60 protein-coding genes, 5 tRNA genes and 2 pseudogenes (1 of these 67 running past the window's edge) are annotated in these 56915 nt (G+C 49.7%); 45 read left to right on the forward strand and 22 right to left on the reverse strand.

The window, feature by feature from the left end:
- Positions 1-153 precede the first annotated feature (153 nt).
- Positions 154-1410: a nitronate monooxygenase gene (locus MJ768_RS06485; protein ID WP_239289110.1), complete on the forward strand. Its 1257-nt coding sequence runs from the start codon at positions 154-156 to the stop codon at positions 1408-1410.
- Between the two features lie 86 nt (positions 1411-1496).
- On the opposite strand, the gene MJ768_RS06490 is transcribed toward MJ768_RS06485, so the two are convergent.
- Positions 1497-1943 carry an Rrf2 family transcriptional regulator gene (locus MJ768_RS06490; protein WP_239289112.1) on the reverse strand — a complete coding sequence of 149 codons (447 nt, stop codon included), beginning with the start codon at positions 1941-1943 and terminating at the stop codon, positions 1497-1499.
- Between the two features lie 396 nt (positions 1944-2339).
- Between MJ768_RS06490 and MJ768_RS06495 the strand changes: the two genes are divergently transcribed.
- The 7 genes from MJ768_RS06495 (at position 2340) to MJ768_RS06525 (ending at position 7962) form a co-directional block, all read left to right on the forward strand.
- Positions 2340-2621, forward strand: coding sequence for a BolA/IbaG family iron-sulfur metabolism protein (locus MJ768_RS06495; protein WP_239289114.1), 282 nt, complete (start codon positions 2340-2342; stop codon positions 2619-2621).
- Between the two features lie 568 nt (positions 2622-3189).
- Positions 3190-3480 (forward strand): co-chaperone GroES, encoded by a 291-nt coding sequence (locus MJ768_RS06500; RefSeq protein ID WP_239289116.1) that lies wholly within the window; start codon positions 3190-3192, stop codon positions 3478-3480.
- 96 nt (positions 3481-3576) lie between these two features.
- The gene (gene groL, locus MJ768_RS06505) at positions 3577-5241 is read left to right on the forward strand and encodes a chaperonin GroEL (protein ID WP_239289117.1); all 1665 of its coding nucleotides are present in this window, start codon (positions 3577-3579) and stop codon (positions 5239-5241) included.
- A 173-nt stretch (positions 5242-5414) separates the two neighbouring features.
- Positions 5415-5490 (forward strand) — tRNA-Phe (locus MJ768_RS06510).
- 260 nt (positions 5491-5750) lie between these two features.
- Positions 5751-6095: a DUF3135 domain-containing protein gene (locus tag MJ768_RS06515; protein WP_239289119.1), complete on the forward strand. Its 345-nt coding sequence runs from the start codon at positions 5751-5753 to the stop codon at positions 6093-6095.
- A gap of 409 nt (positions 6096-6504) precedes the next feature.
- The gene (locus tag MJ768_RS06520) at positions 6505-7398 is read left to right on the forward strand and encodes a dienelactone hydrolase family protein (protein WP_239289121.1); all 894 of its coding nucleotides are present in this window, start codon (positions 6505-6507) and stop codon (positions 7396-7398) included.
- 111 nt (positions 7399-7509) lie between these two features.
- The gene (locus MJ768_RS06525; RefSeq protein WP_239289123.1) at positions 7510-7962 is read left to right on the forward strand and encodes a pyridoxamine 5'-phosphate oxidase family protein; all 453 of its coding nucleotides are present in this window, start codon (positions 7510-7512) and stop codon (positions 7960-7962) included.
- Positions 7963-8080: 118 nt separating this feature from the next.
- On the opposite strand, the gene MJ768_RS06530 is transcribed toward MJ768_RS06525, so the two are convergent.
- A complete protein-coding gene (locus MJ768_RS06530; protein ID WP_239289125.1) occupies positions 8081-8245 on the reverse strand; it encodes a hypothetical protein in 165 nt (54 codons plus the stop codon).
- A gap of 38 nt (positions 8246-8283) precedes the next feature.
- Between MJ768_RS06530 and MJ768_RS06535 the strand changes: the two genes are divergently transcribed.
- From MJ768_RS06535 to MJ768_RS06545, 3 genes are all read left to right on the forward strand, one after another.
- Positions 8284-8562 carry a BrnT family toxin gene (locus MJ768_RS06535; RefSeq protein ID WP_239289127.1) on the forward strand — a complete coding sequence of 93 codons (279 nt, stop codon included), beginning with the start codon at positions 8284-8286 and terminating at the stop codon, positions 8560-8562.
- A 1-nt stretch (position 8563) separates the two neighbouring features.
- Entirely contained in the window at positions 8564-8893 is a 330-nt protein-coding gene (locus MJ768_RS06540) for a hypothetical protein (RefSeq protein WP_239289129.1), read from the forward strand.
- Between the two features lie 144 nt (positions 8894-9037).
- Positions 9038-9376 carry an addiction module antidote protein gene (locus tag MJ768_RS06545; protein ID WP_239289131.1) on the forward strand — a complete coding sequence of 113 codons (339 nt, stop codon included), beginning with the start codon at positions 9038-9040 and terminating at the stop codon, positions 9374-9376.
- Between the two features lie 155 nt (positions 9377-9531).
- Here the strand turns inward: MJ768_RS06545 and MJ768_RS06550 are convergent.
- The 6 genes and pseudogenes from MJ768_RS06550 to MJ768_RS06575 all read right to left on the reverse strand — a co-directional run.
- Positions 9532-9837 (reverse strand): annotated as a pseudogene (locus MJ768_RS06550) (transposase); the annotation flags it as partial.
- Between the two features lie 412 nt (positions 9838-10249).
- Complete coding sequence (locus MJ768_RS06555) at positions 10250-11374, reverse strand: glycosyltransferase family 4 protein (RefSeq protein WP_239289133.1); 1125 nt, start codon at positions 11372-11374, stop codon at positions 10250-10252.
- A 149-nt stretch (positions 11375-11523) separates the two neighbouring features.
- Positions 11524-12234, reverse strand: a complete 711-nt coding sequence (locus MJ768_RS06560) for a TylF/MycF/NovP-related O-methyltransferase (protein WP_239289135.1) — start codon at positions 12232-12234, stop codon at positions 11524-11526.
- A 23-nt stretch (positions 12235-12257) separates the two neighbouring features.
- The gene (locus tag MJ768_RS06565; protein WP_320415726.1) at positions 12258-12986 is read right to left on the reverse strand and encodes a sulfatase family protein; all 729 of its coding nucleotides are present in this window, start codon (positions 12984-12986) and stop codon (positions 12258-12260) included.
- Positions 12987-13281: 295 nt separating this feature from the next.
- The gene (gene mutY / locus MJ768_RS06570; protein WP_239289139.1) at positions 13282-14373 is read right to left on the reverse strand and encodes an A/G-specific adenine glycosylase; all 1092 of its coding nucleotides are present in this window, start codon (positions 14371-14373) and stop codon (positions 13282-13284) included.
- A 72-nt stretch (positions 14374-14445) separates the two neighbouring features.
- A complete protein-coding gene (locus MJ768_RS06575) occupies positions 14446-16674 on the reverse strand; it encodes an AsmA family protein (RefSeq protein WP_239289141.1) in 2229 nt (742 codons plus the stop codon).
- Between the two features lie 385 nt (positions 16675-17059).
- Here MJ768_RS06575 and MJ768_RS06580 point away from each other — a divergent pair, with 385 nt between their 5' ends.
- The 3 genes from MJ768_RS06580 (at position 17060) to MJ768_RS06590 (ending at position 18899) form a co-directional block, all read left to right on the forward strand.
- Entirely contained in the window at positions 17060-17698 is a 639-nt protein-coding gene (locus MJ768_RS06580) for a DUF4439 domain-containing protein (RefSeq protein WP_239289143.1), read from the forward strand.
- Between the two features lie 17 nt (positions 17699-17715).
- A complete protein-coding gene (locus MJ768_RS06585) occupies positions 17716-18069 on the forward strand; it encodes a plastocyanin/azurin family copper-binding protein (protein WP_239289145.1) in 354 nt (117 codons plus the stop codon).
- Between the two features lie 191 nt (positions 18070-18260).
- A complete protein-coding gene (locus MJ768_RS06590) occupies positions 18261-18899 on the forward strand; it encodes a helix-turn-helix transcriptional regulator (protein ID WP_239289147.1) in 639 nt (212 codons plus the stop codon).
- Between the two features lie 92 nt (positions 18900-18991).
- Here MJ768_RS06590 and MJ768_RS06595 read toward each other — a convergent pair whose 3' ends face one another.
- The 7 genes from MJ768_RS06595 to MJ768_RS06625 form a co-directional block, all read right to left on the reverse strand.
- On the reverse strand, positions 18992-19480 hold the full coding sequence (locus tag MJ768_RS06595) for a YajQ family cyclic di-GMP-binding protein (protein ID WP_239289149.1): 489 nt from the start codon (positions 19478-19480) through the stop codon (positions 18992-18994).
- Positions 19481-19570: 90 nt separating this feature from the next.
- Complete coding sequence (ppnP, locus tag MJ768_RS06600; protein WP_239289151.1) at positions 19571-19885, reverse strand: pyrimidine/purine nucleoside phosphorylase; 315 nt, start codon at positions 19883-19885, stop codon at positions 19571-19573.
- A 115-nt stretch (positions 19886-20000) separates the two neighbouring features.
- A complete protein-coding gene (locus tag MJ768_RS06605) occupies positions 20001-21221 on the reverse strand; it encodes an argininosuccinate synthase (RefSeq protein WP_239289153.1) in 1221 nt (406 codons plus the stop codon).
- Positions 21222-21290: 69 nt separating this feature from the next.
- On the reverse strand, positions 21291-22211 hold the full coding sequence (gene argF / locus MJ768_RS06610) for an ornithine carbamoyltransferase (RefSeq protein WP_239289155.1): 921 nt from the start codon (positions 22209-22211) through the stop codon (positions 21291-21293).
- A 1-nt stretch (position 22212) separates the two neighbouring features.
- Positions 22213-23391, reverse strand: coding sequence for an aspartate aminotransferase family protein (locus tag MJ768_RS06615; RefSeq protein WP_239289157.1), 1179 nt, complete (start codon positions 23389-23391; stop codon positions 22213-22215).
- A gap of 544 nt (positions 23392-23935) precedes the next feature.
- On the reverse strand, positions 23936-24199 hold the full coding sequence (rpsT, locus tag MJ768_RS06620; protein WP_239289159.1) for a 30S ribosomal protein S20: 264 nt from the start codon (positions 24197-24199) through the stop codon (positions 23936-23938).
- A gap of 176 nt (positions 24200-24375) precedes the next feature.
- A complete protein-coding gene (locus MJ768_RS06625) occupies positions 24376-24705 on the reverse strand; it encodes a hypothetical protein (RefSeq protein WP_239289161.1) in 330 nt (109 codons plus the stop codon).
- 211 nt (positions 24706-24916) lie between these two features.
- Between MJ768_RS06625 and hisC the strand changes: the two genes are divergently transcribed.
- From hisC to tatC, 11 genes are all read left to right on the forward strand, one after another.
- Positions 24917-26011 (forward strand): histidinol-phosphate transaminase, encoded by a 1095-nt coding sequence (hisC, locus tag MJ768_RS06630; RefSeq protein ID WP_239289163.1) that lies wholly within the window; start codon positions 24917-24919, stop codon positions 26009-26011.
- A 20-nt stretch (positions 26012-26031) separates the two neighbouring features.
- Positions 26032-26619 (forward strand): imidazoleglycerol-phosphate dehydratase HisB, encoded by a 588-nt coding sequence (hisB, locus tag MJ768_RS06635; RefSeq protein WP_173054718.1) that lies wholly within the window; start codon positions 26032-26034, stop codon positions 26617-26619.
- A 107-nt stretch (positions 26620-26726) separates the two neighbouring features.
- Positions 26727-27362, forward strand: a complete 636-nt coding sequence (hisH, locus tag MJ768_RS06640; RefSeq protein ID WP_239289165.1) for an imidazole glycerol phosphate synthase subunit HisH — start codon at positions 26727-26729, stop codon at positions 27360-27362.
- A gap of 35 nt (positions 27363-27397) precedes the next feature.
- A complete protein-coding gene (gene hisA, locus MJ768_RS06645; RefSeq protein ID WP_239289174.1) occupies positions 27398-28156 on the forward strand; it encodes a 1-(5-phosphoribosyl)-5-[(5-phosphoribosylamino)methylideneamino]imidazole-4-carboxamide isomerase in 759 nt (252 codons plus the stop codon).
- 40 nt (positions 28157-28196) lie between these two features.
- A complete protein-coding gene (gene hisF, locus MJ768_RS06650) occupies positions 28197-28955 on the forward strand; it encodes an imidazole glycerol phosphate synthase subunit HisF (protein WP_239289183.1) in 759 nt (252 codons plus the stop codon).
- Entirely contained in the window at positions 28952-29347 is a 396-nt protein-coding gene (gene hisI, locus MJ768_RS06655; protein WP_239289192.1) for a phosphoribosyl-AMP cyclohydrolase, read from the forward strand. The genes hisF and hisI overlap by 4 nt, the downstream gene beginning before the upstream one ends.
- 3 nt (positions 29348-29350) lie before the next feature.
- Positions 29351-29680 carry a phosphoribosyl-ATP diphosphatase gene (locus MJ768_RS06660; protein ID WP_239289194.1) on the forward strand — a complete coding sequence of 110 codons (330 nt, stop codon included), beginning with the start codon at positions 29351-29353 and terminating at the stop codon, positions 29678-29680.
- 104 nt (positions 29681-29784) lie between these two features.
- Positions 29785-30129: a histidine triad nucleotide-binding protein gene (locus MJ768_RS06665; protein WP_239289196.1), complete on the forward strand. Its 345-nt coding sequence runs from the start codon at positions 29785-29787 to the stop codon at positions 30127-30129.
- A 29-nt stretch (positions 30130-30158) separates the two neighbouring features.
- Positions 30159-30392, forward strand: a complete 234-nt coding sequence (gene tatA, locus MJ768_RS06670) for a Sec-independent protein translocase subunit TatA (RefSeq protein WP_239289198.1) — start codon at positions 30159-30161, stop codon at positions 30390-30392.
- A gap of 15 nt (positions 30393-30407) precedes the next feature.
- Positions 30408-31181 (forward strand): Sec-independent protein translocase protein TatB, encoded by a 774-nt coding sequence (gene tatB, locus MJ768_RS06675; protein ID WP_239289210.1) that lies wholly within the window; start codon positions 30408-30410, stop codon positions 31179-31181.
- Positions 31181-31921, forward strand: coding sequence for a twin-arginine translocase subunit TatC (tatC, locus tag MJ768_RS06680; RefSeq protein WP_239289221.1), 741 nt, complete (start codon positions 31181-31183; stop codon positions 31919-31921). The genes tatB and tatC overlap by 1 nt, the downstream gene beginning before the upstream one ends.
- Positions 31922-31987: 66 nt before the next feature.
- On the opposite strand, the gene MJ768_RS06685 is transcribed toward tatC, so the two are convergent.
- Positions 31988-33145, reverse strand: a complete 1158-nt coding sequence (locus MJ768_RS06685) for a Do family serine endopeptidase (RefSeq protein WP_239289230.1) — start codon at positions 33143-33145, stop codon at positions 31988-31990.
- A 363-nt stretch (positions 33146-33508) separates the two neighbouring features.
- Here MJ768_RS06685 and MJ768_RS06690 point away from each other — a divergent pair, with 363 nt between their 5' ends.
- Positions 33509-34255, forward strand: a complete 747-nt coding sequence (locus MJ768_RS06690; RefSeq protein ID WP_239289239.1) for a Nif3-like dinuclear metal center hexameric protein — start codon at positions 33509-33511, stop codon at positions 34253-34255.
- Between the two features lie 9 nt (positions 34256-34264).
- Here the strand turns inward: MJ768_RS06690 and MJ768_RS06695 are convergent, their stop codons facing one another.
- Positions 34265-34897: a hypothetical protein gene (locus MJ768_RS06695; RefSeq protein ID WP_239289241.1), complete on the reverse strand. Its 633-nt coding sequence runs from the start codon at positions 34895-34897 to the stop codon at positions 34265-34267.
- Between the two features lie 362 nt (positions 34898-35259).
- Here MJ768_RS06695 and MJ768_RS06700 point away from each other — a divergent pair, with 362 nt between their 5' ends.
- The 6 genes from MJ768_RS06700 (at position 35260) to MJ768_RS06725 (ending at position 43837) form a co-directional block, all read left to right on the forward strand.
- Positions 35260-37380, forward strand: a complete 2121-nt coding sequence (locus MJ768_RS06700; RefSeq protein ID WP_239289243.1) for a RelA/SpoT family protein — start codon at positions 35260-35262, stop codon at positions 37378-37380.
- 317 nt (positions 37381-37697) lie between these two features.
- The gene (gene arsS / locus MJ768_RS06705; RefSeq protein WP_239289245.1) at positions 37698-38657 is read left to right on the forward strand and encodes an arsenosugar biosynthesis radical SAM (seleno)protein ArsS; all 960 of its coding nucleotides are present in this window, start codon (positions 37698-37700) and stop codon (positions 38655-38657) included.
- Between the two features lie 9 nt (positions 38658-38666).
- Entirely contained in the window at positions 38667-40817 is a 2151-nt protein-coding gene (locus MJ768_RS06710) for an FAD-dependent oxidoreductase (RefSeq protein ID WP_239289247.1), read from the forward strand.
- Positions 40818-41053: 236 nt separating this feature from the next.
- The gene (locus tag MJ768_RS06715; protein WP_239289249.1) at positions 41054-41728 is read left to right on the forward strand and encodes a TIGR04283 family arsenosugar biosynthesis glycosyltransferase; all 675 of its coding nucleotides are present in this window, start codon (positions 41054-41056) and stop codon (positions 41726-41728) included.
- Entirely contained in the window at positions 41725-42342 is a 618-nt protein-coding gene (locus MJ768_RS06720; RefSeq protein ID WP_239289251.1) for a TIGR04282 family arsenosugar biosynthesis glycosyltransferase, read from the forward strand. Before MJ768_RS06715 ends, MJ768_RS06720 begins: the two co-directional genes overlap by 4 nt.
- 442 nt (positions 42343-42784) lie before the next feature.
- Positions 42785-43837, forward strand: a complete 1053-nt coding sequence (locus MJ768_RS06725; RefSeq protein WP_239289253.1) for a Nudix family hydrolase — start codon at positions 42785-42787, stop codon at positions 43835-43837.
- Here MJ768_RS06725 and yacG read toward each other — a convergent pair.
- The 5 genes from yacG to MJ768_RS06750 all read right to left on the reverse strand — a co-directional run bounded on the left by yacG (position 43825) and on the right by MJ768_RS06750 (position 48790).
- Positions 43825-44016 carry a DNA gyrase inhibitor YacG gene (gene yacG / locus MJ768_RS06730; protein ID WP_239289255.1) on the reverse strand — a complete coding sequence of 64 codons (192 nt, stop codon included), beginning with the start codon at positions 44014-44016 and terminating at the stop codon, positions 43825-43827. The genes MJ768_RS06725 and yacG overlap by 13 nt on opposite strands.
- Positions 44017-44119: 103 nt before the next feature.
- The gene (zapD, locus tag MJ768_RS06735; protein ID WP_239289257.1) at positions 44120-44875 is read right to left on the reverse strand and encodes a cell division protein ZapD; all 756 of its coding nucleotides are present in this window, start codon (positions 44873-44875) and stop codon (positions 44120-44122) included.
- 64 nt (positions 44876-44939) lie between these two features.
- Positions 44940-45566 (reverse strand): dephospho-CoA kinase, encoded by a 627-nt coding sequence (gene coaE / locus MJ768_RS06740; RefSeq protein WP_239289259.1) that lies wholly within the window; start codon positions 45564-45566, stop codon positions 44940-44942.
- Positions 45563-46435 (reverse strand): prepilin peptidase, encoded by an 873-nt coding sequence (locus MJ768_RS06745; RefSeq protein ID WP_239289261.1) that lies wholly within the window; start codon positions 46433-46435, stop codon positions 45563-45565. The genes coaE and MJ768_RS06745 overlap by 4 nt, the downstream gene beginning before the upstream one ends.
- 384 nt (positions 46436-46819) lie before the next feature.
- Entirely contained in the window at positions 46820-48790 is a 1971-nt protein-coding gene (locus tag MJ768_RS06750) for a monovalent cation:proton antiporter-2 (CPA2) family protein (protein ID WP_239289263.1), read from the reverse strand.
- Between the two features lie 14 nt (positions 48791-48804).
- On the opposite strand from MJ768_RS06750, the pseudogene MJ768_RS06755 reads away from it, so the two are divergent.
- From MJ768_RS06755 to rpoB, 13 genes and pseudogenes are all read left to right on the forward strand, one after another.
- Positions 48805-48963, forward strand: a pseudogene (locus tag MJ768_RS06755) (IS3 family transposase); the annotation flags it as partial.
- A 283-nt stretch (positions 48964-49246) separates the two neighbouring features.
- A tRNA-Tyr gene (locus tag MJ768_RS06760) sits at positions 49247-49331 on the forward strand.
- Between the two features lie 103 nt (positions 49332-49434).
- Positions 49435-49508: transfer RNA gene (locus MJ768_RS06765), tRNA-Gly, on the forward strand.
- Between the two features lie 10 nt (positions 49509-49518).
- A tRNA-Thr gene (locus MJ768_RS06770) sits at positions 49519-49593 on the forward strand.
- A 51-nt stretch (positions 49594-49644) separates the two neighbouring features.
- Positions 49645-50835, forward strand: a complete 1191-nt coding sequence (gene tuf, locus MJ768_RS06775) for an elongation factor Tu (RefSeq protein ID WP_239289265.1) — start codon at positions 49645-49647, stop codon at positions 50833-50835.
- Positions 50836-50913: 78 nt separating this feature from the next.
- A tRNA-Trp gene (locus MJ768_RS06780) sits at positions 50914-50989 on the forward strand.
- Positions 50990-51022: 33 nt separating this feature from the next.
- The gene (gene secE, locus MJ768_RS06785; protein WP_239289267.1) at positions 51023-51367 is read left to right on the forward strand and encodes a preprotein translocase subunit SecE; all 345 of its coding nucleotides are present in this window, start codon (positions 51023-51025) and stop codon (positions 51365-51367) included.
- Positions 51367-51900: a transcription termination/antitermination protein NusG gene (nusG, locus tag MJ768_RS06790; protein WP_239289277.1), complete on the forward strand. Its 534-nt coding sequence runs from the start codon at positions 51367-51369 to the stop codon at positions 51898-51900. Before secE ends, nusG begins: the two co-directional genes overlap by 1 nt.
- A 130-nt stretch (positions 51901-52030) precedes the next feature.
- Entirely contained in the window at positions 52031-52462 is a 432-nt protein-coding gene (rplK, locus tag MJ768_RS06795) for a 50S ribosomal protein L11 (RefSeq protein WP_239289279.1), read from the forward strand.
- Position 52463: 1 nt separating this feature from the next.
- Positions 52464-53159: a 50S ribosomal protein L1 gene (gene rplA / locus MJ768_RS06800; RefSeq protein WP_239289281.1), complete on the forward strand. Its 696-nt coding sequence runs from the start codon at positions 52464-52466 to the stop codon at positions 53157-53159.
- A 363-nt stretch (positions 53160-53522) separates the two neighbouring features.
- Positions 53523-54026, forward strand: coding sequence for a 50S ribosomal protein L10 (rplJ, locus tag MJ768_RS06805; RefSeq protein ID WP_239289283.1), 504 nt, complete (start codon positions 53523-53525; stop codon positions 54024-54026).
- 41 nt (positions 54027-54067) lie between these two features.
- Positions 54068-54436 (forward strand): 50S ribosomal protein L7/L12, encoded by a 369-nt coding sequence (gene rplL, locus MJ768_RS06810; RefSeq protein WP_239289285.1) that lies wholly within the window; start codon positions 54068-54070, stop codon positions 54434-54436.
- A 123-nt stretch (positions 54437-54559) separates the two neighbouring features.
- Positions 54560-56915, forward strand: partial view of a DNA-directed RNA polymerase subunit beta gene (gene rpoB / locus MJ768_RS06815; RefSeq protein ID WP_239289287.1) — the 5' portion only. It continues 1724 nt past the right edge of the window; 2356 of the gene's 4080 nt are visible here — the first part of the coding sequence; it begins with the start codon at positions 54560-54562; its stop codon lies beyond the right edge, outside the window.

Genomic DNA, 56915 nt, shown 5'->3' on the forward strand with positions numbered 1-56915 from the left:
AATTACGCTACACCAAGCAACCACTGGCTGTTGCACTTCGAACTTGAATCCGCCTATGAATATCCAGATGGTTTTTGGCAAATATTTGCGCACGATGCGGGAGACTGCCTACTATTACCAAGGTAATATAGCGACTTGAATTGAAGGATGGCAATGAAGTGTGTTAATGATTTTCGTTTGAAATTTGGCAAGCAAGAGCTTGTGCCTATCATGATAGGCGGGATGGGGGTTGATATTTCCACTGCCGAACTGGCGCTGGAAGCTGCGCGCCTTGGCGGCATCGGGCATCTTTCCGATGCCATGCTGCCGACTGTAACGGACCGGCTTTTAAATACGAATTTCGTTAAATCAAAGCTCAAGCAGTACAAGTACAATGTCGCCAATACGGATAAATCCAAGGTGCAATTCGATCTTGGGCAGATTGCAGAGTCGACGCGCCTGCACTTGAGCCGAGCCATGGAAGCCAAGCGCGGTTCCGGTATGATTTTCGTCAACTGCATGGAAAAGCTTACTATGAATGCACCGCGCGAAACGTTGCGGGTTCGGTTGCATGGGGCGCTCTCTGCCGGTATAGATGGAATTACCTTGAGTGCCGGCTTGCATCTGGGCTCATTCGCGTTGATGGAAGATCATCCACGTTTCCGCGACGCCAAGCTCGGTATCATTGTCTCCTCGCTACGTGCGCTGCAAATTTTCTTGCGCAAAAACGCCAAGCTTAACCGCCTGCCGGATTATATCGTGATAGAAGGGCCGCTGGCCGGTGGCCACTTGGGCTTCGGTTTGGACTGGATGAAATACGATCTGCGAGAAATCTGCAGAGAAATTTATCAGTACTTGCAGGCCGAAAAGTTGGATATTCCGATCATACCGGCCGGTGGAATTTTTACCGGTAGTGATGCAGTGTCGTATCTGGAAACGGGTGCTGCGGCGGTGCAAGTGGCAACGCGCTTTACGGCAACGCATGAGTGCGGTTTGCCGGAAAAAATTGTGCAAGAGTACTTTAAGGCCAACGAGGAAGACATAGAGGTAAATATGATCTCGCCTACAGGCTACCCCATGCGCATGTTGAAGAAGAGCCCGGCCATTGGCGCTGGCATTCGTCCCAACTGCGAAGCCTACGGCTACCTGCTCGACGGTAACGGTAATTGCGCGTACATCACGGCTTACAACGCCGAGGTGGCGGCTCACCCGAATGCCAAGAAAATCTCCGTTAGGGACAAGACCTGTTTGTGTACCGCTATGCGTAACTTTGACTGCTGGACTTGCGGACACTACACCTATCGCCTCAAGGACACCACGCGCCGCCTACCGGACGGGACTTATCAGATACTAACGGCCGAGCATGTGTTCATGGATTATCAGTTCAGCACCGACAACAAGATTGCGTTGCCGAATTTACCGATCATCTAACTTCATTAGCTGAGTTGCGTAAAGCGGCAGACTACCCTTAAACATAGGGCGATAAAGGCGCCAGCAATAAAGTATTTGTTTTGGCTTTAATGTGCGCTTTTCTGGAGTTCGAGCATTCTTCTCAGAGATGATTGATTGGTCAACAAATCTGCCAGAGTGTAGCGATCCAAAGTGTCAAAAAAATTTTTGCGTGCCTCTGCAAGCACTGACTTGAGGGTACACGCGGGTAGCAAGGGGCAACTTTGATTTTTTGTATTGAAGCATTCAACCAGATCGATATTTTCTTCCATATCGCGTACTACATCCCCGATATTGATCAATTGCGGTAAGCGCGCCAAGCGCATTCCTCCACCCTTGCCGCGCGTGGTTTGAATATAGCCGCGGTTGGCCAGCTGATGAACGACTTTCGTTAAATGGCTTTGCGAAATACCATAGTTTTCAGCAACCTCGCTGATCGTAACCAGCCTGCTTTGCAGTGCGCCCAAGTAAATTAAGGTGCGCAATGAATAATCGGTAAAGTGGGTAAATTGCATTTGTGACTATACTTAAAAGTTACACTTTTAATTAATGCGACGTATCATTCTAATCAGAATTTTGTGCATTGCCTAGCAATCTACTGAAAAACTCTATCATTTCCGGACACTATTAAAATTGCTTTGCTTCTTCCATATTGATTACCATGCCTCGCATATCTTCAGACTCACTCCATACTGGAAGAGGCTTCCACTTGCGTGAAATGTAAAGTGAATGTAGAGTCACAAAGGATAATTTTGCTGTTACTACTATAATTTTCACAGTCCGGACAATCGTCGATTAGTTAATAATAGTTCAAGAATGCTTATAACATTTGCGATCCAGGCTGGCGGCGTTTGACCATTCGAAATTTCGATACCTTCAATATAACTTACACATTTTTTAAGGATATAACCATGTCTTGCCATACTACTGATTTCAAAGGCTCCGTCATTGACGCGCTACAAGAGGCAATCGAACGGCAAATCCCTGGTTCACAGGCCGAGGTGAGTGGCGGCGGCGGACACTTTAGCATCAACGTGACGTCGCCTGCGTTCGCCGGCAAGAACATGCTTGAGAGTCAGCGGATGGTGTACAGTGCGATCACTCACTTGATGGCGGGAGACGCGGCTCCCGTTCACGCTGTCGACAGTTTGAAAACCAGAACACCACCCGAACCGTCAAGCCCGAGCGCTTAGCATAGTAAAAACGGCACAGATTCAACAGCGGCCATGATGGCGCTGGTCGCACAGGCCGAGATGAGGTCGCACGCTTGTCTCGGCACTTAGTGCACAGCTAGCAGCTGAGGAGTAACGCTGCGATAGCCGCTTACTACTCCGTCTCCGAAAACGCAAATGTTACGCTGTGATGTTCAACAACGGCACGGCGCCTGTGCAGCATAAAATCATTGGTTTGAAACTTAAAGACGGGTATATATTTTGTATCTTCCACAGTCATGGAATTGGTTGGCGTAACTGTGAAATAAGTGCAATGTACGATTGATTGATTCAATCTTCGCCTTATAAGGTACAGGTATTCAGAATGCCGTTTGAGGCATTCTTTGGAGGCCCATGCATATATACCAAGCCAATGTCTGATGTTGCACTTCAAGTTATCCGTGACCTTCCTTCGTAACCTTCATAAAAGAAATTTTCATTGTGCTCTTGAAATAAGTACGTTCCGCCCTTATTATTAGCACTCTCTGGCATCGAGTGCTAACTAGAGATGTCGTAATTTTGTTAATTGTTTGTTTAAGGAGAATAAAATATGTTGGTCCGTCCTTTGCATGATCGTGTTGTTATCAAGCGCATGGAAGAAGAACGTAAGACTGCGTCCGGAATTGTGATTCCTGATGCCGCTACCGAGAAGCCTGATCAAGGCGTAATCGTCGCTGTAGGCAACGGTAAATATGCTGATGACGGCAAACTACTCCCGATGTCTGTAAAAGTTGGCGATAAGGTTTTGTTCGGCAAACACGCCCGTCAGACTTTTAAAATAGAGGGCCAAGAATACATAACCATGCATGAAGAAGAAATTATTGGCGTAATCGAAGCTTAATTTCAGATATACGGTCTTTCCTGCCCGTCGGCAGGATCAGGTGACCTTCGGTAAAGACCGAAGTGAAGAAACCAAATAACTTTAGGAGAAAGAAACATGGCAGCAAAAGACGTGAAATTCCATGATACTGCACGCAGTAAAATGGTTGCAGGTGTTAACATTTTAGCCAACGCGGTTAAAGTAACTCTTGGCCCGAAAGGTCGTAACGTAGTGTTGGAGCGCTCTTATGGCGCGCCCACAATCACCAAGGATGGTGTGTCTGTCGCCAAGGAAATCGAACTGAAGGATAAGTTCGAGAACATGGGCGCGCAAATGGTCAAAGAAGTTGCTTCTAAAACCTCTGACGTAGCGGGTGACGGCACAACTACTGCGACCGTGCTGGCACAGTCCATCGTACAGGAAGGCATGAAATTTGTTGCTGCCGGTATGAACCCGATGGATCTGAAGCGCGGCATCGACAAGGCAGTCCTTGCTGTCGCAGAGGAATTGAAGAAGCTGTCCAAGCCATGCACTACCTCTACCGAAATCGCTCAAGTTGGCTCAATTTCTGCCAACTCTGACGCCAATATAGGCAAGATTATTTCTGACGCGATGGACAAGGTAGGAAAAGAAGGTGTAATCACCGTTGAGGATGGTAAATCGCTCGATAACGAACTTGAATTGGTCGAGGGTATGCAGTTTGATCGCGGCTATCTGTCGCCATATTTTATTAACGACCAAGAAAAGCAAAATGTAGTGATGGAAAACCCCTACATTTTGTTACATGACAAAAAAATCTCCAACATTCGTGATCTGTTGCCGCTACTGGAGCAAGTTGCCAAGGCAGGTCGTCCGATGTTAATTATCGCCGAAGATGTAGATGGCGAAGCGCTGGCTACTCTAGTGGTGAACAACATCCGTGGAATTCTGAAGACAGTTGCGGTTAAGGCTCCTGGCTTTGGAAGCAGGCGTCAATCCATGCTGGAAGACATTGCTATTCTGACTGGCGGTACAGTTATTGCCGAAGAAGTCGGCTTGTCGCTTGAAAAGGCTACTCTGGCGGATCTGGGTCAAGCCAAGCGCATAGAAGTGAACAAAGAAAATACCATCCTTATTGATGGCGCAGGTAATGAAGAAGCGATCCAGGGCCGAATCTCTCAAATCTCCAAACAGTTCGAGGAAGCAACCAGTGATTATGACAAAGAAAAACTGGTAGAGCGCAAAGCCAAATTGGCTGGCGGTGTGGCAGTGATCAAAGTTGGCGCTGCAACTGAAGTTGAAATGAAAGAGAAAAAAGCACGCGTGGAAGATGCGCTGCATGCAACCCGTGCGGCAGTGGAAGAGGGAATTGTCCCCGGCGGCGGCGTCGCATTGTTGCGTGCCAAAGCAGTCGTGGCAAAATTGAAGGGTGACAACCATGACCAAGACGCGGGCATTACCATTGTGTTGCGTGCCATGGAATCGCCACTACGTTGCATCGTAGATAACGCCGGCGACGAGCCTTCGGTAGTGGTTAACAAGGTGCTGGAAGGCAAAGGCAACTATGGCTACAACGCTGCGAGTGGACAGTATGGCGACATGCTGGCAATGGGCGTGGTTGACCCTACTAAGGTTACCCGCATCGCATTGCAAAATGCTGCTTCTATCGCTGGATTGATGCTGACTACTGGATGTATGGTGGCTGAATTACATGAAGACAAGCCTGCTGTTGATTTGGGTGGCGGTGGCGGTGGTGGTATGGGCGGCATGGGCGGTATGGGTGGCATGGGTGGCATGATGTAATTGTTGCGATTCATTTGCCGCTGAATCTGACAAACCCTGCCTTGTGCAGGGTTTGTTTTTGGAATCTGCAAACAGTAAAGTTGGCATTGCTACGTGGTACGTCCTATCTGATGTTATCCAATTCTAAGGTTTCTTAAATTGCATTTTGTCGTTATAATGCGCACCTTCGCATAGGCCTGGTAGCTCAGTTGGTAGAGCAGTGGATTGAAGATCCTCGTGTCGGTGGTTCGATTCCGCCCCGGGCCACCAAATTATAGTTTTAGGTGTTCCTGAAACTTCCAATAAACCCCCACTGCATAATGCTTTAGGGGGTTTTTTAATGCCTATATGTTCCTAATTATTTCCTTGCCATCCGCAACAATTAACGGTATAGCTGTCAGTATCTGACATGCCGTCAGCAGTCGATACCGTCAAATTGCCACTGAGCAGCCTGCTATGTACTCCACCGCACAGATTGAATTTGACTCTAAGCCTAGACTTTTGCCATGGATACATTGGAGGTTGAGCTAATGGATAACTTCGATTTCGATGATTGGGCAATGCTGGCGAGAACGGCTCCGGATGACTTCGAGCAGCGACGGCGTGCTGTTATAGAGAGTCAAATCTCAAGTAGTGACAATGTTCGCCGCCTGCGTGGTTTGCAGTGGCGTATTGACATGGAAAGGAAACGTGCGCACACCCCGATGAAGTCCTGTTTGCGCCTATCAACCCTGATGTGGGATGCGTTCGTAGATTTAAATAATTTATTGAAAGCCTTTGCGGGAAATGATTGCGAATCAACAAGCGCACCAACTCATTCTGCGAGAAGTGCAAAGATTATCCATCTGGCAACTGAATACAAATCACACGAATGAAACGGCGACCACTGCTTTCTGGCGAGCTCAATTCTTGATGTCCTGTTTTTTTCAGCAAACTCCAAGCGCCGCTCTGTGTCGAATGTCGCCAGACAGCCTTGTCATTACGCTGCCATAAAGCTGACGTTCGTGAAGTTCCGATACATGACGGTGCAATAACAAGCTGACTCATACGAAGAGTGGCTAAGCGTGCTTTAAAGGGCGCCTCTAAAAATCCAACTTTGCGAGCAGCCGCTTTGCGGCTTGCCTGCTTACCCCGCTTCGTCACAATACGGCGTTACTCGTAAAAAATTATCGCTTACATACAAACTAGATGCCGCGCTCAAATTTTTTACTCGTGCCTTGTCTTGCTTAGAAACTTGAATATTTAGAGGCGCCCTAAAGTAATTGCGGAGGATTTATTGTGAGCGTGAAACGTAAAACCGCAGATGATTTTGATCCTGAAGTTTTGAAACTATTCGACAAGTATGTGCATGGTGATATCTCCCGTCGAGATTTTATGCAATCAGTCACCCAGTTCGCCGTTGGCGTCACCGCCTTGGGCTTGCTCGATGCGCTGAATCCACGCTTCGCCGAGGCACAGCAAATTGCAAGCAATGATCCGCGCCTTACGGCAAGCTATGTGGAGTATCTGTCGCCGCAGGGTTACGGCAAATTTCGAGGTTATTTGGTGCAGCCTGTCAAAGCCAAAGTTAAATTGCCAACGGTGTTGGTGGTGCATGAGAATCGCGGGCTTAATCCGCATATTGAAGATATCGCTCGCCGCCTGGCGCTGGATAACTTTATCGTTTTTGCACCGGATGCGCTGTTTCCATTAGGTGGCTACCCGGGGGATGAGCACAAGGCACGCGAACTCTTTTCCAAGCTTGATCAGACCAAGACAAAGGAGGATTTTGTAGCTGCGTTTGGTGTTTTGAAAAAGCTCCCGGAAGGCAATGGCAAAGTTGGTGTGGTGGGTTTCTGCTACGGTGGCGGCATCGCCAATCTTCTGGCGACGCGCCTTCCCGATCTGAATGCTGCCGTGTCTTTTTATGGGGGGCAGCCATCAGATGAAGATGCAGCCAAGATCAGGGCACCGCTGTTGTTGCACTATGCTGAGAAAGACGACCGCATTACAGGTGGATGGCTAAAGTATGAGGCCGCGCTGAAGGCTGCTGGCGTCAACTATCAGGCGTTCGTCTACCCAGGTGTACAGCACGGCTTTAACAACGACACTACACCGCGCTACGATGAAGCAGCTGCAAAGCTGGCGTGGCAACGCACGATCAACTTTCTTGATGCCCATCTGCGCAGTCGCACATGAAATGATTCATGTGTAGCTGGCTGGCGGTGGGATAAGTGTTTTTGGTTGAATGTGAAGCAACTCAGATTATCCCTCCGCGTTTCACGCGCGACTTTCTTTGGGAGACGACAGATGGACGAAGAGATCAGACGAAAGATCCTAACGCTTTTGGATCAGCACCGGATCATGACGATTGCTACGCTAAGGCCGGACGGCTGGCCGCAGGCGACGACGGTGGGCTATGCGAACGAGGGTCTCACGCTTTATTTCCTCTGCGGCCCGGATAGTCAGAAGGCGGCAAATCTGGCGCGAAATGATCGGGTGTCGCTGACGATTGATCAAGACACGCCACAAGTGATGGAGATCACCGGACTGTCTATGGCCGCGCGCGCGCAAGTCGTGGTCGATCCTACCGAAGCGGAGAAGGCCTTGCGCTTGCTCATGCTGAAGTATCCCCAGCAGGCCTCCATACCAGTCCCAATGCCGACGCCGGCGGATGTCCGCATATTCCGCGTGACCCCGATGGTGATCTCCGTGCTCGATTACTCCAAGGGCTTTGGACACACCGATCTCGTCAACTGCTAGTCTAGTGCGTCATTTAGAAGCTCGGTAGTTGGGCTGAATGAAGTGAAGCCCAACATCTCACCGCTCACCATAACAATTTCCCCCATCACATCTTTCCACATCCCACACATCGATGCTGTCAGATGCTGCGCTCATGCTTGGCTTGGCGGCTGGCAAGAATGTGCTCGGTTTTTGCCGGTCGCCAGATAAACGCGGATTTCGATTGCCGTTTAGCGGGTAACACCACCATTGCCAGAATAGCAAACTGATTTGCGTGCAGCCCCCCTGTTTTTACGTGGGGCATCTTGATGCCATAAGGCACACAGGTGTATTATCCACCGCATGAAACCTGTGAGCTGGAGCACCGAGAAAAATATCCGTCTCAAAGCTGAGCGAGGTGTATCTTTTGAGGAAGTGCTATCGGCCATGTCGAATGGCGGCCTTCTTGTCGTGCTGGATCATCCGAACACAGATCAATATCCGAACCAACGCATGTTTGTGGTTCGTATTCGTGGCTATGCTTATTTGGTGCCGTTTGTGGAGACGAAGCAGAAGGTCTTCCTGAAAACAATTATCCCAAGCAGGAAAGCCACTCGCATCTATCTTGATGAGGAACGTTGAAATGGACAAAGAAAGAAAACTTGAGGAAGAAATTCTGGCCTCTTTTGAAAGAGGTGAATGGCAACCCTCCCCAAAAAATAAAAGTGAAATCACACGTTTTGCGGCAATGGCTGCTGCCTCTCTGACTAAAGACAAGAGGGTCAACATTCGCATCTCTTCCCGTGATCTTGATGACATTCAAGCCAAAGCCGCAGAGGAAGCAATTCCTTATCAAACATTAATGGCCAGTGTCCTTCACAAATACGTTACAGGACGTCTTGTAGAGCCATCGCCAAACATAGCCTTGCGCTCAAGCGGGACGACGCGCCAAAAAAAGCGGCGCGCCACTTAGCTCTACGTGTGTGCCGGGCATGGCACGCGTAACTATGGTGGTGAAAGTCCGCCAGCCAGGTTTTCGCAGAGCCGAAATCAATAGGGATCCATTGAGTCTGACCCATTGATTTTTCTGGAAAGATTACCAACGGAGGAATACAACATGAAAACGCAAAAGACACATGCCGCCTCGGTCTCGCATGAGGAATGGGTGCTCGATGCCTTGCGCTCAGACCCTGAATTTGCGGTCGAATATCTCAAGCAGGCCATGTCGGAAATGAACGAGCCGGACGGTCGAGGTGCTGCGCTGTTGGCTTTGCGCCAGATTGCCGAATCCTGCGGCGGAATCGCCAAGGTTGCCGAAGCGGCGGGAGTCCAGCGCGAAAGCCTGTACCGTGCGCTATCGCCGAAGGGTAACCCGACCTTGAACACTTTGCTGGCGGTACTGAAGTCAGTCGGCATGAGGCTTTCCGTCGAGCCGGAAGATAAAGCGCACGCGTGAGCTGCTGGCGAAACAGGGCGCATATGCGCAAATGTGGGCTCTACAGCAGCAAGAAGAAGTGTGACCTAAAGCGTATTGCCCTTTGATTCATTAATAGCGCATGCATGGTTTGATGAGGGAGGGCAGGCGAGAGACTGTTCTCTACTCTACCCGGACTTTATTTTGAGCCAATCCAGTTCCATCTTCAATCGGCCAATTTCTGAATACAGTCGTTCCGGACTGGACGATGGATCGATGGGTTTCGGTCCCCGCTTGGCATCAAACAGACTTCCTGCCTGCGCTTGCAATTCCTTCTTCCACAAACCAACCTGTGTGGGATGCACCCCAAATTCCTGACCAATTTCATTCACCGTTTTGATGCCACGGATCCCTTCGATGGCCACCTTGGCCTTGAATTCACCACTGAAATTCTTACGCTTCGTTTCACTCACAACTCGCTCCTTTTTACAGCAGGCTACCATCTTAATTCACTGTCCGGAAAACGGGGTCCACTATATTTGCCCATCGGTTGGGTCAGCGGCACGCCTCCGAGATAATAAATTGCCGGCAGCATCAGTCGCCCCAACCGGTTGTGGGTAAACAGCGACAAAAAAAGGCGTAAATCCTTAGGCCCCTGCCGGATCAGATATTTTAGGTTCCACTAGTCTTCCGGCAGGTCGGTGTAATCGAAGCCGAAGGAGAATTTGCCCATGTCGCCGCCGCACCAATCGGAGATTGCAGCGGTGCGGTAGCCCTGTGCCTTGAGAAGATGGGGCAGTGCACCGACTTTCAGCCGGTAAGCCAGCGATTCTTTAGGGATACCATGAACAAATTATTCACGTACACGCGAGAATCCAGTAATTCATACAACCACTGGACTTGTTCATGCCTTGCTTAGCAATTTGCAAAGCTCAATAATAGCGTTTCAAATTCGTGTACAGGATGGGTAGTAAAGTTCTGCTCCACCTGGTTGCGGCCCGCTTCGCCGAGGCGGGCGCGCAGAGCTGGATCAGCGATGAGTTGCGCCACCCGCGCGGCGAGTTCACCCACATCCCCCGGTTCCACGAGAAAACCGTTCACTCCATCTTCCACCACCTCGGGGATGCCGCCCACCCGTGTAGCCACCAACGGCTTGCGGCAGGCACCGGCCTCCAGGTTGATCAGCCCCAGAGGCTCCTGCCAGCGTGACGGCACCACCACAATGTCTGCTGTGTGATAGACGTTTTCCACTTCTTTCACATAGCCGACGTAGCGGATACGGGCATCACCGCCCGCCATCTGTGCCAGATCCTCCGGTGTGTAGGAGCCGGGGAATGCCGCCGGGTCGCGGCACTCTCCTGCGATGATGAAGCGGGCGTGAATCTCTGGGATGTGCTTGGCCATAAGAATGAAATCTTGCACGCCCTTGATGTCCCGAATCTGACCCAGGAATGCGACGACCACCGCACCGGGAGGCACCCCCCATTCGGCCCGCAAGTCCTTGCCTGTCTCAAACCGCGCGAGTTGGACAGGGTTGTAGACGACTTCCTTCGGCAAGGTCTTCGGAACCGAATTTTCCGCCACGTAGCGAGATACGCAGATTGCAGATCGGCAGCGTCCCATGAATGAACCTTCTTGCTGGTTTACCACGTGAAAGTGCACCAGCACGGGAATCCGTAGCAACAGGGCCGCTAGCACCTCGGCAGGGCGCCAGAAACGATGATTGACGTGGAGCGCGGCGATGCGTTCACGCCGCAAGAGGCGAAGGGCTCTGAACAGGGCCTTTACATAGGTCACTTTATTCTCGGGCTCGGTGGCCGAACCCCAAACCAGGCAACAAATTCCGCGCGCTTCCAGCTCTGCCTTTATTGGCCCCTCGCCCGACAATAGCACCAAGGGTTCCACGCGGGTGAGATCTATCGTGCGCAGAGTCGTGTAGAGCACGCGGCTCGCGCCGCCCCAGTCGGCAGCGCTGCCGGTAAGGAAACAGATACGTGGGCGTGTTTTCAAGCGTGTTTTCAATTCTATTTTAAAGGTCAAATAACTCGGTAGGAGCGTGATTTATCGCGCCCTGATCTATATCATCCTAGAAAAAGGGGCGCGATGAATCTCGCCCCTACGGTACTTCACTACTGATCGGGAAATGGAATCAGCTCAGCACGCACTCTCCAAGCCGCTGCTATGCGGTGTCATTGTTTGATCACGAAATATTTCCAACTGCATTTTTCGTGCGCCTGTGGTTTCTCGTGCTTATCGCGGAAAAATTCGTCGATGGCTTTGCGGGCACCCGGCCAGCGGGTGTCGCCGTATTCGTCGAACATAATGACGCCGCCAGGCTGGACCTTGTCATAGAGGGTTTCCAAAGAGAGCTTGTAGGATTCGTAAAGGTCGCAGTCGAGATGCAGCAAGGCAATTCGGCCCTCGTAATTGGGCAGACTCTTGTCGAACCAGCCTTTTATAAGGTGTATGCGTTCGCGGATCACCTCTTCGCCCAGACGTCCGTCGCGCAACACTTTGAGCACGGTGTCGGGCGGGTTGGCCCAAAACCCCTTGCCATTGATTGGCGTGGTCTCGTCTTTCTCGACTGGATCGGGAAACCCCTCGAAGGAATCGAAGCCATAGTATGTCCGTGGTGTTCCGATATAGTCACTGATCAAGGTAAACAGCAAAGCCCCGTGCCCGATTGAAACGCCGCATTCGACGATATCCCCCTCCACTTTTTGCACCTTGTCTACCATGTTCTTGAAGTAAAAGTAGCGATCCAGTGCGCCGCGATAGATGCGTGGCAGAAAGGGTGAGTGGTTGTAGTCAGCGGGTATGCTTTCCTCTAGAGGATCGATTTTCTCGATTTTGTAGCCCAAGGCGCGCAGAGTTCGCTTGATGGCAGATTTGAACGGCATTTGGATTTTTCTTTGTCAAAAATTCAAGGATTGGGTTGTGTGTCAGGCATGCGGTCGATCCACAGACGCAAGTTCTGCCAAAGCGTGGCGGCAATATCTGCATGTTGATCGATCAGATTTTGTTTGCACATGGGGTCTGCCACGACATCGAAAAGTTGTAGTATATGGCCATTGATGAGCGGTTGGTAGGTGAGTTTCCAGTGGCCCCTGCGGATCATGCGATCCTTAGCGTCCATGATGCACATCGTATATTCCGGTTTGATTGACATGGTGCCACTGGCCCGATCCGGTACTCCCATCAGCTCCAGCAAGTCGGGATAACGCAGATGCTTCTCCGGCAAGCCAGGAATATTAGCGACCCAAATCCCGGTCTCATTGAAAGCGTCGAGTTGCGGGCAGTGCTGGTGCTGCTCAAAACAGCTAGCCAGTGATACCTCATCCATGCTGGTAACGGGGTTTGCACCAACCAGTTTCAACAGTGTGGGTGCAAGGTCGATGCTGCGAACCACCTGATCGACTATTCCGCAGACATGTTTGCGTGGGTCACGAATCAAGAGCGGAATGCGCGAACTGAAATCACCGACCGCAGAATTACCCTGGCCCCAAGTGTCATGTTCAAAAAATTCCATGCCATGGTCGGAATAGATAACGACAATAGTATTGCCCGCCAGCCCACTGACGTTGAGGTGGCGCAGCATCTTGCCTATCTCATCATCAAATTCGGCCACGCAGCCGTCGTATAAATCAATGATTTGATCGAGGTCAAATTATTCTTTGGGTGCGCCCTGTTGACGAATGATCTCGAATGGATCAGTCAATCGTGCTATGGCGAACTTGGATTCACCGTTATAGGCCGGCTCGGCAAAGCCCAGTAGGTTGGGCTGAATGAAATGAAGCCCAACATCTCACTCTCGCTCCAACTCTGCCAAGTCGCCTTGGCTGCAATAGTAGTACAGGCTTGGAATTTGCCGACTAGTTGAAGCTGTAATCTACAGGACAGCACGATCTTCGTGAATATCAAAGCATGTCGGAGTTTACCAACGCTGTTCATACCAGCCTGCGCCCTGCCAGTAACTCCTGCAAGAGTTTGCGCACCGGCGTAGGGATTGCAGTTTGCAACGCATCATCCACATCCAGCCACACCATACCCGGTTCCTGAATTTGTTTGGGTTTGTTAATTACCTGCAATAGTAGGGGTGTGATATGCAGCTTGAAATGGGTGAAAGTATGCGTGAATGTTGATAGTGCAAGCGTGTGTATTGTTTCCGTGCCAAACTGCTGAAGGCAGTAGGCATTCGCATCTTCAACCTTACTTAGAAGTCGCGGATCCACTTGCGGCGGGCACCATAAGCCACCCCAGATGCCGCTCCCCGGGCGCTTTTCCAGCAGGATATCGGGGCCATTGAGTAGCAAAAGAAAAGTGCTATGTCTTTCCGGCAGCACTTTGCGTGGGCGTGGCGTGGGCAGTTGCGCGACCCGTTCGTTTTGATATGCCGCGCAATCTGCTTGCAGCGGACAGATGGGGCATTGTGGTTTGCTGCGCGTGCAGACCAGCGCGCCCAGATCCATCAAGCCTTGTGTATAGACCGCGACATCACGCTTTGGCAGCAATGCTTCGGCTTGTTGCCAGAGTTGAGCTTCAGTCTTTTTTTCGCCAGTGTAACCCTCAATGGCATGGTAGCGCGCCAGTAAACGTTTGACGTTGCCATCGAGAATCGCGCGCCGTTCATGGAACGCGAATGCGCTGATGGCTGCGGCGGTGGAGCGGCCGATGCCGGGAAGAGCAAGGATGTCTTCAAAATGCTGAGGAAACTTTCCCCCATGCCGTTGCATGATGAGTTGCGCTGCGCGGTGCAGGTTGCGCGCACGCCAGTAGTAGCCTAGGCCGCTCCAGTGCGCCAATACTGCATCTTCGCTGTCGGCGGCGAGAGCTGCGATAGTGGGAAAGCGTGCCACGAAGCGGAGGTAATAGGGGATAACGGTGACGACCTGGGTTTGTTGCAGCATTATTTCTGACAGCCATACGCGATAAACATCCGCGCCCTGCCACGGTAAACCATGCCGACCATGTTGTTGCTGCCAGTCTATGATGCGATGAGCAAATAATTCTAAGCGCGGCTTATTTCGATTCTTGATCAAGGCATAAGCCCTCTCTCGCATCGCAGACGGAAGAGAGGGCGAGGGAACGTTTTACAGGCTATGAGCATGGAATTATTTGAAGAGCCCTTTTAGCTTGTCCTGGAGCTGATCCTGCAGCTTGGTTTTAATTCTTTCCTTCTGGGCTTCGATTTTTTGCTTGGCAACATCTGACACCATCGCGCCAAAGTCCAACGTGTATTTCAAGTTGTTAAACGGCCCGCTTAAACGCACCGGGACAGTGATGCCGCCAACGATGTCTTTGCCGCCCTGGCCTTTCAGCGTTTTCGCCAGTGTGGCATTAGCCAGATAATTGATGGTGTCGTTGCCAATGTTGATATCTCCATTGCCTGACAGACGTAGCAGCGGCGATTTTATCAAGAGGTCATCGTTGTGTGCCACACCGTTGTTAACTTTGAAGCTGGCTTTGAGTTCGCTGAAGTCCGTTTTTTCGGCCTTGTTAACGGATTGGGTTTGTGCCGTTGCACCTTTTATGCTCAGCATGCCCTGCGCGTCGCGCAGGGTTTTGGCAATGTTGATGCCTTTGATCGCACCATCCGTCAGGTTTAGTGACATGTTGCCGTTGAGTGCCTTCTTAAGCGCACTGATGGTGTTGCCATGGGCGGCTAGATTAAGCGCGACATTGCCCTTGCCTTCCAATGTGTCGAAGTTGGCAGCATCCTTGAGCAATGGCGCGATATTGATGCCACTCAGATTCTGGTTTATAGCGATGTGAGGCGTAGTCTGCGCATTTACTTTCAGGCTGCCTTTCATGCTGCCCTGATACAGATTGGTAGATAGTGGGCTGATTGTTATCAAGCCGTTATGTGCTTTCACGTCGAGGCGTACTTGTGAAAGTTTCACATTGGCGATTTTAAGCGCTCCGATGCGTAATCCGCCTTCAAGATTAAGTTTTTTCAGAGCAGCCAAATCAAGTGGCTGCTCCGCCGGGGCAGGTTTCTTGGCAACGCTTGCTGCCTCCTTCGGCAGATATAAATCAGCATCAAACTGGTCTACATCTATGTCGAAGCGTATGGCTGGATCTTGAAAACCATTGACTGCCACCTTGGCTTTAACCTGGCTTTGTAGCAGCCCACCCACGAGGTTGGCCTGAACGCTCTGGCGGCCGCCATCTATTTGCACACTACCCTTCATTTCGCCGCTGACTGAATTATTCGGCAGCTTGTTACCAGTTGCATTTACTGCGAGGGTCAGATTGGAAAGGTTGAGCTGCTGCTGTTCGATATTGCCAGTTACAGGCGAGCCGAGCTTTATCTTAAATGCCTGTTCGGGTTGCTTCATATCCAGCTCTAACGCAAGTGCGCTGCTCTTGAAGGATTGAGGATTGCCGGCCAAATCAAGCAGAGCAAGACTGGCCACGATGTTGCCGAATGCACTATCCAACTTGACGTTTAATGTTAGCTTGTCGCCAGTGAAGTTATTCTTAACCAGATTTAATGCAGGCGCATCCAGTTTGGCATCGAAGTTATTTTTGCCTTGCACGCCAGTGGCCGTAACCGCTAACTTTTTCGTGGAAAATTCTTGCGTGTCAAAATTCGCGCTGATATTGCCGTTAGCCAAAACTGACAGATTACTGATGTCGAGTGCTGCGCCCTTGGCCTGCAACTCCAGCCCTTCCATTTGAAATAGTTGTTTTTTTAGATCGAAAGTGAATGTGGTTTTCATTTGTGCAGCTATGTCCAGCTTGGGTTTGCTGGATTGAATTACTGCAGCAAAATCAATTTTGCCCGGCACACCGTTGGCAATACGTCCGGTATTAAGGTTGAAGCCTTTCAGCACATATTGCGCACCCTTGGTTTCATCCAGGTAGGTCAGCTCTGAGTCTTCCACGCGCACTGAGGCTATGTCGAATTCAAGCGGCTTTTTTTCTTCGTCAGTCTCTTTTTTGCTCAACAGGTCATCAATGTTGGTCTTGCCGTTCTTGAATTTCACCAGAGTCGCCTTCAGGCCACTGATCGAAACTTCGTCCACAACCACTTGACTGGATAGTAGCGGCAACACCGCCAGCGAGACGCGCGCACTGTCAATGTACATAAATTCTTTGTCGTTCTGAAATTCAGATAATGATACCTTGCCAATATCGGCGCCTATGCTGGGGAAGAAAACCAGTTTGATATCGCCATCCAGCTTGAGAGTACGTTGCTGCTTATCTTTTACCAGCTTGATGATCTGGGTTTTGTAATCGTTGGGGTTAAATGTGGCAGCGATATAAATTACACCGGCAATCGCAATGGCGACCACCACAACCACTGACCATAAACTATATTTTAGAAATTTTTTCATATTGCCCATTGCTGAAACATTGGCAGCAATTATAGACCAAGTGCAAAATAGTCGACCACCTTCACACCATTCAGCCCAGGAAAAGCACTGGCAGGCGCCAGTCATGCAGCCCATGCACAACCATATCTTGCATGCCATGTCACTGACTGGCGGAAATTCGCAAAACTGCATGCACTGCAGATCAGTGAGGATAGATGAAAACCCGTTCTCTACGGCAACATTTTTATAATCAGTTGGTTAGAGAACAATCTTGATTGTTATAAATGTTTAATAAGTTATAACATAAACATATGTTGTATATATTTCATTGTTCACGTAAGATGCGTTTGGTTCGTTATTAATTAACGAACCAAACTTAATTGGCCACTAAACTTAGGAGACAACTATGGAAAATATTAACAACGTACCTGACAATTCTCGTCGTGTCGCCCTTAAAACAGGCTTTGCTGTAAGTGCACTCGCTGCGCTTAGCTTAACCACTCTCAATAGCGCAAATGCGAATACAGGAAGTGATACAAAGCACGACATGGCTATTTTAAATGCGGCCTTGGACCTTGAAAATCAAGCAATTTGGGCATATGGTGTGGCAGCGGGAAAGCTGAGCGACAGCAAGGTGGGAAATGTCATTAAGTCCCTGGCATTGCGTAATCAGGCTGATCACATTAAGCATCGGGATATCTTCATATCCACGATTAAAAGCCTAGGTGGCACACCGACCAATGCAAAGGGAACATACGATCTTTCTGCTTATATCAAGGCAGGGGAAGGTAATCTTGATAGTGACGCCAATATCGCTAAACTTGCACTTGCGCTAGAGGTGGATGCGGTGCTTGCCTACGCCAGTGCCGTCAGCAAACTGCGTACCCCCGCGTTGGTCGCTGCCGGACTGACTATCTTGCCAGATGAATCAGCACATGCCGCAGCAATTCGCGCGGTGTTTGGCACGCTTGATTCGACGATCCATGCCGTACCGGCTGCGCAACTCAGCAAAGAAACTCGCAGCCAGTGGATACTGTCCGTCTAATCAGCAAGGCGCGTACCATGAGGATGCCCCTTACGTTACTTACAGGAGCATATTTGGGGTTGGCAGCTATTTCGATGACGGGGTCAGCCGCTCCTAATAAGGCAACTGGAGGGCGCATACCCATTACGGTTACGATTGATGCCTTCCAATTTCAACCCGATAAGATACGGATAAAACGTGGGCAGAGCGTAATTTTTATTAATAAGGATGAAGTTCCTCATACCGTAACACCTGATAAAAATGCACACTTTGTTCCTTCCGGCATCATAAAAGGTGGCGAAAAACACGAAGTGTTATTTGACTCAGCGGGAGTACAGAATTATTCGTGTGATTTTCATCCCAGTATGCGTGGACGAGTGATTGTAAAATAAAAAGTGGTCAACAAAAAATCCGTTCGTCCTGAGCTTGTCGAAGGATGAGCGGATTTACTTTTTCTGCGGAGGTTGAATTTTATTACCCACTCTATTTCACATAGAGCCGTATATTTTTTCTCTTCTTACGGTCTGGAGTAAAATGCAAAATATCTCCTTAGAGGGAGCCCAATGCACTAAAGGAGTACGGAATGCTTGAATTATTTGGGAGTCGTCAGCAAGAGCTTTTAAAGCTCCTGCTAAAGAATAAGGGCGGTTTAACTTTAGATGAACTCTCGGAATATCTAAAAATTTCCCGAAACGCCGTTCGCCAGCACGTATCCGCATTGGAGAACAACGGAATAGTCACTGAAGGAGTGACCCGCCCTTCTGGGGGACGTCCGGAACAGCTTTATGTACTTACTGATGAAGGCAAGGAGTTCTTCCCGCGCAATTATTCCTGGTTTGCTCAACTGATGGTCGAATCAATCACTCAAGAATCTGGCGTGGCGGGGTTGAGGGAAAGATTGGGTGCTATGGGGATGGGGGTTGCTCAGCAGCTACTCAGCCAAAATTCAGCACTTAAAACGCGCGAGCAAAAGGTGGAAAAGCTTTCTGAGGTGATGGAAGAGCTTGGTTATAACACGAGGAGCTTTGCTGTTAATAGCGATGCGCCCACAATTGAAGCGGATAACTGCATTTTTCACAATCTCGCCATGAAAAAACCGGAGATTTGCCAGTTTGATCTGGCGTTATTATCGACCTTTACAGACAGTACGGTTATTCACGAGGAATGTATGGCTAAAGGCGGCAATGTTTGCCGTTTCAAATTTAAGGATAAAGATGAATGAATTTTGATAAATGAGTGCGTTGTAGTAGCTGTGAGTTAAGGAAATACTTGGCAAGAATATGAAGCAAGGCTTAATTTCACAATAATATCTTTTCAGTCGCGAAAGTTTTGGTATTGCAGCGGAAAGTCAGTGATGGAAGCGCGTATCAGCTGAATGGCAGCTTGCAGATCGTCGCGCTTACTGCCAGTTATGCGCACCGTGTCGCCTTGTATGCTGGCCTGTACTTTCATTTTACTGTCCTTGACGAATTTGACGATTTTTTTCGCCAGTTCAATTTCAACTCCCACCTTCACGGTGCAGGAACGTTTAATCTTGTTACCGCTGACCTTCTCAATTTTATCGCTAATCTCCAAGCACTTGATGTCCACGCCTCGCTTGGTAAGTTTGGCATTAAGAATATCCTGTACCTGGTTCAGTTGAAATTCATTGTCAGCATGTACGGTGAGTACTAACTCTGCCTGCTCCACGCGAGCATCTGAACCCTTGAAATCAAAGCGAGTGCTAACTTCTTTGTTGGTCTGCTCGACTGCATTTTTAACTTCCGTCTTGTCCACTTCGGATACGATGTCGAATGATGGCATTGCAGTTCTCCTTAAATTTTATCTGCATTAACCTTCTTTTTCAGACGGAGGAAATGCTTGATGAGGGGCGCTACGAGTGGATTCGATTCGCTAACCAAAACTGCAAACGTAATTGACTGCATCCTGCGCATGTATTTCAAAGCTGCTGTTAGCAGCCACATTGAACTGCATACCGGCAGTGTAGGTTTTGGCGTCGTTGTCGCCTGCTATTTTAACTTGACAGGTGCCACTGGTAATTTCCATTAGTTCCGGGGTGTTGACGTTAAAAGTGAGCTGGCTGCCCGGCATTATCACTCCGACGGTCTTGCGTGTGCCATCAGGGAACAGGACGGAGTGTGACACGCACTTACCGTCGAAGAACACATTGGCTTTTTTAACGACGCTAACGTTATCGAATTGGGACATGGATACTCCTGATTGGGAATTATTTAATTTAATTAAATTTAATTAAATTTAATTAAATTTAATTAAATTTATTCAAAATGTTATCTAAACATAAAGCGTTTAGAACAGGTATTATCTACTGCCCTAGCTTAGCTGCAATGCGCATTCTAAGAGCGTTCAGCTTGATAAACCCGGCGGCGTCCTTCTGGTCGTAGGCGCCTTTGTCGTCTTCGAAAGTAGCGATGTTCGGGTCAAACAGCGAATCAGTTTTGGAATCGCGTCCCACCACGATGACATTACCCTTGTATAGCTTGATGCGCACCCAGCCGTTAACTTTTTGCTGCGTGTGATCTATAAGTGTTTGCAGTGAGCGGCGTTCTGGACTCCACCAATAGCCGTTGTAAATCATACTGGCATAGCGCGGCATCAAATCATCTTTCAGGTGCGCAACTTCGCGATCCATCGTGATGGATTCTATTGCGCGATGTGCCTTGAGCATTATGGTTCCGCCGGGGGTTTCATAGCAGCCGCGTGATTTCATGCCGACGTAGCGGTTCTCTACCAGATCAAGACGGCCAATGCCGTGTTTGCCGCCCAACTTATTAAGCATGGTGAGTATCTGGGCCGGGCTCATGTGCGATCCGTTGAGGCCGACAATGTCGCCGCGCTCGAATTCAATATCAATATATTCAGCCGCATCTGGCGCTTGCTCCGGTGACACTGTCCAGCGCCACATGCTTTCCTCAGCTTCGGCGGCGGGGTTTTCCAGATGGCGTCCTTCAAAGCTGATATGCAGCAGGTTTGCATCCATCGAATAAGGCGATCCGCCCTGCTTGTGCTTCATATCTACGGGGATGCTGTGTTTTTCAGCGTATGCCATTAGTTTTTCGCGCGAGAGTAAGTCCCACTCGCGCCACGGCGCGATTACCTTGATGTTCGGGTTAAGTGCGTAATAGCCTAGCTCGAAACGCACCTGATCGTTGCCCTTGCCGGTGGCGCCGTGCGACACCGCTTCCGCGCCCGTTTGCCTGGCGATCTCAATTTGGCGCTTGGCGATTAGCGGGCGCGCGATCGAGGTGCCGAGCAGATATTCGCCTTCATACACGGTGTTGGCGCGGAACATCGGGAATACAAAGTCGCGTACGAATTCGTCGCGCAGATCGTCGATGAAAATATTTTCCGGCTTAATGCCGAACTGCAAAGCTTTTTTGCGCGCGGGTTCGAGTTCTTCACCTTGACCAATATCGGCAGTGAAGGTCACTACCTCGCACTGATAGGTATCCTGTAACCATTTCAGGATTACTGAGGTATCCAGTCCGCCAGAGTAGGCGAGGACGACTTTTTTGATTTCGCTCATTTCGTTTTTCTCAGTTTAATAAACCACCAATGAAAACAGGGTACACAAGCGCACCCTGCATTTTTGCTTTTAGTTATTCACATTACCTAATAGCAGATATTCCATCAGTGCTTTTTGTACATGTAATCTATTCTCTGCTTCATCCCATACCGCGCTTTGCGCGCCGTCGATTACGGCGGCGTCCACTTCCTCGCCGCGATGTGCCGGCAGGCAATGCATGAACAGCGCATCCGGTTTGGCGACGGCCATCATTTCTGCATCCACAATCCAGTCGGCGAATGCTTTGCGGCGCGCATCGTTCTCGCGCTCAAAGCCCATGCTGGTCCAGACATCGGTGGTGACAAGGTCGGCATTGCGCGCCGCGTCCATCGGGTCAGCAAATTCCTCATAGTGGTCTTCGCCGAATAGTCCGGCACGTTCTGGCTCAACTTCATAGCCAGGAGGGGTGGAAACATGGACGTTGAAGTCGAACACCTCCGCTGCTTGCAACCAGGTATTGCATACATTGTTGGAATCGCCAATCCACGCTACGGTTTTGCCCTGAATGGAGCCGCGCTGCTCGATATAGGTGTAGATGTCAGCCAATATCTGACAGGGATGGTATTCATTGGTCAAGCCGTTAATCACCGGCACTCTCGAATTTGCGGCAAAGCGTTCGATAATTTCCTGTTCGAAAGTACGGATCATTACCAGGTCACTCATGCGAGAGATAACTTGCGCCGCGTCTTCCACCGGCTCGCCGCGTCCCAGTTGCGAATCGCGCGTGTTGAGGTAAATGGCGTTGCCGCCAAGTTGTTGCATACCTGCCTCAAACGATAGGCGCGTACGCGTGGAGCTTTTCTCAAAAATCATCACTAAAGTGCGATCCACTAGCGGATGATAGAGCTGGTAGGTTTTAAAGCGCTGCTTGATGATGTGCGCGCGAGCGAACATGTGTTCGAACTCCGCACGGGTAAAGTCTTTGAATTGTAAAAAATGTTTAATGCTCACGTTATGCGCCTTGCGCCAGAAAATTGGTAATCAGCGGGCATAGCTTGTCCAGTAATTGCAGCGCTTCTGCGGAAGTGAACACCATTGCGGGTAGCAGCCGGATAACGTTGTCATCGGTGACGTTGATCAACAGCCCTTGCGCCAAGGCTTGCTTAACCAGTTCCCCGCAGCTCCTGTTCAGTTCAATGCCAATAATCAGCCCCTGCCCCCGAATTTCCACCACGCCAGCCACTTTGGCCAGGCGTGTACGGAAGCCCTGCTGTAGGAATTCGCCTACCGTGGCGGCACTCGCTACCAGCTGGTCTTCTTCCATTATCGCCAGCGTGGTTAGCACAGCTACACATGCCAATGGGTTGCCGCCGAAAGTAGAGCCATGATTGCCCGGCTTAAAGGTGCCTGCCGCCTTGCCAGCGGCTAGACAGGCGCCGACAGGTATGCCGGAGCCGATACCTTTGGCTAGTGTCATTACGTCCGGCAGAATGCCCGTATGCTGGTGGGCGAACCATTTGCCGGTACGGCCAATACCGCATTGCACTTCATCCAGCATCAACAGCCAGTTGTGCTGGTCACAGATTTTGCGCAGTTGTTCGAGATAATGGATATCCAAGGTGCGGATTCCGCCTTCGCCTTGAATGGGCTCGATCAGAACCGCTACGACATCGGGGTTGTGTTCGGCGACCTGATGTATGGCATCCAGGTCATTATAAGGAACGCGCACAAAACCTTTCACCAGTGGCTCGAATCCCGCCTGTACTTTGCGGTTGCCGGTGGCGGACAGTGTAGCCAAAGTGCGGCCATGAAATGCTTTCTCCATTACGATAATGGCTGGATTTTCAATGCCTTGCTGATGGCCATATAGACGTGCCAACTTGATCGCAGCTTCATTTGCCTCGCAGCCAGAATTGCACAAGAACACCTCTTGCATGTTGGCCAGCTCGCACAGCTTGTCGGCTACAGCTTCCTGCTCGCTTATCTGATACAAGTTGGAAACATGTATCAGTTTGCTGATTTGCTCCTTAAGCGCTGTAGTTAAGCGTGGATGAGCATGTCCAAGAGTGTTGACAGCGATGCCGGACAGCGCATCAAGGTAGTGTTTGCCATTGCTGTCCCACAGCCAAACGCCTTCTCCGTGCGTGAAGGCGACTGGCAGGCGAGCATAGGTGTTCATCAAATGTGACATAGATAGATAGAATGACAGACGGCGGCATGGCCGCCGTATTGGGTTCAGGAAAACGCGTATATTGAGCTAAATTGCCTGGATTGTGCAAGGGGAAAATTTATATTGCACTTTATTAATAAGGACGTCAGCAATCTAATTGCATTAATAAAATATATTAAACAATATATTATCTTTAGGGCTTATTGCCGGAGGTGTCCCATGTCCCGAGTTGCAGTGAAACTATTCAGCACAAAAGAACAGGAGTTTGCAGCGCAAAGCACTGCGGGAAGCAAGCTGCGAAAGCATCAGCAAGCTTACGCAAGTCATTAAAGACTTCACGACTGCATACAATAAAAATGTATCGTTATTCGGCTGGCGCAAGCGAGAAGTCAAGGGTGCTCAGCTCTGCAATACTATTATTAACTTGTGCAATTAAATATTAGTGTGTGCGGGTCAGCTTGGATATTCGCCGTGGGTGATCTATGTGATCCATAATTTTGGTGAACTAAAACATAAAGCCGACAGCATGTGCTGTCGGCTTATTTGGGAGTGCGTGCAGCTATGTTTAAGCCATTGCCTTGATGGCAGCAGATAAACGGCTCTTGTGACGCGCAGCCTTATTTTTGTGAATGATCTTTTTGTCGGCGATGGAATCTACGATACTGGCGGATTCAATGAAAACGGCTTGTGCCACAGCTTTGTCGCCAACTTCAATGGCTTTCGCCACTTTTTTGATTGCAGTACGCAGTTCAGAGCGCAGACTTGTGTTATGTTCGCGCTGTTTGTTCGCTTGCCTTGCGCGTTTTCTAGCTTGTGCAGTGTTTGCCATGGCGATTCCTTGAGAATTTCTTTTGCAATAAAGAGCGAATTATACAAAGGCTTGCTAACTTTAGCAATTGTTTGTTTTTCCTGTGTAGCGAGCAAATGGATCGCACGGGCTTGTAGCACATGATTGTCCGATTTAACTCAGCCTTGGAAGGGGCAGAGATGAACCAAGCGAAATTGCTACAGGAGATTCAAAAAATGAGATTTAAAGAAGCCTGTGAAGGCATCCCATGCGAACAACTTGAGCGAACAACGTAGAATGCTGCGTGTCGTTTGAGAATCTCCAGCTACAGATTCCGGTACATCAGCACCGCGGCCATTTCGTGAAAGCCAGGGTACGGGTGCATCGTGACCCGGATGGTGTGCCAGCGATATTCCACGGCCGGGGAGTTGGCTGATTGCGATATGCAAGAATGTTTGTTCGCGCAACAGCTCCAGGCTGCTGTGTAAGTTCTCCCAGAAAATGGAGAAATCAAAAGCGAACAGTTTATGTGCTGCAATATCGGACAAATCTATTTGTTGCTGGCATATTTCAAGCTATTGATATTGTCATCTTGCATGAGGTGGCTGCCGGCTATCCCAGCTTGATCGCAGTTGTGCTCGACATGGCGTGGTTGGAAGCGCTGGCTTGAGCAACAAATAATTGCACTGTCAAAGGAAATTTGACCAGAATCTAGCGCGATTAGGATAAAATACCGCTGTCTAACAGCACCGATAATCCATGTCTTCAACCAATTTTGGTGTAACACCTGAAAGCTTGCTCCGTCAAGAAGTGCTTGATCTGCAAGCTTACCCTGTGTCCGACAGCACTGGCATGGTCAAGCTTGATGCGATGGAGAATCCTTATCCATTGCCACAGTCATTGCGTGAGGAGATCGCCCGTCTGGTGGCGGATGCCGCCATCAACCGATACCCTGACGCCGATGCTCAGCGACTTAAGGCCAGCATACGCGCCGTGACCCGCTTGCCGGAGAGCGTGGATATGTTACTTGGAAATGGGTCGGATGAGATCATTCAGTTGTTAGCACTTGCGGTCGCTAAGCCGGATGCTACATTATTAAGCGTTGAGCCATCATTTGTGATGTATAAAATGATCGCGGCTTTCACTGGGATGCAGTATGTCGGCGTGCCGCTGACAGAAGATTTTGCGCTGGATTTGCCTGCCATGTTGACTGCCATGCAACATCATCAGCCTGCGCTAGTGTTTTTGTCCTATCCAAATAATCCCACTGGAAATCTGTTTGATGCAGAAGCTATTGCTCAAATTATTGAGGCTGCCCCCGGCTTGGTGGTGGTGGATGAAGCCTATTATGCTTTTGCCAATGCTAGTTTTATGCCCATGCTGACGCGTTACCCCAATCTGCTGGTGATGCGCACATTCTCCAAGCTTGGCATGGCTGGTTTGCGTATAGGCTTTATGGTGGGTAGCAAGGCGTGGCTAGCGCAGTTAGAAAAGCTCCGTTTGCCGTATAATATAAATGTGCTGACGCAACGGGTGGCGGAAAAATTGTTGCTGCATCACGACGTGCTGTTGCGGCAGGCTGAGCAGATCAAACAGGATCGTGCTTGGTTATATGAGCGTCTGGTTGGGGTAGCGGATGTACGACCTTATGTGAGTGACGCCAATTTCATCTTATTCCGAGTGATGCATGCGGATAAGATTTTTCAGGGGCTGAAAAAACGGGGTGTGCTAATCAAGAATTTGAACAAATCCCACCCGCTATTGGTTGATTGTCTGCGCGTAACGGTGGGCACTCCGCAGGAGAACGAGCAGTTCATCCGGGCACTGCAGGAAAGTATTCATCAATTTGTTTAGGCTGTCCATTAGGGAAAATTATGCGTAGTGCGCAAGTTACACGTAACACCCTGGAAACCCAGATCACCATCAAGCTGGATTTAGATGGTAGCGGCAAGGTCAAATTTGATACCGGTTTGCCTTTTCTCGAGCATATGCTTGATCAAGTTGCACGTCATGGCATGGTTGATTTGGACATTGTTGCCAAGGGTGATCTTCACATTGATGCGCATCACACAGTCGAGGATATCGGCATCACTCTTGGTCAAGCGTTCAGCCAAGCGGTAGAAGACAAAAAGGGATTGCGTCGTTACGGCCATGCTTATGTGCCACTAGATGAGGCGCTGTCGCGCGTGGTGCTGGACATTTCCGGCCGTCCCGGTTTGGTGTTCAATGTGAACTTTGTGCGTTCCAATATAGGTGAGTTTGATGTGGACTTGGTCCATGAGTTTTTCCAAGGCTTCGTCAATCATGCGCTGGTGACATTGCATATCGACAATCTGGTTGGTAAAAATGCTCACCACCAGGCGGAAACTGTGTTCAAGGCATTCGGTCGTGCTTTGCGCATGGCGCTGGAGGTCGATCCGCGTATGGCAGGCATGATGCCTTCCACAAAGGGTACATTGTAAAGATTCTCAAGCGCTTCGATAAACAAAGTAATAAATGAGATAATGTGCTCAATAAAATTGAGTGTTGCATGCCATGGATCTAGATTTATAAAAAATCACTTACAGCTATGGTAGATATCGCGATAATTGATTACGGCATGGGCAATCTACGCTCGGTGCACCAAGCATTGCGCACCATTGCGCCAACTGCGTCTATCGTGGTGACCGACGACCCGCAAGAAGTCGAACAGGCGGCGCGTGTGGTTTTCCCTGGCCAAGGTGCGATGCCAGACTGTATTCGCGAACTGGAGGCGCGCGGGTTGCGTGCGGCAGTGCTGCATGCGGCGCGGACCAAGCCTTTTCTCGGTATCTGTATCGGCCTGCAAATGTTGTTTGAACACAGTGAGGAAGGTGATATTCCGGGATTGGCCATCCTGCCTGGCAGGGTAGTGCGTTTCGCCAGCAATTTGTGCGATGCACAAAACAATAAGCTGAAGGTGCCGCATATGGGGTGGAATCAAGTGCAGCATGGCAACCATCCGCTATGGGAAGGCATAGATCAAAACGCGCGCTTTTATTTTGTGCATAGTTACTATGTTTGTCCACAGGATGCGCAGTTTGTGCAGGCTACTAGTTGCTATCCACAACCGTTTGTCTGTGCCGTGGCGCGCGATAATTTATTTGCCGTGCAGTTTCATCCAGAGAAGAGCCAAGGTGCCGGATTGATATTGCTGAAAAACTTTGTGAATTGGGTACCAGTTTAATTTTTTTATTTTTGTTCATATTGTATAGTGCTGCCATGCTGATTATTCCCGCGATTGATTTAAAAGATGGACATTGCGTACGCCTGCGCCAAGGGGTGATGGAAGACGCCACGGTGTTTTCCGAAGACCCTGCAGCGATGGCGCTACATTGGTTAAAACAGGGTGCGCGCCGCCTACACCTGGTTGATCTGAACGGCGCTTTTGCCGGCAAGCCTAAGAACGAGGCGGCTGTCCGCAGCATCGTGGAAGCGGTTGGGCTGGATGTACCAATTCAGCTAGGTGGTGGCATTCGCGATCTGGAAACCATAGAACGTTACCTCGATATTGGAGTAGCGTATGTCATTATAGGCACTGCAGCGGTGAAGACTCCGGGTTTTCTGCATGAAGCCTGCGATGCTTTCCCAGGTCACGTCATGGTAGGTCTCGATGCCAATGCTGGCAAGGTGGCGGTGGACGGCTGGTCTAAGGTGACTAAACATGACGTGCTTGACCTGGCTAAGCGTTTTGAAGGTTATGGCATTGAAGCCATCATTTACACTGACATTGGGCGTGATGGCATGTTATCCGGCGTAAATATTCCCGCTACTGTGGAATTGGCGCGTGAACTTACTGTACCAGTCATTGCCAGCGGCGGCATCACCAATCTCGACGATGTTCATGCGCTGTGCGCGGTACAGGACGATGGTATTGCTGGCGCGATAACTGGCCGGGCCATCTATGAAGAGACTTTGAACTTTGCCGCGGCACAAAAGTTGGCGGATAAACTAACTACAAATAGAAATGTGAAGAGCTAAGTGTCGAGGCTTCCATTTTCTCTTCACTCACTTAAATAATATGCTGGCCAAACGTATCATTCCTTGTCTAGACGTAACCGCTGGCCGCGTGGTCAAAGGCGTCCACTTTGTTGAGTTGCGCGATGCAGGCGACCCGGTAGAAATCGCGCGCCGATACGACGAGCAGGGCGCAGACGAGTTAACATTTCTTGACATCACCGCCAGCTCCGATGACCGTGGTATTCTGTTTCGCATCATTGAGCAGGTGGCCGAGCAGGTTTTTATTCCTCTCACTGTGGGTGGCGGTGTGCGCCAAGTGGAAGATGTGCGCAACCTGCTTAACGCGGGTGCCGACAAGGTAAGCATTAATACATCTGCCGTGCTCAATCCGCAATTGGTGGCGGACGCGGCAGGGCGCTATGGCTCGCAATGTATCGTGGTGGCAATAGATGCCAAACAGATTCAGCCTGGTCGTTGGGAGGTCTTCACCCATGGCGGACGCAAGGCTACCGGTTTGGGCGTGGTGGAATGGGCTAAAAAGATGCAGACACTGGGCGCGGGAGAAATTCTGCTTACCAGTATGGATCGTGACGGCAGCAAAATTGGGTATGATTTACAACTTATTCGCATGGTGACGGATGCGCTGGAAATTCCCCTCATTGCCAGCGGTGGCGCGGGCACTCTACAGCACTTGGTGGACGGTGTGAAGCTGGGTGGCGCGGATGCGGTGTTGGCGGCCAGTATTTTTCACTATGGCGAATACACGATACAACAAGCCAAGCAATATATGGCGCAACAAGGTATTGAGGTGCGGTTATGAGCGATACCTGGTCGAATAAAATTAGCTGGGCGGCAGATGGGTTGGTGCCAGTCATCGCACAGGATGCAAGTACAGGTTGCGTGCTAATGATGGCGTGGATGAACCGCGAGGCTTTTGAGCGTACCGTCCAGTCGGGCGAGGCGACATATTGGTCGCGCTCGCGTAAAAAGCTGTGGCACAAGGGCGAAGAATCCGGCAATATTCAGCGGGTGCAGGAGATTCGCCTTGATTGTGATGGCGATGCGGTGTTATTGAAAGTGGAGCAGGTTGGCGGAATCGCCTGTCATACCGGGCGAGCCAGTTGCTTTTTCAGTCGCCTGGAAAAAGATAGGTGGGTGGAAATCGACCCGGTGCTTAAAGCGCCCGACGAAATTTACCAGAAGAAATCATAAGCAATGAGGAACGATATTCTTCAAAAATTGATGGAAACAATAGTGGCGCGCAAAGGCGCAGCAGTTGAAAGCTCATATGTAGCTAAACTGTTGAGCAAAGGCGAAGATGCCATCCTGAAAAAAGTCGGCGAAGAAGCCACCGAAGTACTGCTGGCCGCTAAAAGCGGCGATAACCAACATTTGGTATATGAAACCGCTGATTTGTGGTTTCATTGTATGGTATTGCTGGCGCAGCATGGCTTGTGCGTAAACGATGTGCTGAAGGAGTTAGAACAACGGGTAGGGGTTTCCGGACTTGATGAGAAGGCCAGTCGTAAGGGTAACGGCTCCTAGATTTTATTTATTCATTGTCAGGAGTGAATTTACCGGTATGGCACGTGTCTACTAGTTCTCGTCATCAGGTTATCAGGAGTTGGAGTGAGGTCTAGGAGGCAAAAGTGGATAACTGCATTTTTTGCAAGATAGTTCGCGGTGAAATCCCTTGCCGAAAGGTGTATGATGACGGCGAGTTGCTTGCCTTCCACGACATCCACCCAATCGCGCAGGTGCATATAATGCTGATCCCCAAGCTGCACTTGGCATCACTGATGGAAGCCAATGACAGTCATATGGCGCTACTTGGAAAAATGTTGTTGCTGACGCCTAAATTGGCAAAAGAGCAGGGGTTGAACAACGGCTTTCGCACCGTCATAAACACAGGCATCGGTGGAGGGCAGGAAGTGTTTCATCTGCATATTCATATCATTGGTGGCAACATTCCACCCATGGTGCGGCGGGATTAACGCCACTTAAACTTTTAGGAGAAATAAAAATGGGTTCATTCAGTATTTGGCACTGGTTGATTGTATTGTTAGTTGTTATCCTTATTTTTGGTACCAAGAAACTGCGCAATATGGGCAGCGATCTGGGAGGCGCGATGAAGGGCTTTAAGGAAGGTATGCGCTCAGAGCCAGAAGTGTCCAAAGATGACACCCACAAGCAAGTGGAACAGGGTGGTCAGACCATCGAAGGCGAAGTTAAAGACAAGAGTCACACCAACGCATAGATTGACTTAGCAGCCATGTTTGATGTTAATTTCTCCGAGATGATGGTGATTGCGGTGGTCGCCTTCATCGTCATCGGCCCGGAACGTCTGCCCAAGGTGGCGCGTACCCTTGGTCATTTGCTGGGCCGTGGGCAACGCTACATCAGCAGCGTCAAGGCTGACATCGCGCGGGACATAGGAATTGAGGAATTGCGCCAGTTGCAGGAAAAGGTACAAAAGGAATACAAGAGTGCCGAAGAGGCAGTGAATCAGGTCACTCAAACCCTTAACCTGCATGCGCAAGAAGTCACGCAGTCTCTCAATCAGCAAGTGGAGCAGGCTAGGGAGAGCATCAATCAACAATCGCAATTGAATTCTGATGTGCAATCCACCGTGCAGCAGAGCACTTTAGAGCAGAAAAACTTCCCCAAGGCTAGCGAAAGAGATAAGGGCGCACCACCATTGAGTACACAGGGTGGCGACAATATCGAGGGCTCAGTGCGTGCGAGCAGTGTGAGCCTGGCAGATGAGCTTGAATTTAAAACGCTTTCATCAGCGTATCAAGAGGCGACACGTAATTTATATGCTCAGCAAGAGGCGGCTCGCAAATTGCATGTTCAGGAGGAGAAATTGCGTCAGTTGAGGCAAAAAGCAGATCAGCAAGTCAGTAATAACGATCAGACGGTGTCGCAGGATCAGTTAGTGCAGCAACCTCTTAGTGCCGTAACTCAACCTAAACAAGCCAGCGTACAGCAGGCACAGCCCGAGTTGCAGATGACTTCCGAGCAAAAAAGTTTCCCCATTGATTAATGAGTACTAGCGAAAGCTTCATTTCCCACCTGCTCGAATTGCGCACTCGCCTTCTATATGCTTTTGGAGGGCTGTTGTTGGTATTTATATGCCTTGTTCCGTGGGCAGGTGATCTTTATGCGCTACTCGCGGAACCGATGCTCGCTAAGTTGCCAAAAGGCGGGCAGATGATCGCTATTGATGTTATTACTCCATTTTTTGTGCCCCTTAAAGTGGCGATGATGGCTGCATTCCTGATTGCATTGCCTTATATATTGTACCAAGCTTGGCTTTTTGTCGCGCCCGGCATGCACGCACATGAAAAACGCCTGATGTTGCCGCTCGTTACGGCCAGTGTGGTGTTGTTTTTTTTCGGCATGACATTTGCATATTTCGTGGTGTTTCCCGTGGTATTTGGTTTTTTCAGTGGTGCTGCACCACATGGCGTCGCGGTGATGACCGACATTGACAAATACCTGAGTTTCGTAATGGGGATGTTCCTTGCCTTTGGTACTACCTTCGAAGTGCCGGTGGCAGTGGTGGTGTTGGTTAAAATGGATATGGTAAGCATTGCCAAGCTCAAGGAAATCCGACCTTACGTTATTGTCGGAGCGTTTATTCTCGGTGCTCTCCTCACCCCACCGGACGTGGTATCGCAGTTCATGCTAGCCATACCATTGTGGTTGTTGTATGAAGTGGGCATCGTGGTGGCGGGGTGGATGATAAAAGACCCGAAAGAGGCCGAAGTGAAAAGTGGATAACCATTCCTCGTATTTCAGTTTCAGAAATTATGTTATGCGCATCCGGCTAGTTTGTACTTAGGAGTTTTACTCCAGCTGCTTCGGTCTCGGTCGCTTACCGACCGTAACTTGCACCACAACTTCACGCTGATTGCGCAGCAGCTTGAATACGACAACTTTGCCGGGCGGCAAACTGGAAATGGTTTCCAGCATAGAGCTGGAATCTGTTAGCAGCTGTTTATTATCTACCATGGTGAGAATGTCGCCAGCACGCATCCCGGCTTTGTCCGCTGGACTGCCACGCACAACTTCCGAAATTAACACTCCCTGTATATTGCCGAGCTTAAATGATTCCGCTAGTTCTGGCGTGAGCTCCTGCACTGCTACGCCGACCCAGCCGCGTGTCACCGAGCCGCTTTGGATGATCTGTTCCATGATTTTTTTTGCCGTGCTGACAGGAATAGCAAAACCGATACCGAGTGAGCCACCATTGGGCGAGTAAATCGCGCTGTTAATGCCGATCAGGTTGCCGTTTACATCTACCAGCGCGCCACCCGAGTTGCCTGGGTTAATTGCTGCGTCGGTCTGGATGAAGTTTTCGAAAGTGTTTAGTCCGAGGTGATTGCGTTTTACTGCACTGACAATGCCCATAGTCACCGTTTGTCCCACGCCGAACGGGTTGCCGATGGCCAACACGATATCACCTACTTGCGCTTGGTCTGGGCGGCTAAAGGTGATGGCCGGGATGGTGCCAGGCAGGTCGATCTTAATGACGGCAAGATCGGATTCCGGATCGGAACCAATAATGCGTCCTTTGGCCTTGCGCCCATCGGCCAGAGCCACTTCGATCTGGTCGGCAGCTTCAACCACATGATGGTTAGTAAGTATGTAACCGTCGTGGCTGATGATGACGCCAGAACCTAAGTTAGAACCGCGTTGTGGAGAATTATCGAACTCTTCGCCAAAAAAGAAACGGAAGCGTGGATCATCCATGAATGGATGCAAAGGTTTCTTTATTTCGGTGCTGGTAAAAATATTAACCACGGTGGGCATGACTTTGCGTGCCGCAGCGCTGAAGCCTGCTGGAGGAACTTGGCTGGTGCTGGTGTTTACGCTTTCATGCAGTGTGACGATGCCGCTACGCGCAGCAGAGGACAGCAGGCCGGGCTTCAGGGTATTAATAATGAATAATACCGCCAGCCCGATAGTGGTGGCTTGTGCGAATAAGAGCCAGAATTTACGCATGATATGACTGCTTTACGTTGTTCAGAGATCTATTTATCTGACCCGAATGCTTTGTAAATTCGTGTGATGGTCTGCTGAGGTTTATGAGTCTGGAAAAATACGTCGCATCCCGCGAGCCGCACTTGTGTGTTGAGTAATGATATAAACGATCGGTGCAGTTATTCAGGCTTCCGATGGAGCTAAATTTAGTGTAGCAAATAAAAAAAGTGATGAGCACGTAAGCTTATGAAAAATATAATTTAATTATTAATTCAAAGATTGAAATTGTTATATCACTGCTTTCTGTTTAAAAGACGAGAGAGATTAAGTTTTAGTGTGGCTGATTTAAAGTAAAATCGAAGTGATTAATTTAAAGATAAGATCATGTTGCTAAATGATTTGCGCGATTATATCGCAAGCCTGCTGGAACCCGACCGTTTTCGTGACTATTGCCCAAATGGTGTGCAAGTGGAAGGTAGAGCAGAAGTCCGCCGCATCGCCAGTGGTGTAACGGCCTCGCATCGTTTATTGAAAGCAGCCACAGCATGGAATGCAGACGCTATTCTGGTTCACCATGGTTATTTCTGGCGTAATGAAGATGCTGCTGTGACTGGAATCAAGAAACAGCGTATTGCGCATTTGCTTCAGCACGATGTTAGTCTGCTGGCTTATCACCTGCCGCTGGATGCGCATGCCGAACTTGGCAACAACGCGCAACTCGGTCAGCGTTTGGATTTTATGGAGCATGGGCGCTTCGGAGAGCACGACATAGCTTGTTATGGGGAGTTGGTACAAGCACAAACATTGGCACAATTGACCCACAAAATTGCGCACAGTTTACAGCGTACGCCGCTAGTGATAGGAGAGGGTGACCCCACTATCCGCAGGATCGCTTGGTGTACAGGTGCGGCGCAGGGTTATTTCGAAGCGGCGATAGCGTTGGGCGTGGATGCCTTTCTCACCGGCGAAATTTCCGAGCAGAATGTGCATGTGGCGCAAGAAACGGGTGTGGCATTCATCGCGGCTGGCCATCACGCCACTGAGCGCTATGGTGTGCAGGCTCTGGGTATGCACCTCGCCGAGCATTGCGGTATAGAGCATCATTTTTTCGATCTGGAAAATCCGGTTTAAGGGCATACTTTAACGCTCGAGGTTTGCGCGCAACTTGTCGAGTGATACTATTGAAATTGCAGCGCTTCTTGAAGACTCACGCAGAGCTGCGTTGGCAGAATGCAAAGCATCGTGATGTGTCACCAATAGAGTTTGTATTAGACTGGTGGCTTCATTTAGCAGTGCATCCGCAGTGGAGGAAAAACGCAGAAGGAAATCCATGCTGCGCGGGTAATAAGACGTCCATTGCCAAGCCAGGAAACTCTCATTGCTCTTAAAGCCTGCCTCCTGAAAAGTATTATGCAGTGTATTAATGACTCTTAACTGTTTTTGTTCGAGCGTAGGCGCAGCACTCCACATCAGCCCATAGTAAATACGCAGGGTGTCGCCCAGATATTGCTGTTCCAGCATGGGGCGCAGGTAGAGTTTTTGTTCTGATTCAGGTTGCAGGTACAGCCCAACCAGACACTCAGTTGCGTTGCGGTCTTCGGTGGTTGATATGCGCCAGCCCGACGTGCTTGCTACGATACGTTCGCTTAATGCTAGCCAGAAGTCATTGTTCAATTTCTGGCGTGTTCCATCCACCTGATTTGCCACACTAAGTGCCAAGGGCAGGTTTTCTTTTTGTGCGAAAAAATTCAGCACAGCTTGTTCTTCGTTCATCCGCCCATCCTTAAAATTAGAAATAAAATTATACGGATTAGTCTTTATCCCAAATAGTTATAATTAGTGTTGCCATCTAAAAAATACACAGTTTATAAATTAAATATACGCTCCATACAATTCATATTCAGAGCCTGATCACTTTTCTAATATATCGTTTATTAATTTCTTAATAATCCAAAATGGTAGCAGGAACCAATAGATAGATAGTCAAATGGATCTGTTCGACTAAACTGTCAGATGGCTATATCTTATTATATTTAAGAAAGTTTTTTCTAAATCAAGTACACAGTTGAGATGAATACTTTAGCAGACAATCTGCACAGCAGATGATCGCAAATTTAAATTTTGGAGGTACATGTATGTCCGATGCCGAAATGCTCTTACAGGAGGTCTCCACCTACCTGAAGCCCAAGGATGTCGAACATATCCGGCAGGCACTTAAATTTAGTGGTCAAGCACACGAAGGTCAGCTACGCAAGTCCGGTGAGCCCTATATTTCGCATCCCATTGCCGTCGCTCGAATTCTCACACCACTGCATCTCGATGCGCAAGCCATAATGGCGGCATTACTGCATGACGTTGTGGAAGACACCCATATTAGTAATGAAGAAGTAGCCAATATATTCGGCAAATCGGTGGCCGAACTTGTTGATGGTTTGAGTAAGCTTGACAAGATTGAATTTCAGACCAAAGAGGATGCGCAAGCGGAAAATTTCCGTAAAATGCTGTTAGCGATGGCGCGTGACGTGCGCGTCATCCTGATTAAACTGGCCGACCGCCTGCACAACATGCGCACGCTAAAATCAATGTCTCGCGAAAAATGCGAGCGCATCGCGCGCGAGACCATGGAAATTTATGCACCCATTGCCAACCGCTTGGGCCTCAATGCCATTTATCAGGAATTGGAAGACTTAGGCTTCAAGCATCTGTACCCAAAGCGCTATGAAGTTCTGTCTAAGGCTCTCAAAGTCGCACGCGGTAATCGTCGTGAGGTTGTAGGCAAAATTCAGGAAGCCATTCGCCAGCGCCTGGAAGAGCATCACATCACTGCCCAAATACAAGGGCGCGAAAAACACCTATATGGCATCTACCAGAAAATGCAGGCAAAATCTCTGGCCTTCGCTCAAGTACAGGACATTTATGGCTTCCGCGTGATGGTGGATGATGTACCCTCCTGTTACCTGGCGCTGGGAGCGCTACATGCTTTATATAAACCGATTCCAGGCAAATTTAAGGATTATATCGCCATCCCCAAGGCGAACGCTTATCAGTCGCTGCATACCACCCTGTTTGGGCCATACGGTACCCCCATCGAAGTGCAGATTCGCACTCAGGAAATGCACAAAATCGCAGAGGCTGGTGTCGCCTCGCACTGGTTATACAAGACCGCGCAAACATCATTCAATGATCTGCACAAGAAGACCCACCAGTGGCTGCAAAGCTTATTGGAAAGCTTAAGCCAGAGCGGCGATTCGGTGGAGTTTCTTGAACACCTGAAGGTAGATTTATTCCCGGATGAAGTTTACGTGTTTACTCCTAAAGGCAAAATTCTCGCGCTGCCACGTGGCGCAACGGCTGTGGACTTTGCTTATAGCGTGCATACCGACATCGGCAATCGCTGTGTAGCTGTCAAAGTAAATTTTGAGCTGGCACCATTACGTGTCGAGATGAAAAATGGCGACCGCGTGGAAATCATCACCGCGACGCATGCTCACCCCAATCCCGCATGGCTCAGCTATGTAGTCACCAGCAAGGCACGCAGCCAGATTCGTCATGCACTCAAAACTATGCATTTTGACGAATCCTCCGCGCTGGGGGAGCGCCTGCTGAACCAAGCTCTATCTTCACTTGGACTTAAAAAACAGGACATTGACAACAGCCGGTGGGAAAAGCTGCTCAAGGATACCGGTGTAAAATCGCGCGAAGAAATCTTCGCTGACATTGCTCTGGGACGTCGCCTCAACATGGTTATTGCACGTCAGCTCGCACGTATCGGAGAGGCCGGCACTCTAGAACATCCTGCGCTCAGCGGCGTAATCACTATCCTTGGCACGGAAGGTATGGCAGTACAGTTCGCAAAATGCTGTCGCCCCATTCCAGGAGACTCTATCATCGGCATTATCAAGAAAGGCCAAGGATTGGTAGTTCATACTCATGACTGCCCCGTGTTATGCAAGGGACGCGGCGGCATGGACAAATGGCTGGACGTGGTGTGGGACAAGCACATCAACAGACCCTTTGAGGTGAGCATTAAATTAATCGTAGCCAATCAGCGCGGCGTTCTGGCCAAGGTAGCAGCAGCGATTGCCGATGCCGAATCCAACATCGAAAATGTCCACTTCACCAATGAAGGTAATTACACTACACTGTATTTTACATTGCAGGTGAGCAACCGCATACACTTGGCCAACGTGATGCGCGGCCTGCGCGGAATACCCGAGGTAATACGCATTACCAGGATCAAGAGCGCGCCTGCCTAGGGGGCACTTCTAAAAAATCCAGAGCTGTGATCATTTGCCTCACAGATTGCGTGCTAAAACATTCCATTCCAACTACTGCGTTGCATGAACTCTAAAACTTCACCCTATAGTCGGATTCAACAAAATTGTCGTTACGCCCTAGCAGACTGTCGGACTTCGAGTTTTGAAACAGCGTAACATATTGTTTTTTATATATAAATTAATTTGATTAAATAATGGGCGCATCAATTTAATCAATGAGTTACAAGAGAAGTCCGACAGGCTCCTAGCGTCACGACAATTGATGTGGTACGGATTAATCACTCACTGAGGATGCTATGCACGCCACCTTACCCCTGCTTCTGACTACGGATTTCCCAGCGCTACGCAGGAAGAAACTCGAAATATTGCAGGTCAACCTCGGTTATCGCTGCAATCAGACTTGTGTGCATTGTCACGTCAATGCCGGCCCAAATCGTAAAGAAATGATGGATGAGGAAACGCTCAGTTTGATTCCGCAATTGCTGGCAGCACGCCAGATTGGCGTGCTGGATCTGACTGGTGGGGCGCCTGAGTTACACCACAAATTTCGTGATTTGGTGAGCAAAGCAACAGCCCTGGGAGTGCAAGTAATAGACCGCTGTAACCTGACAATTATGTTTGAGCCTGGGCAGAACAATCTAGCCGAATTTCTTGCTGAGCATAGAGTGGAGGTAGTGGCCTCGCTGCCGTGTTATACCGCTGTCAATGTGGATAAACAGCGCGGTGACGGTGTGTTTGATAAAAGCATTGCCGCTCTCCAGCGCTTCAATTCATTGGGCTATGGCCAGGAAGGAAGCGGGCTTACCCTGAATCTTGTATACAACCCCCTCGGTCCAATGCTGCCACCAAAGCAAGGTGCGCTAGAGGCGGCCTACAAGCGCGAATTGCTCGAGCATTTCGGCATCGTCTTCAATAAGCTGTTTGTGCTTGCCAATATGCCAATCCAGCGCTTTGGCAGTACGCTTATATCCAAGGGTCAACTCAATGAATATATTCGTTTGCTCAAGGAAAATTTCGCTGCCGGCAATCTTGCTAACGTAATGTGCCGCAATCTCGTCAGCGTGGATTGGCAGGGGTATCTTTACGATTGTGACTTTAACCAGCAACTCGGACTGGCTCTGCCGGGTGGGGAAAGGCCACATTTGCGCGAACTGATGGAAGCGGATTTGCATGGACAGCTGATTCGTGTGGCCGAGCACTGCTACGGCTGCACTGCAGGGCAGGGCAGCAGTTGTGGCGGAGCGCTGCACGGCTGAAGTGCCGATATGAAAAAATTTATTCTATTACTGCTGGTTGCGCTCATCATTGCACTGTTCTTCGGACTTGATCTTGACCAATACTTTACGCTGAATGCGCTCAAGGCCAGTCAAGAAAAATTCACGATTTTTCAATCGGAGTCACCGTGGATGGTCGCGCTAGGAGTTTTTGTGCTGTACGTCATGGTTACGGCACTGTCACTACCCGGCGCTACAATCATGACATTGGCTATTGGCGCGTTGTTTGGGCTGTGGGTTGGAACAATCCTGGTGTCCTTTGCATCTAGCATCGGTGCTACGGCGGCATTCCTGGTTTCACGCTATGTACTACGCGACGTAGTTCAGCACCGCTTCGGTGACAAGCTTAAGGCAATCAATGAAGGCATGGAGAAAGACGGTGCGCTCTATCTTTTTACACTGCGCCTTGTACCTGTTTTTCCATTTTTCCTGATTAACTTGTTGATGGGTCTGACCCCGATCCATACTCGCACCTTTTACTGGGTCAGTCAGCTTGGCATGTTGGCAGGAACCATTGTGTATGTGAACGCAGGTACCCAGCTTGCACAGCTTGATAGCCTTTCAGGTATTGTCTCGCCGGTGCTATTACTGTCCTTTGCCTTGCTAGGCATGTTCCCATTGATTGCCAAATGGATCAGCCGTGGGATACAAAAACGACGTATTTATGCGCGCTGGCAGCGACCGCAATCATTCGACCGCAATTTGATTGTGATTGGCGGTGGCGCTGCCGGTTTGGTTTCGGCTTACATCGCAGCAGCCGTCAAGGCGAAGGTCACGCTGGTGGAAGCTGACAAAATGGGCGGCGACTGTCTGAATTCCGGTTGCGTACCGAGTAAGGCGCTTATCAAGAGCGCGAAGCTCGCACATCAGATGGCGACGGCGGATCGTTACGGATTGGAACACTCGACTCCGCTCTTTAGCTTCAAGGCAATAATGTCACGCGTTTACGATGTCATCCGTACCATCGAGCCCCATGACAGCGTGGAGCGATATACCCGGCTCGGCGTGGAAGTGCTGCAAGGTTATGCGAAAATCATTGATCCATGGACAGTGGAAATCACGCTTAACAATGGCGCAATCCATCGCTTAACTACCCGCAGCATCGTTATAGCTGCGGGCGCGCGCCCCTTCGTTCCACCCCTGCCGGGCATTGAGGACGTGGGCTACGTGACCAGCCATACATTGTGGGAGGAACTTGCCAAACTCGATGAAGTACCGAAAAATTTAGTGATATTGGGTGGTGGACCGATTGGTTGCGAGTTAGCTCAGAGCTTTGCGCGCCTGGGTTCGCAGGTTACACAAATAGAAAGGTCATCGCGCATCATGATACGCGAGGATGTGGAGGTATCGGCGCTAGCTCGTAATGCGCTTGAAAATGATGGGGTCAAAATTCTTACTAACCACGAAGCTCTGCGCTGTGAGAAGATCGGAGATAAAAAAATATTGGTAGTCGAACGCAACGGTGTCGAGCAACGTATCGAATTCGATGTCTTGCTCTGTGCCGTTGGCCGAGTAGCACGACTCAGTGGTTTCGGTCTGGAAGAATTAGACATTCCAACGCAACGCACTGTGGTCACTAATGAGTATCTCGAAACTATTTATCCCAATATTTACGCCGCCGGCGATGTTGCCGGTCCGTACCAGTTCACTCACACCGCAGCTCATCAGGCTTGGTTCGCCACCGTGAACGCCCTATTTGGGGAATTCAAGCGGTTCAAGGTGGATTATTCCGTAGTGCCATGGGCCACCTTCATCGATCCAGAAGTGGCGCGGGTCGGGCTTAATGTACAAGAGGCCCAAGAAAAAAATATCCCGCATGAGGTTACCCGTTATGACATCAACGACCTCGACCGTGCCATTGCTGATAGTACAGCGTACGGCTTCGTGAAAGTACTCACTGTCCCCGGCAAAGACAAAATTCTGGGTGTCACCATCGTCGGCGAACATGCTTCTGACCTGTTGGCTGAGTATGTCCTGGCGATGCGGCATGGGCTGGGGCTCAATAAAATTCTCGGCACCATCCACACCTATCCAACATTGTCTGAGGCGAACAAGTACGCAGCAGGTGAATGGAAGCGCGCGCACGCGCCGCAACGGCTGCTTGCGTGGGCCCAACGTTATCACGCATGGAAGCGAGGTTAAGCCATGCAGACATTCCTTTGTATCATCCGTTTGCTGATTAGCAGTGTTTGGGCACAAGCAGTCAGTTTCAATCCCGATAAGTGGAGTCGCCTACTTGTGGCTAATTGTGTACAACTTGAAACATATCTCGCTGTCACCTCCAATGAGGGCGATGTAAAGTGGCTGAAATCTGGAACTATAATCATCAGCTATATGGACTATGACAGGCGCTTGAATTGCATTGAATGCCGCATGTAATGAAGTTGTCGATTATTATTCCAGTACTCAATGAAGCCGATGGCTTACCAAGTTTTATTGACCGTCTCATGTTTTTACGGATCAGTAGCACAGAGGTCATCGTGGTGGACGGCGGTAGCAAGGATGCCTCCACCCAAGTGGCATCCCGCGACGGAATTCAGGTAATCCAAGCCGAGCGTGGCCGCGCTCGACAAATGAACGCGGGAGCGGCTATTGCGCACGGCGATGTTTTGCTGTTTCTGCACGCCGACACCGCGTTACCGCCGTTCGCGGATCAACTGATTAAAGGTGCGCTCGCCCTGAACGGACGTGTATGGGGGCGCTTCGATGTCCGCATAAATGGGCGGCCATTCATGCTGCGAGTCATTGGCCATCTGATGAATTGGCGCTCGCGCTTGACGGGCATCGCCACCGGAGACCAAGCCATTTTTGTGACCCGATCAGCCTTTGAATCTGTCGATGGTTTCCCCGATCAGCCATTGATGGAGGACATCGAATTGTCTAAACGTTTGCTAATGCTATCCCGCCCGATATGTTTGGCAGATCAGGTTATTACCTCTGGCCGTCGCTGGGAAGCTCACGGAGTGTGGCGCACGATATTCATAATGTGGCGACTGCGCTGGGCATACTGGCGTGGCGTGCCTGCCAGCGAGCTGGCTAAAATATACCGATGACAAGAATTATTATTTTCGCCAAAGCGCCACAGCCGGGTTTTGCCAAGACACGGCTAATCCCTGCTCTTGGGCAAGAAGGTGCGGCCAGACTTGCGCGCCGTATGCTGGAAGAGACGCTATGCAGTGCGATTGAGGCAGAGATCGGCCCAGTTGAATTATGTGCGACGCCGGAAATCGCTTCACCGTCTTGGCTTGGCGTAAATATCCCCAATCGAGTAAAGATCAGCACACAAGGCGATGGTGATTTGGGTGCGCGACTCGCTCGGGCAGTGCAACGCGGGATCGAGAATGCAGACTCTGTGTTACTGGTGGGTACCGACTGCGTTGAAATGAGCACGCTGCTCTTGCGCGAAGCATCAGCCTCACTTGAGCACAACGTTGCGTTCATTCACCCCACTACAGATGGTGGCTATGCTTTACTTGGACTCACTCAATTTCATCCAATTCTGTTCCAGGATGTCGCTTGGAGTACGAATTGCGTCGCCTTAGAGACTATCTCTCGCATTGAACAATTAGGCTGGTCGCTACAAATTGGCGCGCTGCTGCATGACGTTGACGAACCAGAGGATTTGATGCATGTCCCTGCGAATTGGCTGCGGACATGTCATACCTAATTTTGACGTTTGGCTTGCATCTTGGGCGATAATGAGGTCGGTTGGCAATAATGGAGTCCAATGGGTTAAACAGCGAGCTGAATTTCATAATGCCGCTGCGTGAAAGCAGCGAGTGCCAAGTAGTCAAGGCGGGCCTGCTTCCGCCAAGCCAGCTAAGTACAGCCAGTTCGTCAGTGCGTTCCTGGCCTGCTTGACCGCGATGAAGACCTCTTTAAGCTCGCATTTGCGATCTCCTTAATCCGCTGAAAACCTACACCAGTACTTACTATTCAACAAATTGAGCTCGCTTGATTGAGGAAAGTAGGTTTATAAGACATGAATAATTATAAGACATGAATAATCTAGAAAATATTTTTGACCATCCGCATGGAAAGTTTGGCTGGTTAGATGGTTTGTTACAGTTGATCATTTTAGTGTCCGATTGGGGCCAATGGCGTAATGAATGGGTAGCAGACAAATTAGTGCTCAATTGGGTAACCGCGTGCAACTTGGCTCGCAATACATGAATTCTTGCATGATTGAAGTTGCCGTTGGCGTGTTGTTACGCGAGGTTAATGGTGAAGCAGATGCGCCCACCGTAAATTGCACCTTGCGAGGGCAGTGCACATATGGCAGTTTCCTGCTGGCGCAGCGGCCGGAAGGAAAGTCTTACGCGGGCTTCTGGGAGTTTCCGGGCGGTAAAGTTGAAGAGGGCGAAACACTGCTGCAAGCGCTGGAACGAGAACTGCACGAAGAGTTAGGCATTAAAATTGCGACTGCTTATCCTTGGCTGACACGCTTGCACATTTATACACACGCTACAGTGAGACTGAATTTCTTTCGTATCACTGTATGGCAGGGCGAGCTTCATGGCAAAGAAAATCAACAACTGAGTTGGCAAACCCCTTCCAATTTGACAATATCCCCAGTGCTTCCGGCCAATATATTTGTCCTCCGTGCGCTGCAATTCCCACCTTTGTATGCCATTAGTAATGCTGCCGAGTTGGGTAGTGAAAAGTTTATGGAACGTTTACAAGTTGCGCTAGAAAATGGCTTGAAGTTGGTGCAGATGCGCGAACCTGTTTTGTCGCGCGAAGCTATGCGTGAATTGTCTTTGCGTGTGGTGCAACTGGCACACATATACGGCGCGCAAGTGCTAATTAACAGTGATATTGAGCTGGCTAATGAAATTGGCGCGGACGGTGTGCATTTGAATAGTACCCAGCTTGCTGCATGTAATTCACGTCCCAGCTTGACTTGGTGTGCGGCATCCTGTCACAACGCCGACGAACTACAACGAGCCAATAATCTGGGCTTCGATTTCGTGGTGCTAAGTCCTGTATTGCCCACTCGCAGTCATCCCGATGCAACACATTTAGGCTGGCAGGCATTTGCAACAATGGCAGCAAATTCGGCCATTCCGGTGTTTGCGCTGGGTGGATTATGTTGTGACGACATGGAGAAGGCCTGGCTGCATGGTGCGCATGGCATTGCGATGTTGCATCAGGCTTGGTGAGAAGGTTCCTCTTCCGAGTTGCTCTCGGACTGCGGGATGCGATAACTTTCCGTGGCCCACTGTCCCAAGTCAATTAATTTGCAGCGCTCGCTGCAAAATGGGCGATAGGGACTGTCATTATTCCACGTCACTTCTTTTTTACATTGCGGACAAGTGACAATAGTTGTTTTTTTCACCATGGCGTATTCCTGTTTTCAAATAAACGGATCAAAAAACATTTCATTTCCAGCTCATCACTCACTTGTGGGAGGATGGCGTCAGTCATTAAATTGACAAGCGCAATTACAAAGAGCAGAAAGTAAGGTTGAACGCTACATCCTGATCGTATAAGGCGCTCTTGGCTACATAATCGGCAGCAATGAAGCGAATATTAAGCATGTATTTGTTGGCGCCGACTTCAGGAACGCACGGTAACGCTTTGTCCAAACTGACACGCAGCATTTGTGCTACGCGGCCACATTGCATTTGCTGAAAGCTACCCTGGTGAGCAATGTAATGGAAGGCTTTTCCACTTTCGCGTAACAGCTTGAGGATGATTGCAAGGCCATCGCGTATGGGGAGCATGGGAGTTAGGCAAGTTTTTAGGTAATTGCGCCGCAGCATGGCATCCTGATGCAGCCAGTGATGGTAGGATGGCAAGTCAAATTCACAGGTTCCGCCAGGGATGCCGGCACGCTGCTTGATGCCCATTAGCCATTCGTTTTCGCGCAAGTGCTGGCCCACCTTGCCACTCATGTTTAACACGCCACTACTGGCGCATTCAATTTCATCGAGTACCGCATCCAGTGCTAATTCTGAAATTTCCGGGTTGTTGTGTAAAGCGGAAAGTTGTCGTTTTTGGCGTTCTAATTCTTGCAACAGATCAGATTTCAGGTCGGAACGGCTAGCGACTTCGAGGACCTCAAACAATACGCTCAGAGCAGCGTGATGGTCAATGGCGCTTGATCTTTCTGTAAAGCATAGCAACTTGGCATAAAGGTCCTCTAGGCGCAGTAAGGTGCGCATACGTTCATTGAGAGGGAAATCATAGCTAATCACAATGCTAGTGGGGGGATGAGTTTTCGTTAAAAAGAGGTCAATATATTATGGTCATTATATATCGTCAACCAATTCCTGAGGAAATGGCTAGATAGTGTTGATGCAGTTTGGCTATCTGCTGGCGCAAAGCATCCAGATTACCCTCATTTTGAATGATCTCATCAGCAAGCCGTAGCCGTTCGGCGCGCGTGATTTGAGATGCCATTATGGTACGCACTGTTTGCTCATCCAGCCCGCTACGTTGCATGGTGCGCGCAATTTGGGTAGTTTCCGCGCAATCCACTACCAATGTGCGTTGCACCAACTCGCGGTAGTTATGCGTTTCAAATAATAGTGGAATGACCAGCAACAGATAGGGAGATGCAAGAGTGCTGTTAATATTGGCATCGTCGACCTGCGTCAAAATTTGCGCACGGATAAGCGGGTGCAGAATAGCCTCCAGCTTCAGCTTGGCGGCATGATCAGAAAATATCAATTGACGCATGAACACCCTGTCCAATGCGCCACTGGCATCAATATAGTCATCTCCGAATGTCGTGCGGATCGCAGCGATGGCTATGCCACCGGATTGGGTCAACTGGTGTGAAATGACATCGCTATCGATGACTAACACACCACATTCTTTGAATAGTGAAGCTACAGTACTCTTGCCGCTACCAATACCCCCGGTTAGTCCTACGCGATATATCATGGAATGCTGAACAGTTGCAGGTAGCCCTGCGTAAGTGGTTGTCCCCAGAATAACGCAATCACGCCGCCGCCTGCCAAATACGGGCCAAAGGGAATAGGGACGTTGCGGCCAAGACGCGCCGCGATAATCAATGTAATGCCGACCACTGCGCCTACTATTGAAGAGAGCATAATAACCAGCGGTAGCATTTGCCAGCCCAGCCATGCGCCGATTGCCGCCAGTAGCTTGAAGTCACCATAACCCATGCCTTCTTTGCCGGTGGCGAGCTTGAATAGCCAATATATGCTCCATAGAGCTAGATACCCTGTGATTGCGCCGATGACGGCACTATTAATGTCAGTAAATGTGGCCGACAAATTAAACAGTAGACCCAGCCACAGAAGTGACAATGTAATGTCATCCGGCAGCAGTTGAGTATCAAGATCAATGCAGGTTAGTGCCAACAGCATCCAGATAAACAACAACGCGGCCAAGGCAGCTAAACCGAAGCCGAAATGCCATGCGGCATAAGCGCTCAGAAGACCAGACACCGTTTCCACGATGGGATACCGTGCCGAGATATGTGCGCTGCAATCCTTGCATTTGCCGCGTAGCAGCAAATAGCTGATGACCGGGATGTTTTCCAGCGCGCTTATCTTGTGGCCACAGTGCGGACAGGCGGAATGCGGCATGAACAAGTTGTAGGGCGGCACATTTTCTGGCTCGTTGCCGTTGAGCTCAGCGCATTGGTCGTGCCATTCACGCTCCAACATCTTGGGTAGGCGATGAATTACTACATTTAGAAAACTGCCCACCAGCAGACCGGCAATGCCGCACAGAACAATGAAAAAAAACGGGATGCTTTGTAGTAATTCAACGAGTGCTGTCATGGTTGTCCAAGATACAAATATGCAATTTTTTACAAAGTAACACGAATTAAGGCGAGTGATGTAGGAAGTAGATCATTCATCCAGTGCTGCGCATTGATTAAAAACGGTTTTTTTAAACTTAGTAATCACAAACTTTTTAGTGACTCCGATTATCATAATTTGCAGTTTCCTATTGGAGGTGAATTTTAGAGGTGCCCTTGAGCGGGTAAGGGAAAATAAATGAGCGTTTTTCCGTAGCTTGCTATTACTACCGGTTGATAACAGCTCCGATGAGGAGAAGTCTATCCCATTGTTTCGGACAAAGTGTCACGCCAACTACTTGTTTATTTATATCTATTGGAAGAGCAAGGCAGCTTCAACAGGTAATTGCGGTATAGCTTTTAATTATCCCTCGCGCAAGTGTTTTTTCGCCGCTGCCAGTGGCCTTGGTTGACCGAGTAGTACCAGTATGTCACCAGCTTTCATTATCATATTGCCAGCAGGTTGATTGCCGCGCACGTTGTGGCGGCGTACCGCATTTACTTCCACATTTAATTTGGCCAGATTAATTTCATCAAGCGTCTTGCCCACGGCGGCATCGCGTTCTCCCAGCAACACGCTATGGAAGCGCGGCTGTAAGTTTTCTGTGGCTTCACCTACTGCATTCGCAGCAGTGCGAAAGTAGGTGCTGAACATGCTATAGCGGCGCGCTCGGTTTTCCTGAAGGCGGCGGACGACGCGGTTGAGTGGCACGCCAGACATCAGCAGTGCTTGCGACGCAAGCATTACGCTGCCTTCAAGAACATCCGCCACAACTTCGGCTGCTCCAGCTTGTTTGAGTGCCTCGATATGGGTCTCGTCCGCACTTCGAACCACCACAGGTAAGTCAGGGCGCAGTTCATTAACTAGGTGTAAAATTTTGAGCGCGGAGTGAGTGTCGTTGTAAGTGACAACCAGAGTTTTTGCGCGCATTAACCCGGCCGCCAAAAGCACTTCGCGCTTGGCGGCATCACCATACACCACGTTTTCACCCGCTGCCGCGGCCTCATGTACACGGCGTGAGTCGAGATCGAGCACGATGAATTGAACATTTTCCTGCTTCATAAAACGCGCCAGCGACTGCCCACTTCGACCGTAGCCGCAAATAATGATGTTTGCATCGGCGGATATGCTTTGCACTGCTATCTGATGTATCTGCATGGCGCGGCTCATCCATTCGGAGGGCGCAATGCGCCGCACAATAGCTTCGGTATGCTGGATTAGAAAAGGCGCGGCCAGCATGGAGAGAAGCATGGTGTCCAGGATAATTTGTACTGCTGCGGGAGATAGCAGATTCACCCCGCCCGCCAGGGTTAATAGCACGAAGCCGAATTCACCGGCTTGCGCCAATCCCAAGCTACTACGAATCGCGACCCCCCAATCACCGGCAAACCTGCGCACCAATAACGCCACTACAGAAAATTTAATCAGCAGTAAGCAAAGCAGCATCAGAAGTACCCAGCCAATATTGACAAACATTTCACCGAGATCCAGCATCATGCCCACAGTAACGAAAAACAGACCCATTAGTACATCACGGAACGGTTTTATGTCATCTTCAACTTGATAGCGGTACTCAGTCTCAGCAATCAAAATGCCGGCCACAAATGCACCCAGTGCCAGCGATAGCCCAACTAATTCAGTGAAATAGGCAAGGCCCAGTGTGATAAAAAGTACGTTGAGCATAAATAGCTCGGAAGATTTTTGCCGCGCCACAACATGAAACCAAGATCGCATCACGCGCTGGCCGAATACCAGCAGCACAGCTAGCACTAATGTGGCTTTAAGCAGTGCAAGGGAGAGAGTGAACGGTAGGTCGCTTGGTGGACTTGCCAAAGCCGGAATAATGATGAGCAGCGGCACTACAGCTAAATCCTGAAATAGCAATACACCAATGATCTGCTGGCCATGCGGTGCACTCATGGCGGCCCGCTCGACAAGCATTTTGCTTACAATAGCGGTGGATGACATCGCCAGCACACAGCCCATAGCTAAGCTTGCACGCCAATCAAATCCTGCCAGCCACCCAGCTGTCATAATCAACAAAAGAGTTACCATTACTTGCGCGCCACCAAGGCCGAAGACCGTGCGTTTCATCTTGTGGAGACGCGCAAGGCTGAATTCAAGGCCGATGCTGAACATTAGGAATACCAGGCCGAATTCCGCCAAATGACGAGTGCCTGGTGTATCCGGTATCCAGCCCAGCGCATGCGGACCGATCAGAATGCCTACGGTCAGGTAGCCTAGTACAACAGGCAAGTGCAACACACGGCATGCAACCACCACACCCACGGCAACGGCAAGCAAAATTAGAACGAGTTGTAGCGAATTGGTCATGTGCGTATCGAATAAATGAGCTGGTTCATCATTGGCGCTACTACACCCGAATGTAGGCAATACAGGAGATAACCGAATACATTGAGATCTTTTACAACTGGCAGTGGAAACAGGCCCGCTTTGGCTACTTGTCACCCACTGCTTTCACGCAGCGATATTATGAAAACAGCCTGCTCTTTAACCTTAACCCGTTGGACTCGACCATTGCTAACCGATTTCAATCGACCATCGTGGGGATTGCTCGCAGAGGATGAGTCATCGACACGTGCTGTTCCAGTTGGATATAACTGAACAGATCCATCCATCGGTTGAACATCTATTGCTCGCATCGATATTGCTCTGCTTTTACAATGACGCAATTTTACCAGACCGGGAATAATGGTGGGGTTTTCCAATGAGTCTGCTAAGTACCTTTGACAAGGGGGGCGGAAATATGGATAATCATGGGTTCCGTTTGGAGGGATTCCCGAGCGGTTAAAGGGATCAGACTGTAAATCTGACGGCTCTGCCTTCGAAGGTTCGAATCCTTCTCCCTCCACCAAATTTTTGTTTTTAAAGTTTATTTTTAAGTTTGGCGGTTAAATTTGACTAGGCTGGGTGGTGCGGTTATTGCTTAGTTACATGTCATTTTGGCGGCAAAGTGCGCGGGTGTAGCTCAATGGTAGAGCAGAAGTTTTCCAAACTTACGACGAGGGTTCGATTCCCTTCACCCGCTCCAGTTTGAGTTGGCCCATGTGGCTCAGTGGCAGAGCACTCCCTTGGTAAGGGAGAGGTCGCGGGTCCGATTCCCGCCATGGGCACCACATAATTATGTTGAGATTCTTTTGTTAATTCGGTGTTGATGAGGAAAAATCATGGCAAAGAGTAAATTTGAGCGTACCAAGCCGCACATAAATGTAGGCACGATTGGTCACGTTGATCATGGCAAAACCACCCTGACTGCAGCGATTACCACAGTGCTGTCCAAGAAATTTGGCGGCGAGGCTAAAGCCTATGACCAGATTGACGCAGCGCCGGAAGAAAAGGCGCGCGGCATCACCATTAACACCGCTCACGTCGAGTATGAAACGGCTGGCCGTCACTACGCCCACGTAGACTGTCCTGGTCATGCGGATTACATTAAAAACATGATTACCGGTGCTGCGCAGATGGACGGCGCTATCTTGGTAGTGTCTGCCGCCGATGGCCCCATGCCGCAAACGCGAGAACATATTCTGTTGGCGCGTCAAGTGGGCGTACCCTACATCATCGTCTACATGAATAAGGCCGACATGGTGGATGACCCTGAGCTGCTCGAGCTGGTCGAAATGGAAGTGCGTGAACTTCTTACCAAATACGACTTTCCTGGTGACGATACCCCGATTATCATTGGTAGTGCGCTCAAGGCCTTGCAGGGTGACCAGTCCGAAATTGGCGAACCTTCCATCTTTCGTTTGGCCGAGGCGCTTGATGCCTACATACCTCAGCCTATGCGCGTCATGGACGGCGCCTTCCTGATGCCCGTCGAAGACGTCTTCTCCATCTCCGGCCGTGGCACCGTGGTGACTGGCCGGGTGGAGCGTGGCGTCGTCAAAGTGGGCGAAGAAATTGAAATCATCGGCCTCAAGCCCACTATTAAAACCATCTGTACCGGCGTGGAAATGTTCCGCAAGCTGCTCGACCAAGGTCAGGCTGGCGATAACGTTGGGATACTGTTACGTGGCACCAAGCGTGAAGAAGTCGAACGAGGTCAAGTTCTGGCCAAGCCTGGCTCCATTACCCCGCATACCAAATTTTCAGCCGAAATCTACGTTCTCAGCAAAGACGAAGGTGGTCGTCACACCCCATTCTTCCAAGGCTACCGTCCGCAATTCTACTTCCGAACTACCGACGTAACGGGTGCGGTTGAACTGCCGGCTGGCACTGAAATGGTGATGCCGGGAGACAACGTGTCGGTGACGGTGAACTTGATTGCGCCAATCGCGATGGAAGAAGGTCTGCGTTTCGCGATACGTGAAGGTGGTCGCACCGTTGGTGCCGGTGTGGTAGCTAAGGTGATTGAGTAGCGGCGGCAAAAGGGGTGGGGAGGTGTTCAAATGCGGATTCTTCACCTTGATTGGTTTGCAATTCCCATTTAAAAAATTAGGCCAGTAGCTCAATTGGTAGAGTATCGGTCTCCAAAACCGAGGGTTGGGGGTTCGAAACCCTCCTGGCCTGCCAGTTAAATTATCAGGAAAGACGGACAGATTGCGCATGGCGGATAAAATTAAATTGGTTGTCGCGTTTATGTTCGTTGCGGCGGGCATTGCTGGGTTTTATGCTTTGCACGAAAGCGCTGCGGTGGTAAAGCTTGCAGCGATATTGTTTGGGTTTTCGTTGGCTGCTGCTGTAGTTTGGACGACCGAACCGGGCAAGCGTCTATTCGCGTTCGGTACAGAATCTGTAGCGGAAGCAAAGCGCGTGGTATGGCCGTCGCGTAAAGAAACGGTGCAGACGACAGGAGTGGTGTTACTGTTCGCGGTTGTAATGGCACTATTTTTGTGGGCAGTTGATGCCAGCTTGTTGTTGGTGGTTAATAAATTAATGGGGCGTGAATAATGTCCAAGCGTTGGTATGTGGTTCATACGTACTCACAGTTTGAAAAATACGTGCAGCGTGCATTGCCGGAGCGCATTCAACGCGCGGGTTTGGAAGATCAGTTCGGCCAGATATTGGTGCCGGTGGAAGAGGTTGTGGAACTGAAGTCGGGCCAGAAGAGCATTAGCGAGCGTAAATTCTTCCCGGGCTATGTGCTGGTAGAGATGGAAATGACCGACGAAAGCTGGCATCTCGTTAAGAGTACACCCAAGGTTACTGGATTTTTGGGTGGTTCGGCAATGAAACCTACTCCCATTAGCGAAAAAGAAGTGCAAAATATAATGCACCAGATGCAGACCGGGGTGGAAAAGCCGAGACCCAAGGTATTATTTGAAGTGGGTGAAGCGGTGCGTGTCAAGGATGGTCCATTCACTGATTTCCACGGTATGGTGGAAAACGTCAATTATGATAAGAACAAGTTGCGGGTAGCGGTGACTATTTTTGGCCGCTCAACACCTGTGGAGTTGGATTTCGGTCAAGTTGAAAAAGCTTAGGGCGGAGGGTTAAAGATGAATGGAGAAGGGAGGGCCGATTGCAGGCACCCTTCTCCTGTTCTTCTTTCTCCTTTCTGTATTAATCGGGGAGAGCGCAATAGCGTTCGCTTGAACCCATAGGGAGAGTGTTGTGGCAAAGAAAATCATAGGTTTTATCAAGTTGCAAGTTCCTGCCGGTAAGGCAAACCCCAGTCCGCCTATCGGTCCGGCGCTAGGCCAGCGTGGGCTGAATATCATGGAGTTTTGCAAGGCTTTTAACGCACAGACTCAGGGCGTAGAACCGGGATTGCCAATCCCGGTGGTTATTACAGCTTATGCGGACAAAAGTTTTACTTTTATTATGAAGACTCCGCCTGCGACCATTCTGATTAAGAAGGCTGCTGGTGTGCAAAAGGGTAGTCCTAAGCCGCATACAGACAAGGTTGGCAAGTTGACTCGTAAACAGGCAGAAGAAATTGCAACAACCAAGATGCCCGATCTGACCGCCACCGACATGGATGCGGCGGTGCGCACTATTGCCGGTAGCGCGCGCAGTATGGGTATTGTTGTGGAGGGCGTATAACATGGCACATATTTCTAAGCGTTATAAGGCGCTGGTTGCTAAAGTTGACCGTAACAAGCTGTATGCGATGAATGAGGCGCTGAATCTGGCAAAAGAAACTGCTAAGGCCAAGTTCGATGAGTCTATCGACATCGCAATCAATTTGGGCATAGATGCACGCAAGTCCGATCAATTGGTGCGTGGCGCTGTGGTGTTACCTAAGGGAACTGGCAAGACTGTGCGCATCGCTGTGTTCGCTCAAGGTGCTAAGGCTGAAGAAGCCAAGTCTGCTGGTGCGGATGTGGTAGGCTTCGAAGACTTGGCGGAAAGTATCAAGGCCGGCAATATGGATTTCGATGTGGTGATAGCCTCTCCTGATGCTATGCGCATCGTTGGTCAATTAGGTCAGATTCTTGGTCCGCGTGGCTTGATGCCTAACCCTAAAGTGGGTACGGTTTCCGTTGATGTGGCTGGTGCCGTGAGGAATGCCAAGGCTGGTCAGGTGCAGTACCGTACCGACAAGAATGGCGTTGTGCAGTGCACCATTGGACGTGCTTCGTTCACGCCAGAAGCGCTGCGTGAAAATTTGTTGGCGCTGGTCGATGCCTTAAACAAGGCCAGGCCAGCTGCTGCCAAGGGCGTATACCTAAAGAAGGTGTCTGTCTCCAGTACTATGGGTGTGGGTATTCGCATTGAGCAGGCCAGTTTGGCAGGATAATTCCTTTTACCCTTTCTCTAAGCTATGAAAAAGTGACAGCTGTTTTCTATGGCAATTGAAAGCTGAGGAGTGGTGCAATTACAAATTGTGCGGCATGATTGATTAGTTTGTCATGTTGTTTACAGGCTTTGAACTGCTGGCATATTGGCAGATTGTCAAAGACCGTAGGTATCCGATAGGGTTTAATGAAGGGGCATTGTATGGCGGCAGCAATATCATTATTTCTGCTCGCAGTTCCCTGACGCCTACGTAGATGGTGTGCCCACGAGCAGGAGAGATGTTGTTTCCTAGCTTAAGGACGCGGTTGTTAACGATGGATCGTCGAGCTTCGGTTTGGTGATTCAATTGAAGATGGAGAATGATTTGGGTCTTAATCTGCAAGAAAAACAAGCAATAGTAGCTGAAGTTAACGCACAAGTGATGCAGGCTCAGACTATTGTCTTGGTAGAGCACCGCGGCATTGCAGTTAGCGACATTACTAAATTGCGTGCAACTGCGCGCAAATCTGGGGTGTACTTTCGCGTGCTAAAAAACACATTGGCGCGCCGCGCTGTGCATGGCACTCCATTTGAAGCTTTGGCGGAAAAAATGGTTGGTCCATTAGCATATAGTATTAGCGCCGACCCCGTCGCGGCAGCAAAAATAGTGCATGAATTTGCCAAGACGAACGGCAAGCTAGTAATCAAGGCAGGCGCAATGGTTGGTTCTTTGATGTCTGCGGAGCAGGTCGCTGTGCTGGCTGCTATCCCGAGCCGGAATGAGTTGATCGCACGTTTGATGGCGACCATGAATGCTGCAACCAGCACTTTCGTGCGTGGCTTGGCTGCTATCCGCGATAAGAAGGAAGCCGAAACGGCTGCCGCTTAACGCTCTTATCAAACTTTTTGAATTAACATTAGGAGAGCAACATGGCTGTTAATAAGGCTGACATTCTGGACGCAATTGCACAAATGACCGTGTTGGAGTTGTCTGCACTGATCAAGGAAATGGAAGAAAAATTTGGTGTGTCCGCTGCTGCTGCGGCAGTTGCTGCACCAGTCGCTGCTGCTGCTGCCGCAGTTGAGCAAACAGAATTCAGTGTGATATTAAGTTCTGCGGGTGCCAGCAAGGTGAACGTGATTAAAGTGGTTCGCGCGATTACCGGTCTTGGGCTGAAAGAAGCTAAGGATTTGGTGGACGGAGCACCGAAGGCAGTGAAAGAAGGGGTGAACAAGGCTGATGCTGACGCTATCCTGAAGCAATTGATCGAGGCTGGCGCAACTGCTGAAATTAAGTAATTATTGTACGCGTCGAAAGGCTGACGGATGCCCGCCAGCCTTTTGCCGTTTTAAGAAGATAACGGACAGCAAGCTACAAAACGCTTTTTGTTCATTGTCCTTTCCCTCGGTCGTGGAGATATCATGAGTTATTCTTTTACTGAAAAAAAACGTATTCGTAAAAGTTTTGCGAAACGTATTGGTGCTTTGCCGATACCATTTTTGCTGTCCACGCAACTAGAATCCTACAGTGCTTTTCTTCAGGCTAACCAATTGCCTGACCAGCGCATCAATGATGGCTTGCAGGCAGCATTCCATTCGATTTTTCCGATTGAGAGCCATAATAAATATGCACGTCTTGACTTTGTTAGCTACAACTTGGGTACGCCACCCTTCGATGTGAAGGAGTGCCAGCAACGCGGTTTGACTTATGCTTCCCCGATACGTGCTCGTGTGCGCCTGACCTTATTCGATAAGGAGGTATCCAAACCGACCGTCGTGAAGGAAGTGAAAGAGCAAGAAGTATACATGGGAGAAATACCCCTAATGACCAATACTGGTTCATTCGTCATTAATGGCACCGAGCGCGTTATCGTTTCGCAATTGCATCGTTCACCTGGCGTGTTCTTTGAGCATGACCGCGGCAAGACGCATAGCTCAGGCAAGCTGCTATTTTCCGCACGCATTATTCCCTATCGCGGTTCATGGCTGGATTTTGAGTTCGATGCTAAGGATTATGTCTATTTCCGTATAGATCGTCGTCGCAAAATGCCGGTCACTATTCTATTGAAATCATTGGGTTATACACCTGAGCAGATACTTGCGGCGTTTTTTGAGTTCGATACATTTCACTTTGGTAAAAAAGGCATCCAATTTGAGGTTGTGCCAGAACGGCTGCGCGGTGAAGTCGCACGCTTTGATATCCTGGACAAGAGTGGCAAGGTGATCGTGGCCGGTGGCAAGCGCATCACTGTGCGCCATATACGTGAAATTCAGGAAGCTGGCATTGACAAGTTGGCGGTAGGGGAGGATTTCCTGTTCGAGCGCGTGTTAGCGCATAACGTGATAGATAAGGATAGCGGCGAAATTATCGCCAATGCCAACGATGAGATCACTGAAACACTGCTGGCTAAGTTGCAGGCGGCGGGAGAGAAAAAAATTCGCACGTTATACACCAATAATCTGGATCAAGGCGGCTACATTTCGCAGACTCTGCGTGCTGATGAGACCACCGACCAGTGGACAGCGCGAGTTGCTATCTATCGCATGATTCGTCCTGGAGAGCCGCCTACAGAGGACGCGGTGGAAAATCTCTTTAACGGCCTGTTCTTTTCTGAAGAGCGCTATAACTTGTCGGTTGTGGGGCGTATGAAATTCAACCGTCGTATCGGTTCGGATGAGCTGACAGGGTCAGTCACGCTATCTAATGAAGATATCGTGGCGGTAATAAAAATTATGGTCGAGTTGCGCAATGGTCGTGGCGAAATTGACGATATTGATCATCTCGGCAACCGGCGTGTGCGCGCTGTAGGTGAGCTGGCTGAAAACCAGTTTCGCACTGGGTTGGCACGCGTCGAACGTGCGGTGAAGGAGCGTTTGGGTCAGGCCGAAGCGGACAATCTGATGCCGCATGACTTGATTAATGCAAAACCAATTTCTGCGGCGGTCAAGGAGTTTTTCGGCTCCAGCCAGTTGTCGCAATTCATGGATCAGACTAACCCCTTATCCGAAGTGACGCACAAACGCCGCATTTCTGCTCTTGGCCCTGGTGGATTGACTCGTGAACGTGCTGGCTTCGAGGTGCGTGATGTACACCCGACACATTATGGTCGTTTGTGCCCGATTGAGACGCCAGAGGGTCCGAATATCGGCTTGATCAACTCGTTGGCGCTATATGCGCGCATCAATAATTATGGTTTTATTGAAACCCCATATCGTCAGGTGGCTAAGGGTAAGGCGACTGATGAAGTTAAATATTTGTCTGCGATTGAGGAAGGCAAGTTCACCATTGCTCAGGCCAACGCTGAGCTAGACAGTAAGGGAAAATTTACCAATGACGTGATTTCATCCCGGCAGCACAATGAGTTTGTGCTGGCTTCGCCGGATCGCATTGAATACATGGATGTGGCACCTGCTCAAGTGGTGTCGGTGGCAGCGGCGCTGATACCTTTTTTGGAGCATGACGATGCAAATCGAGCTTTAATGGGTGCCAATATGCAGCGCCAAGCTGTACCTTGTTTGCGTGCAGAGAAAGCGTTGGTTGGAACTGGAGTCGAACGCACTGTGGCAGTGGATTCTGGCACCACAGTGCAGGCATGGCGTGGCGGGCGAATAGATTACGTGGATGCAGGTCGTATTGTGGTGCGCGTTAATGACGATGAAACTACGCACGGCGAAGTCGGCGTGGATATATATAATCTGACCAAGTACACCCGTTCCAATCAGAATACCAATATTAACCAGCGTCCGCTGGTTAAAATGGGGGACGTGATTGCGCGTT

Source organism: Candidatus Nitrotoga sp. 1052 (assembly GCF_927312905.1).
GTDB lineage: Bacteria > Pseudomonadota > Gammaproteobacteria > Burkholderiales > Gallionellaceae > Nitrotoga.

Coding starts and splice junctions, on each gene's coding strand:
- MJ768_RS06485 (WP_239289110.1), top strand. CDS start 154: ATGAAGTGTGTTAATGATTTTCGTTTGAAATTTGGCAAGCAAGAGCTT.
- MJ768_RS06490 (WP_239289112.1), bottom strand. CDS start 1,943: ATGCAATTTACCCACTTTACCGATTATTCATTGCGCACCTTAATTTAC.
- MJ768_RS06495 (WP_239289114.1), top strand. CDS start 2,340: ATGTCTTGCCATACTACTGATTTCAAAGGCTCCGTCATTGACGCGCTA.
- MJ768_RS06500 (WP_239289116.1), top strand. CDS start 3,190: ATGTTGGTCCGTCCTTTGCATGATCGTGTTGTTATCAAGCGCATGGAA.
- groL (WP_239289117.1), top strand. CDS start 3,577: ATGGCAGCAAAAGACGTGAAATTCCATGATACTGCACGCAGTAAAATG.
- MJ768_RS06515 (WP_239289119.1), top strand. CDS start 5,751: ATGGATAACTTCGATTTCGATGATTGGGCAATGCTGGCGAGAACGGCT.
- MJ768_RS06525 (WP_239289123.1), top strand. CDS start 7,510: ATGGACGAAGAGATCAGACGAAAGATCCTAACGCTTTTGGATCAGCAC.
- MJ768_RS06530 (WP_239289125.1), bottom strand. CDS start 8,245: ATGCCCCACGTAAAAACAGGGGGGCTGCACGCAAATCAGTTTGCTATT.
- MJ768_RS06535 (WP_239289127.1), top strand. CDS start 8,284: ATGAAACCTGTGAGCTGGAGCACCGAGAAAAATATCCGTCTCAAAGCT.
- MJ768_RS06540 (WP_239289129.1), top strand. CDS start 8,564: ATGGACAAAGAAAGAAAACTTGAGGAAGAAATTCTGGCCTCTTTTGAA.
- MJ768_RS06545 (WP_239289131.1), top strand. CDS start 9,038: ATGAAAACGCAAAAGACACATGCCGCCTCGGTCTCGCATGAGGAATGG.
- MJ768_RS06560 (WP_239289135.1), bottom strand. CDS start 12,234: ATGCCGTTCAAATCTGCCATCAAGCGAACTCTGCGCGCCTTGGGCTAC.
- MJ768_RS06575 (WP_239289141.1), bottom strand. CDS start 16,674: ATGAAAAAATTTCTAAAATATAGTTTATGGTCAGTGGTTGTGGTGGTC.
- MJ768_RS06580 (WP_239289143.1), top strand. CDS start 17,060: ATGGAAAATATTAACAACGTACCTGACAATTCTCGTCGTGTCGCCCTT.
- MJ768_RS06585 (WP_239289145.1), top strand. CDS start 17,716: ATGAGGATGCCCCTTACGTTACTTACAGGAGCATATTTGGGGTTGGCA.
- MJ768_RS06590 (WP_239289147.1), top strand. CDS start 18,261: ATGCTTGAATTATTTGGGAGTCGTCAGCAAGAGCTTTTAAAGCTCCTG.
- MJ768_RS06595 (WP_239289149.1), bottom strand. CDS start 19,480: ATGCCATCATTCGACATCGTATCCGAAGTGGACAAGACGGAAGTTAAA.
- ppnP (WP_239289151.1), bottom strand. CDS start 19,885: ATGTCCCAATTCGATAACGTTAGCGTCGTTAAAAAAGCCAATGTGTTC.
- MJ768_RS06605 (WP_239289153.1), bottom strand. CDS start 21,221: ATGAGCGAAATCAAAAAAGTCGTCCTCGCCTACTCTGGCGGACTGGAT.
- MJ768_RS06615 (WP_239289157.1), bottom strand. CDS start 23,391: ATGTCACATTTGATGAACACCTATGCTCGCCTGCCAGTCGCCTTCACG.
- rpsT (WP_239289159.1), bottom strand. CDS start 24,199: ATGGCAAACACTGCACAAGCTAGAAAACGCGCAAGGCAAGCGAACAAA.
- hisC (WP_239289163.1), top strand. CDS start 24,917: ATGTCTTCAACCAATTTTGGTGTAACACCTGAAAGCTTGCTCCGTCAA.
- hisB (WP_173054718.1), top strand. CDS start 26,032: ATGCGTAGTGCGCAAGTTACACGTAACACCCTGGAAACCCAGATCACC.
- hisH (WP_239289165.1), top strand. CDS start 26,727: ATGGTAGATATCGCGATAATTGATTACGGCATGGGCAATCTACGCTCG.
- hisA (WP_239289174.1), top strand. CDS start 27,398: ATGCTGATTATTCCCGCGATTGATTTAAAAGATGGACATTGCGTACGC.
- hisF (WP_239289183.1), top strand. CDS start 28,197: ATGCTGGCCAAACGTATCATTCCTTGTCTAGACGTAACCGCTGGCCGC.
- hisI (WP_239289192.1), top strand. CDS start 28,952: ATGAGCGATACCTGGTCGAATAAAATTAGCTGGGCGGCAGATGGGTTG.
- MJ768_RS06660 (WP_239289194.1), top strand. CDS start 29,351: ATGAGGAACGATATTCTTCAAAAATTGATGGAAACAATAGTGGCGCGC.
- tatA (WP_239289198.1), top strand. CDS start 30,159: ATGGGTTCATTCAGTATTTGGCACTGGTTGATTGTATTGTTAGTTGTT.
- tatB (WP_239289210.1), top strand. CDS start 30,408: ATGTTTGATGTTAATTTCTCCGAGATGATGGTGATTGCGGTGGTCGCC.
- tatC (WP_239289221.1), top strand. CDS start 31,181: ATGAGTACTAGCGAAAGCTTCATTTCCCACCTGCTCGAATTGCGCACT.
- MJ768_RS06685 (WP_239289230.1), bottom strand. CDS start 33,145: ATGCGTAAATTCTGGCTCTTATTCGCACAAGCCACCACTATCGGGCTG.
- MJ768_RS06690 (WP_239289239.1), top strand. CDS start 33,509: ATGTTGCTAAATGATTTGCGCGATTATATCGCAAGCCTGCTGGAACCC.
- MJ768_RS06695 (WP_239289241.1), bottom strand. CDS start 34,897: ATGAACGAAGAACAAGCTGTGCTGAATTTTTTCGCACAAAAAGAAAAC.
- MJ768_RS06700 (WP_239289243.1), top strand. CDS start 35,260: ATGTCCGATGCCGAAATGCTCTTACAGGAGGTCTCCACCTACCTGAAG.
- arsS (WP_239289245.1), top strand. CDS start 37,698: ATGCACGCCACCTTACCCCTGCTTCTGACTACGGATTTCCCAGCGCTA.
- MJ768_RS06710 (WP_239289247.1), top strand. CDS start 38,667: ATGAAAAAATTTATTCTATTACTGCTGGTTGCGCTCATCATTGCACTG.
- MJ768_RS06715 (WP_239289249.1), top strand. CDS start 41,054: ATGAAGTTGTCGATTATTATTCCAGTACTCAATGAAGCCGATGGCTTA.
- MJ768_RS06720 (WP_239289251.1), top strand. CDS start 41,725: ATGACAAGAATTATTATTTTCGCCAAAGCGCCACAGCCGGGTTTTGCC.
- MJ768_RS06725 (WP_239289253.1), top strand. CDS start 42,785: ATGGGTAGCAGACAAATTAGTGCTCAATTGGGTAACCGCGTGCAACTT.
- yacG (WP_239289255.1), bottom strand. CDS start 44,016: ATGGTGAAAAAAACAACTATTGTCACTTGTCCGCAATGTAAAAAAGAA.
- coaE (WP_239289259.1), bottom strand. CDS start 45,566: ATGATATATCGCGTAGGACTAACCGGGGGTATTGGTAGCGGCAAGAGT.
- MJ768_RS06745 (WP_239289261.1), bottom strand. CDS start 46,435: ATGACAGCACTCGTTGAATTACTACAAAGCATCCCGTTTTTTTTCATT.
- MJ768_RS06750 (WP_239289263.1), bottom strand. CDS start 48,790: ATGACCAATTCGCTACAACTCGTTCTAATTTTGCTTGCCGTTGCCGTG.
- tuf (WP_239289265.1), top strand. CDS start 49,645: ATGGCAAAGAGTAAATTTGAGCGTACCAAGCCGCACATAAATGTAGGC.
- secE (WP_239289267.1), top strand. CDS start 51,023: ATGGCGGATAAAATTAAATTGGTTGTCGCGTTTATGTTCGTTGCGGCG.
- nusG (WP_239289277.1), top strand. CDS start 51,367: ATGTCCAAGCGTTGGTATGTGGTTCATACGTACTCACAGTTTGAAAAA.
- rplA (WP_239289281.1), top strand. CDS start 52,464: ATGGCACATATTTCTAAGCGTTATAAGGCGCTGGTTGCTAAAGTTGAC.
- rplL (WP_239289285.1), top strand. CDS start 54,068: ATGGCTGTTAATAAGGCTGACATTCTGGACGCAATTGCACAAATGACC.